General features: G+C 49.2%; 44 protein-coding genes, 1 tRNA gene, 1 rRNA gene and 3 pseudogenes. 22 read left to right on the forward strand and 27 right to left on the reverse strand.

The genetic code is table 11. The features are described from left to right. The 5 genes and pseudogenes from BM231_RS27255 to BM231_RS27565 all read right to left on the reverse strand — a co-directional run. On the reverse strand, nt 1-5,133 hold a 5,133-nt coding region (locus tag BM231_RS27255), incomplete at its 3' end, for a beta strand repeat-containing protein (protein WP_208860654.1). A gap of 411 nt (nt 5,134-5,544) precedes the next feature. Then, nucleotides 5,545-6,234 carry a Crp/Fnr family transcriptional regulator gene (locus BM231_RS25420; RefSeq protein ID WP_093524039.1) on the reverse strand — a complete coding sequence of 230 codons (690 nt, stop codon included), beginning with the start codon at nt 6,232-6,234 and terminating at the stop codon, nt 5,545-5,547. 797 nt (nt 6,235-7,031) lie between these two features. Then, nucleotides 7,032-9,740: a capsular polysaccharide export protein, LipB/KpsS family gene (locus BM231_RS25425; protein ID WP_093524041.1), complete on the reverse strand. Its 2,709-nt coding sequence runs from the start codon at nt 9,738-9,740 to the stop codon at nt 7,032-7,034. Nucleotides 9,741-9,786: 46 nt separating this feature from the next. After that, nucleotides 9,787-10,620, reverse strand: coding sequence for a hypothetical protein (locus tag BM231_RS25430; protein ID WP_093524043.1), 834 nt, complete (start codon nt 10,618-10,620; stop codon nt 9,787-9,789). After that, nucleotides 10,610-11,222, reverse strand: a pseudogene (locus BM231_RS27565) (glycosyltransferase). The gene BM231_RS25430 and the pseudogene BM231_RS27565 overlap by 11 nt, the downstream one beginning before the upstream one ends. A 305-nt stretch (nt 11,223-11,527) precedes the next feature. Here BM231_RS27565 and BM231_RS25440 point away from each other — a divergent pair. Then, nucleotides 11,528-12,427, forward strand: coding sequence for a class I SAM-dependent methyltransferase (locus BM231_RS25440; protein ID WP_093524045.1), 900 nt, complete (start codon nt 11,528-11,530; stop codon nt 12,425-12,427). Nucleotides 12,428-12,496: 69 nt separating this feature from the next. Next, the gene (locus BM231_RS25445; protein WP_093524047.1) at nt 12,497-13,633 is read left to right on the forward strand and encodes a capsular polysaccharide export protein, LipB/KpsS family; all 1,137 of its coding nucleotides are present in this window, start codon (nt 12,497-12,499) and stop codon (nt 13,631-13,633) included. A 137-nt stretch (nt 13,634-13,770) separates the two neighbouring features. Here BM231_RS25445 and BM231_RS27005 read toward each other — a convergent pair whose 3' ends face one another. Next, nucleotides 13,771-13,920: a hypothetical protein gene (locus tag BM231_RS27005; RefSeq protein ID WP_159437997.1), complete on the reverse strand. Its 150-nt coding sequence runs from the start codon at nt 13,918-13,920 to the stop codon at nt 13,771-13,773. A 382-nt stretch (nt 13,921-14,302) separates the two neighbouring features. Here BM231_RS27005 and BM231_RS27570 point away from each other — a divergent pair, with 382 nt between their 5' ends. The 3 genes from BM231_RS27570 to BM231_RS27575 all read left to right on the forward strand — a co-directional run bounded on the left by BM231_RS27570 (nt 14,303) and on the right by BM231_RS27575 (nt 15,351). Beyond that, complete coding sequence (locus BM231_RS27570) at nt 14,303-14,413, forward strand: hypothetical protein (protein ID WP_425287829.1); 111 nt, start codon at nt 14,303-14,305, stop codon at nt 14,411-14,413. 156 nt (nt 14,414-14,569) lie between these two features. Further along, nucleotides 14,570-15,160: a site-specific integrase gene (locus tag BM231_RS27260; protein ID WP_208860655.1), complete on the forward strand. Its 591-nt coding sequence runs from the start codon at nt 14,570-14,572 to the stop codon at nt 15,158-15,160. Beyond that, nucleotides 15,133-15,351 carry a tyrosine-type recombinase/integrase gene (locus BM231_RS27575; RefSeq protein ID WP_425287830.1) on the forward strand — a complete coding sequence of 73 codons (219 nt, stop codon included), beginning with the start codon at nt 15,133-15,135 and terminating at the stop codon, nt 15,349-15,351. Before BM231_RS27260 ends, BM231_RS27575 begins: the two co-directional genes overlap by 28 nt. Before the next feature lie 61 nt (nt 15,352-15,412). On the opposite strand, the gene BM231_RS26900 is transcribed toward BM231_RS27575, so the two are convergent. Together BM231_RS26900 and BM231_RS25455 are read right to left on the reverse strand one after the other, a co-directional pair. Continuing rightward, on the reverse strand, nt 15,413-15,598 hold the full coding sequence (locus tag BM231_RS26900; protein ID WP_139226405.1) for a hypothetical protein: 186 nt from the start codon (nt 15,596-15,598) through the stop codon (nt 15,413-15,415). Nucleotides 15,599-15,786: 188 nt separating this feature from the next. After that, on the reverse strand, nt 15,787-16,017 hold the full coding sequence (locus BM231_RS25455) for a hypothetical protein (RefSeq protein ID WP_093524049.1): 231 nt from the start codon (nt 16,015-16,017) through the stop codon (nt 15,787-15,789). A gap of 388 nt (nt 16,018-16,405) precedes the next feature. Here BM231_RS25455 and BM231_RS25460 point away from each other — a divergent pair, with 388 nt between their 5' ends. The 3 genes and pseudogenes from BM231_RS25460 to BM231_RS26905 form a co-directional block, all read left to right on the forward strand. Further along, the gene (locus BM231_RS25460) at nt 16,406-16,711 is read left to right on the forward strand and encodes a hypothetical protein (protein WP_139226406.1); all 306 of its coding nucleotides are present in this window, start codon (nt 16,406-16,408) and stop codon (nt 16,709-16,711) included. Between the two features lie 19 nt (nt 16,712-16,730). Continuing rightward, the gene (locus tag BM231_RS27490; protein WP_280142376.1) at nt 16,731-16,862 is read left to right on the forward strand and encodes a hypothetical protein; all 132 of its coding nucleotides are present in this window, start codon (nt 16,731-16,733) and stop codon (nt 16,860-16,862) included. 962 nt (nt 16,863-17,824) lie between these two features. Then, a pseudogene (locus BM231_RS26905) lies at nt 17,825-18,124 on the forward strand (DUF6362 family protein); the annotation flags it as partial. A 586-nt stretch (nt 18,125-18,710) separates the two neighbouring features. Here BM231_RS26905 and BM231_RS27010 read toward each other — a convergent pair. From BM231_RS27010 to iolD, 6 genes are all read right to left on the reverse strand, one after another. Beyond that, the gene (locus BM231_RS27010) at nt 18,711-18,887 is read right to left on the reverse strand and encodes a hypothetical protein (RefSeq protein ID WP_159437998.1); all 177 of its coding nucleotides are present in this window, start codon (nt 18,885-18,887) and stop codon (nt 18,711-18,713) included. Nucleotides 18,888-18,979: 92 nt separating this feature from the next. Next, on the reverse strand, nt 18,980-19,183 hold the full coding sequence (locus BM231_RS25470) for a hypothetical protein (RefSeq protein WP_093524055.1): 204 nt from the start codon (nt 19,181-19,183) through the stop codon (nt 18,980-18,982). 992 nt (nt 19,184-20,175) lie between these two features. Next, entirely contained in the window at nt 20,176-21,006 is an 831-nt protein-coding gene (locus tag BM231_RS25480; RefSeq protein WP_093524059.1) for a class II fructose-bisphosphate aldolase, read from the reverse strand. Nucleotides 21,007-21,016: 10 nt separating this feature from the next. Beyond that, entirely contained in the window at nt 21,017-21,859 is an 843-nt protein-coding gene (locus tag BM231_RS25485) for a 5-deoxy-glucuronate isomerase (RefSeq protein ID WP_093524061.1), read from the reverse strand. Between the two features lie 2 nt (nt 21,860-21,861). After that, on the reverse strand, nt 21,862-22,866 hold the full coding sequence (gene iolC, locus BM231_RS25490; RefSeq protein ID WP_093524063.1) for a 5-dehydro-2-deoxygluconokinase: 1,005 nt from the start codon (nt 22,864-22,866) through the stop codon (nt 21,862-21,864). Further along, entirely contained in the window at nt 22,866-24,749 is a 1,884-nt protein-coding gene (gene iolD / locus BM231_RS25495) for a 3D-(3,5/4)-trihydroxycyclohexane-1,2-dione acylhydrolase (decyclizing) (RefSeq protein ID WP_244527215.1), read from the reverse strand. Before iolD ends, iolC begins: the two co-directional genes overlap by 1 nt. 586 nt (nt 24,750-25,335) lie before the next feature. Here iolD and BM231_RS25500 point away from each other — a divergent pair. Both BM231_RS25500 and BM231_RS25505 read left to right on the forward strand, forming a co-directional pair. Next, nucleotides 25,336-26,229 carry a sugar phosphate isomerase/epimerase family protein gene (locus BM231_RS25500; protein WP_093524065.1) on the forward strand — a complete coding sequence of 298 codons (894 nt, stop codon included), beginning with the start codon at nt 25,336-25,338 and terminating at the stop codon, nt 26,227-26,229. Between the two features lie 9 nt (nt 26,230-26,238). Further along, the gene (locus BM231_RS25505) at nt 26,239-27,396 is read left to right on the forward strand and encodes a Gfo/Idh/MocA family protein (protein WP_093524067.1); all 1,158 of its coding nucleotides are present in this window, start codon (nt 26,239-26,241) and stop codon (nt 27,394-27,396) included. A 69-nt stretch (nt 27,397-27,465) separates the two neighbouring features. Here BM231_RS25505 and BM231_RS25510 read toward each other — a convergent pair whose 3' ends face one another. From BM231_RS25510 to BM231_RS25535, 6 genes are all read right to left on the reverse strand, one after another. Further along, nucleotides 27,466-28,467 (reverse strand): LacI family DNA-binding transcriptional regulator, encoded by a 1,002-nt coding sequence (locus BM231_RS25510; protein ID WP_093524069.1) that lies wholly within the window; start codon nt 28,465-28,467, stop codon nt 27,466-27,468. 157 nt (nt 28,468-28,624) lie between these two features. After that, entirely contained in the window at nt 28,625-29,647 is a 1,023-nt protein-coding gene (locus BM231_RS25515; RefSeq protein ID WP_425287831.1) for an ABC transporter permease, read from the reverse strand. A 13-nt stretch (nt 29,648-29,660) separates the two neighbouring features. Then, nucleotides 29,661-30,644, reverse strand: coding sequence for an ABC transporter permease (locus BM231_RS25520; protein ID WP_093524071.1), 984 nt, complete (start codon nt 30,642-30,644; stop codon nt 29,661-29,663). A gap of 14 nt (nt 30,645-30,658) precedes the next feature. Then, nucleotides 30,659-31,441: an ATP-binding cassette domain-containing protein gene (locus BM231_RS25525; protein WP_063304429.1), complete on the reverse strand. Its 783-nt coding sequence runs from the start codon at nt 31,439-31,441 to the stop codon at nt 30,659-30,661. A gap of 123 nt (nt 31,442-31,564) precedes the next feature. Further along, a complete protein-coding gene (locus tag BM231_RS25530; protein ID WP_093524073.1) occupies nt 31,565-32,494 on the reverse strand; it encodes a substrate-binding domain-containing protein in 930 nt (309 codons plus the stop codon). A 582-nt stretch (nt 32,495-33,076) separates the two neighbouring features. After that, nucleotides 33,077-34,252 carry a phytanoyl-CoA dioxygenase family protein gene (locus BM231_RS25535; RefSeq protein WP_093524075.1) on the reverse strand — a complete coding sequence of 392 codons (1,176 nt, stop codon included), beginning with the start codon at nt 34,250-34,252 and terminating at the stop codon, nt 33,077-33,079. Between the two features lie 86 nt (nt 34,253-34,338). Between BM231_RS25535 and BM231_RS25540 the strand changes: the two genes are divergently transcribed. After that, a complete protein-coding gene (locus BM231_RS25540) occupies nt 34,339-35,352 on the forward strand; it encodes a LacI family DNA-binding transcriptional regulator (RefSeq protein ID WP_159437999.1) in 1,014 nt (337 codons plus the stop codon). A gap of 89 nt (nt 35,353-35,441) precedes the next feature. On the opposite strand, the gene BM231_RS25545 is transcribed toward BM231_RS25540, so the two are convergent. Both BM231_RS25545 and BM231_RS25550 read right to left on the reverse strand, forming a co-directional pair. Next, complete coding sequence (locus BM231_RS25545) at nt 35,442-36,515, reverse strand: sugar phosphate isomerase/epimerase family protein (protein WP_093524078.1); 1,074 nt, start codon at nt 36,513-36,515, stop codon at nt 35,442-35,444. Nucleotides 36,516-36,582: 67 nt separating this feature from the next. Then, nucleotides 36,583-37,641, reverse strand: coding sequence for a LacI family DNA-binding transcriptional regulator (locus BM231_RS25550; RefSeq protein WP_093524080.1), 1,059 nt, complete (start codon nt 37,639-37,641; stop codon nt 36,583-36,585). A gap of 189 nt (nt 37,642-37,830) precedes the next feature. Between BM231_RS25550 and BM231_RS25555 the strand changes: the two genes are divergently transcribed. The 7 genes and pseudogenes from BM231_RS25555 to soxR all read left to right on the forward strand — a co-directional run. Then, nucleotides 37,831-39,072 (forward strand): ABC transporter substrate-binding protein, encoded by a 1,242-nt coding sequence (locus BM231_RS25555; protein WP_093524081.1) that lies wholly within the window; start codon nt 37,831-37,833, stop codon nt 39,070-39,072. 77 nt (nt 39,073-39,149) lie between these two features. Continuing rightward, nucleotides 39,150-40,046: a carbohydrate ABC transporter permease gene (locus BM231_RS25560; protein ID WP_063317399.1), complete on the forward strand. Its 897-nt coding sequence runs from the start codon at nt 39,150-39,152 to the stop codon at nt 40,044-40,046. A gap of 10 nt (nt 40,047-40,056) precedes the next feature. Continuing rightward, nucleotides 40,057-40,989: a carbohydrate ABC transporter permease gene (locus BM231_RS25565; protein ID WP_063309614.1), complete on the forward strand. Its 933-nt coding sequence runs from the start codon at nt 40,057-40,059 to the stop codon at nt 40,987-40,989. Between the two features lie 4 nt (nt 40,990-40,993). After that, nucleotides 40,994-42,079, forward strand: a complete 1,086-nt coding sequence (locus BM231_RS25570; RefSeq protein WP_063290911.1) for an ABC transporter ATP-binding protein — start codon at nt 40,994-40,996, stop codon at nt 42,077-42,079. 19 nt (nt 42,080-42,098) lie between these two features. Then, nucleotides 42,099-42,854: a sugar phosphate isomerase/epimerase family protein gene (locus BM231_RS25575; RefSeq protein ID WP_093524083.1), complete on the forward strand. Its 756-nt coding sequence runs from the start codon at nt 42,099-42,101 to the stop codon at nt 42,852-42,854. Next, entirely contained in the window at nt 42,854-44,017 is a 1,164-nt protein-coding gene (locus BM231_RS25580; protein ID WP_093524085.1) for a Gfo/Idh/MocA family protein, read from the forward strand. Before BM231_RS25575 ends, BM231_RS25580 begins: the two co-directional genes overlap by 1 nt. 278 nt (nt 44,018-44,295) lie before the next feature. After that, nucleotides 44,296-44,649, forward strand: a pseudogene (soxR, locus tag BM231_RS25585) (redox-sensitive transcriptional activator SoxR); the annotation flags it as partial. A 305-nt stretch (nt 44,650-44,954) separates the two neighbouring features. On the opposite strand, the gene BM231_RS25590 reads toward soxR, so the two are convergent. From BM231_RS25590 to BM231_RS25600, 3 genes are read right to left on the reverse strand one after another with little or no spacing between them, the layout of a single operon-like run. Further along, nucleotides 44,955-45,722, reverse strand: a complete 768-nt coding sequence (locus BM231_RS25590) for a creatininase family protein (RefSeq protein ID WP_093524089.1) — start codon at nt 45,720-45,722, stop codon at nt 44,955-44,957. Nucleotides 45,723-45,767: 45 nt separating this feature from the next. Next, nucleotides 45,768-46,157, reverse strand: coding sequence for a RidA family protein (locus tag BM231_RS25595; RefSeq protein WP_093524091.1), 390 nt, complete (start codon nt 46,155-46,157; stop codon nt 45,768-45,770). A 16-nt stretch (nt 46,158-46,173) separates the two neighbouring features. Further along, the gene (locus BM231_RS25600) at nt 46,174-46,854 is read right to left on the reverse strand and encodes a FadR/GntR family transcriptional regulator (protein ID WP_063304419.1); all 681 of its coding nucleotides are present in this window, start codon (nt 46,852-46,854) and stop codon (nt 46,174-46,176) included. Between the two features lie 303 nt (nt 46,855-47,157). Between BM231_RS25600 and BM231_RS25605 the strand changes: the two genes are divergently transcribed. From BM231_RS25605 to BM231_RS25620, 4 genes are all read left to right on the forward strand, one after another. Further along, entirely contained in the window at nt 47,158-47,691 is a 534-nt protein-coding gene (locus BM231_RS25605; RefSeq protein ID WP_093524093.1) for a TRAP transporter small permease, read from the forward strand. Next, the gene (locus BM231_RS25610) at nt 47,688-48,977 is read left to right on the forward strand and encodes a TRAP transporter large permease (protein ID WP_093524095.1); all 1,290 of its coding nucleotides are present in this window, start codon (nt 47,688-47,690) and stop codon (nt 48,975-48,977) included. The genes BM231_RS25605 and BM231_RS25610 overlap by 4 nt, the downstream gene beginning before the upstream one ends. A 30-nt stretch (nt 48,978-49,007) precedes the next feature. Then, the gene (locus BM231_RS25615) at nt 49,008-50,042 is read left to right on the forward strand and encodes a DctP family TRAP transporter solute-binding subunit (RefSeq protein WP_093524097.1); all 1,035 of its coding nucleotides are present in this window, start codon (nt 49,008-49,010) and stop codon (nt 50,040-50,042) included. 69 nt (nt 50,043-50,111) lie between these two features. Next, nucleotides 50,112-51,251, forward strand: coding sequence for a mandelate racemase/muconate lactonizing enzyme family protein (locus BM231_RS25620; RefSeq protein ID WP_093524099.1), 1,140 nt, complete (start codon nt 50,112-50,114; stop codon nt 51,249-51,251). Between the two features lie 428 nt (nt 51,252-51,679). On the opposite strand, the gene BM231_RS25625 is transcribed toward BM231_RS25620, so the two are convergent. Beyond that, nucleotides 51,680-51,756, reverse strand: a tRNA-Met gene (locus BM231_RS25625). 55 nt (nt 51,757-51,811) lie between these two features. Next, nucleotides 51,812-51,926, reverse strand: a 5S ribosomal RNA gene (gene rrf, locus BM231_RS25630). Between the last annotated feature and the right edge of the window lie 77 nt (nt 51,927-52,003).

Consider the following 52,003-nt stretch of genomic DNA (forward strand, 5'->3'; position numbering starts at 1 on the left):
CGTTCCGGAGACGCCCCCTACAGCGCTTAAAATCGTATAGACCGTATTGGCGGCATAGGTTGAACCATCGTCGGTTCCGTTTTCCGGCTTCACATGTACCGTACCACCATTGATCGTCACAGTGCCGCTGGCGGCCAGCAGATCGTTGTTGATGCCTGCCGCGTTGCCCCCATCGTTCAACTCAACTTCAAAGGTTGAGCCACTATTGAAAACAAGAGAAGTCGCATTCAAAGTCCCGACGGAGTTTCCAGGTGCAACCACAGCACCTGCATTAACAGCGACAGCCCCAATAGTCCCCGAACCACCAAGGCTACCGCCGTTGACTGTAACATCACCAATGGAGCCATTAACAACCAGCTCGCCACCTGTAACAGTGGTGCCGCCGGTATAGCTGTTGGTGCCGGTCAGGACGAGCTTGCCGAAGCCGTTTTTTTCCAGTGAACCCGTGCCGGTCAGGTTAGACGCAACGATTGCCGAATATCCCGCACTCGCGGTAGTTCCGTCTCCGATGCGGATCCCTGCTTCTCCTGTCAGTGAAATATCGCCACCCGAAACACTGTATCCGTCCGTTGCAAACTGCATGCCTTTGGAAACCGAGACCCCGGCGCTATCCACCGTGACTGTGCCCGGCGTTCCCTGGAAAATCAGCGTGCTGTCCGGTTGATAAGGTGCACTTGCTGAGCCCATGGCATCAGTCCAGTTGGTTCCCGCACTGCTCCAGGTGCCAGAACCACCATGAACGGTGCCATCAGCACTTGTCACCGCTCCGTTCCAAAAGCTCAGCTGGTCCGGGTTCACCAGAAGATTGACCTGTCCGGCTGTTGCAGTCTGCACGTTGTAAAGGAAGCCTGTGGGCGCGGTGCCCACCACCAGACTGTTATCGGTCAAACTGCCACCATAAGTGATCAGGTTATACACCCCGGCGTCAAAGCCCCCCGCATCGGTAACGTTGAGCGTTCCATCCAGCGTCAGATCACGGCCAACGGCGATGAGGTCGCTGTCTACGCCCGCTGTGCCGGACGGAGAGCCGAGTTCGAAGTCCAGAATGGATGCGGAAGTAAGATTGAGGTCGCTGTCGATGGTCAGTGTGCCAGGGCTATTTCCGGCAGCAATAGTTCCGCTTGTGACTGTTGCTGAACCGTTGATCGTACCCGAACCGCCAAGGGTGCCGCCATCAACCGTAACATCACCAATGGTGCCATTAACAACCAGCTCGCCACCTGAAACAGTGGTGCCGCCGGTATAGCTGTTGGTGCCGGTCAGGATGGTGGTACCGGCAAGCTGATTGACAGTACCGTCTCCCGAAATTGCAGGTGAGAAGGTGTAGTCAGTATCCGTATGGTTGAAGTTAATTACCCCGGTACCGTCACCAAATTTAACCGCTGCGGCATCTAATATCCCAGCGGCCTGCGCGGTATCGCCGGCAGCAGCACCAATATTGAGCGTGCCATGGGAACCGGTCTCCCTGCCCAGATGAACGCTGTTCTCCACATCAACCACGCCACCATCTGAGATTGTCAGGGTACCTCTTCCGAGCAATCCGATGTTCATATAGTGGCTGTTTCCCCAGAGAGACCCGTCTCCGGACACGACTACGCCTCCTGTAGAACCTGCATGAGATCCGATCACCCCTTCTCGACTGGTCACCCGACCACCTTCGGCAATGGTCAGAGTTCCGGTCCCCTGACGTCCTACGTCAAGACTGGTACCTTGTGCATCCAAACCGACATAGTTCTTCCAATGCGACCCTTCTCCAATCACCTCCGCAGCCCCGGTTGAGCCTGCAAAAGATCCGATCAGGAGATAACCGCTGGTAACTAAACCGCCCTCTAAGATACTCAGGGTTCCGTTTCCATTGTATCCAACTATAAAACCAAATCCGGCTTGAAAACGTGAGTTAGGACCTGTCACCGTCACAGCTCCAGACAAACCGGAGCCCGTAGCGACAAAGGTATAGTCTCTTGCAGAAACATCACTGCCATCAGCAATGGTCAGAGATGCTGTTGCAGGGCTACCAACGCGAAAATTTTGGCCACCACTCAAGGTCGCACCATCCCTGAACTCCAGCGCTCCTTCTGAAACAGTGGTGGTGCCGGTATAGGTGTTGGTGCCGGTCAGTACGAGAGTTCCGAGCCCAGATTTGTCTAGTGATCCAGTCCCTGTCAGGGTGGAAGCTATGGTTGAGGTGAAACCGGCACCTGAGATGGTTCCGTCCCCAACTCTGAAAGAAATGGTATCAGGAGCATTCATGGTGATATCTCCACCAGTTACGCTGTAACCATCGGCAGCAAACTGCATGCCTTTAGAAACTGAAACCCCGGCACTATCCACTGTGACTGTGCCCGGAGTTCCCTGGAAAATCAGCGTGCTGACCGGTTGATAAGGTGCGCTTGCTGAGCCCGTGGCATCGGTCCAGTTGGTCCCGGCACTGCTCCAGGTGCCAGAACCACCATGAACGGTTCCATCAGCACTTGTCACCGCTCCGTTCCAGAAGCTCAGCTGGTCGGGGTTCACCAGCAGGTTGACCTGTCCGGCTGCTGCAGTCTGTACATTGTAAAGGAAACCTGTAGGCGCGGTGCCCACCACCAGACCGTTATCGACCAAACTGCCACCATAAGTGATCAGGTTATACACCCCGGCGTCAAAGCCACCTGCATCAGTGACATTGAGCGATCCATCCAGCGTCAGATCACCGCCAACGGCGATGAGGTCACTGTCCACGCCTGCTGTGCCGGACGGAGAGCCGAGTTCGAAGTCCAGAACTGATGCGGAAGTAAGGTTGAGGTCACCGCCAATTGTCAGTGTGCCAGGGCTGTTGCCTGCAGCAATCGTTCCGCTTGTGACTGTTGCCGAACCGTTGATCGTGCCCGATCCGCCAAGGCTACCACCATTGACTGTAACATCGCCAATGGTGCCATCAACAACCAGCTTGCCTCCTGAAACGGTAGTGCCACCGGTATAGGTGTTGGTACCACTCAGGGTCGTGGTGCCCGATAGCTGGTTAACCCCGCCGACTCCTATGATTTTTGGAGCGAACACGTAAGCGGTATCCGTGTGGTTAAAGTTGATCACCCCGGTACCGTCACCAAATATCACTGCCTCTGTATCAAGGGTGCCTGCCTTCACAGCCGTCTCACCTGCCGCAGCGCCGATATTGAGTGTGCCTTGAGAAACAGCGCCGAAGGCCAGCACGACATCACCATCTACATCCACGATCGCGCCATCTGCTATCGTCAGCGTCCCAGGCGCTCTATCTCCGACTTTAATACGATCACTGCTTTCCCAAGCGGAGCCTTCGCCCGTCACTGTAACAATACCCGAACTGGTCCCACTGAAGCTGGCGCGGTTGAAGCCAATGGTGGTGCTATCAGAAGTAACCTTGCCGCCATTCTCTATTTTTAGGGAACCGGCACCATACTGGCCGACCAAAAGAGGGCCTGCCTCCCAGACGGATCCGTCATCCGTCACAGTCACGGCACCTGTGGCATCTAGTCCACCTATGATGCTGTTCAGACCATTGGTAACCTTACCGCCATCGGAAATGGTCAGCGCTCCGGTCCCATTCAAGCCAATTATTGAGATAGCAGCAACATCTAATGAAGATCCTGAACCCGTCACAGTCACGCTGCCCGCCACATGGCCAATATTCAGATATCCGCTGTTGACCTCACTGCCCTCTGAAATGGTCAATGCGCCGGTGCCGGCATAGCCGACCTTCAGCGCTACAGTATCGGTCAAAACACTCCCGCCGCGCAACTCCAGCATACCGCCAGACACTATCGTTTCGCCGGTATAGGTGTTGGTCCCGGTCAGGATGGTGGTGCCGGAAAGCTGATTGACACTGCCAGTCCCGCTGATGTCTGCGGAGAAGGTGTAGTCACTATCCGTGTGGTTGAAGTTGATAGTACCTGTTCCTGGACCAAAGATTACCTTTGCTGTGTTGAGCTCTCCCGCCCCCACCGCAGCATCCCCAGCTGCAGCACCGATGTTCAAAACGCCAGAACCTGGTGAGACAGAGCCCAGCCTTGTTACTCCGGACACACTCACCGCGCCGCCATCGGATACCGTCAAAGTGCCTTCGCCGCTGTCGCCGACAAACAGATCTTCCGAATTGTCCCAGGTTGATCCAGCGCCAGTCACCTCAACAGTGCCGGTTGATCCGCTGTTAGAGCCAATAGTGCCGGTCAAGCCACCCAGTGCCCCACTTACGGACAAAGTACCGCCGTTGACTTCTGTTGTTCCGGTGAAGCTTGCGTTATTACCGGTTAGTTCCGTCCAACCGGACTCATGCACAATCGAATGTGTTCCGGAGCCGGTGCTGGAGAGGTCAGCGTCGAACTGATAGTTTCCGGTTTCATCAGTGTGGTTGAAAACCAGCGTCGCGGAGCCGTCTCCGAGTTCAACCGTTGAGGTATCAAGCGTGCCGGCTGCAGCAGCCGTATCGCCGCTACCCGCACCGATATTCAAAACGCCAGAACCTGTTGAATTAGTGCCCAGCCGGGTTACTCCGGGCCCGTTCACTGTTGCACCTTCGGAAATCGTCAAAGTGCCACCGCCTCTTAGGCCGATAAGCAGATAGCTTGAGTTGTCCCATGTCGATCCAGTACCAGTCACCTCAGCAGTGCCGGTTGAGCCGATGTGAGAACCGAGATTGCCTATCATGGTACTCACCATAGCACCATCGGATATCGTCAGAGTACCCTCGCCACCGTTGCCGACCGATAGCAACACTGAACTGTCCCAAGTTGACGCGGTGCCTGTCACCTCAAAAGTACCGACTGAACCGCTGAAATGGCCGATATAGGTGTGCGTATTACTCATCTCGCCACCAGCGGATATCGTCAGAGAACCTTCATCACGTTCGCCGACAAATAGAAGTTTCGCTTGAGCGGTTCCGTTGGTGGTTTTATCCGTAACAGTGGCCGGATTGGGTGTCGTGGTGTTGATGAAAACATTTTGCGAGCTATTCGGGGCAGTATTACTATTCCAATTACTGCCTGTAAACCAGTCAGTCGATGTGCTCCCGTCCCATGTTTGTCCAAGCCCGGCGGTTGCTCCGGACAACACCAAAGGCCCTGAGGCAACTACCGCAGCTGCAAGATAAGGCGCTCGACTTGCTATAACACCAGCCATTTTGGTTATACGCCCACCGCGCCGCAGATGGTTCAGAAAGTGCTCAAAACATGTTCTTGTAGGGGAAGTCGTCATACGGATGTCAGAACTCTTGGTTCAAAATCTTTGATGTACCCATCTCACTTCAAAACCTGATCGTTTTGACGTGAAATGACGCGGAACTTATCGGTGACCTGCTCAGGAACGATCGTCAGTTAAACGCCCTAAGCTAAATCGCTACAGATCTTTCTTCCCAATCATTCGCCAGCCGGCACGCCGATACCGGCGGCAGCACTCAAAATGCTGACACTTGAATATCAATGGGATAAAATTACAGAGGGATTGTACGTAGTCGATCGCGCAAAGAATGCTAAGAACTTAGCAATCTGGCTATTTACTCAGATTTGTGCACACGGCATGAGCGAGCAGACCTCAGAGAGACAAATGCTCGGCTCTGGCGGCATCAATCCAGTCTGACAGGGCTTGCTCGTCCGGCACGGAAATTGCGCCATACTTCAGTACGATCAGGCCATTTTTTTCCAACTGTTTGAGCGCTTTACCCATAGAAACACGTGAGGTGCCCACAGCGATAGCCAACTCAGACTGGTTCCAGTTGAGCATCCCTGGCACTTCTGAAGCTTCGAGCATATTCTGCAAAAACACTGCTGTATAAGCAGGCAAAGGCAGCAAACGCAGATCGTCAAGCATGTTCAGCGCCACGTTCAAACGGCTCAACGTTGCTGGCAAAGCTGCGCGGGCGATTTCGGGATGGGCGTCCATTAGCGTCAGAAAGTCAGCTTTGTGAACATAGCCAATTGTCGTTTTACCAACTGCTGTAGCATTTTGCGTCCGCTTGCGGCCGGTCAGCACGCCTATGATGCCAATGAAATGGCCCTCACCAAGCACTGCAAGAATTGTTTCTCGGCCACTGGGACTGAAACGCCCCATTCTAACTGCCCCTGAACGCACAATGAGCAGGCGATCACCATCATCACCGGTCGAGAAGATCGTGCGGCCGTCCTGATAGGTGTGGCGCTGCTCGACAGCTGCAAAAGCGGCCTCGACCTTTGGGCTGAGCAGGTCAAGGAACTTGAGGCTCCCGTGATCCAGCAATCCAGTCATGGCCAAGGTTCCTTAAAAAGCGTTGAGGGCATACACTTCATCACGTATTCTGAACACCGCCCTTGTTGTCAACACACTATACTGGTGGTTGCAGAGTTTAAATTTTGGTCGCAGCGAGCGATATTCACGAATGTCTGCAATTGGTCACGAGTTCTTCTTCAAGCAAGAATAGTCCTAAGGAAAATGGGCGTCGCTGAGTAGCTTTCAGCTTGCCAACTGGCGCTTTGTAGCAGCTGAGTCACTACGCCTACCTTGGAGGCCCTCACCCACACTGACCCGCGACTGCGACTGTCATTTCCCCCCAAATCTACCGATTAAGGTGCTGGCGAACGTGTCTTTTGTTGACGTGGTGTTGACGCGAACGCAAAAAGCCCTGAACCAGAGGTTCAGGGCTTTTGTTATGCTGTTGATCTATTGATCTAATTTTGGTTGCGGGGGTAAGATTTGAACTTACGACCTTCAGGTTATGAGCCTAATTTAGAAAAGTCTGCGATAAAGTATTTATCAGCGACTTAGCCCACAAGCGCTTGATACAGTGCAGCAACTCTCACAAAAGGTAACGAAGTATACGAGATTAAACGACATCTTCTGCAGTTCAAAATGCGTATGGCGGTTGACGTAATGTTGACGCAGAATGTTCGACATTCAAGTATCTTGAAACTCCTACAAGAAATCACATTTATAAATAAACTAACTGACAAAGGAAATCGCTCTTCTATAAGGAGGCAAAGGAGCGGAAAGCTGCAATCTAGTAATAGAAATTTTGCGCTTGCGGGCAGATGTACTTCAAATACGAGTTAAGCACTTTCGATATGATAAGCCTTTAAGCCTGCTTCCCTCTTAGGAGCGAGATGTGTATTTTCATACTGAACTAATTTTATTCTTGGATCCTGTGATAAGATGGAATTGATAACATAATTTCTTTCAATCTGGGGTTTGTGTCTAGAACGGCCAGCAGCATCCATCGAACCCGGTGCCGCACGTATCGTATGCCCAGACTGAAAAAAATCAAATCCAACAAGGGATAACTCGCTAAACTGTTGTTTGCTTAGGTACTCAATCCAGATCAAGCCCGAGGTTGGCTCCGACTTTAGTCTTCGCCTCAGTTCCCCGGTAATGCTTCCCTCTAGTCGCTTGACTTCATGTCGCATGATGAATTTGTGCGAAAGAAAATGAAGGCTTGAATGACACGCAACCGGCAACGCACCAGGAAATGCATTTGCAAAAAAATGCTGACGTGACTGATCTGCTGTTGAACAAGACCATATATCAGTCTTGCTACCTGTAGCTTGAATAGCTGTGTGTTTTTCCAGAGTACTTTGGGGTGCATCGGGCGATAAAACAGTATATTTCTCTAAACCGCTTGATCGTTGATCCGTAAATTCTCCATAGACATGTTCTTTCGGAAACATTGCAGCTGTTGCATCAGAACGAACAAGATACGGGCATCCGAGGTTCATACGAATAACAATTTCATGACCATCGATGAACAAGCCAAGTTTGTGCCGAAGAAGGCTTGATGCATTCCCAACTAGGATAACACGTTTATCTAAAAAGATATTTTCATCCAAAACGGGTGAAAGCCGCTTATTTATTGCTCTAGCCACTACTTGCGCTATGTGTTTTCTAGTTACCTTCTTCACTCGATTTTGGGTAACATCATACCCCCCTGTAATCGCACCAATCACCTGTTTGATGGAACTTGCGGCTCCTTTTTTGACAACTCTAGAGCTACGTAATCCTTTCTTTCCAATCGATAACTCCTCAAGAAGAGACGACTGTACTTTGTTTTCGAGCAATCTGTCGGCAGTTGCGTGAAGACGGTCCTTTACCATAGGTTCATCGAGTTTGAGCCCGATATCATAAAGATACCAGGACAAGAACTTATCATAGCGCTTAAGATATTTATCTCGCGGCTCGCGCAGCAGTGAATCATAAGCAGTATCAATTTCCCTGTCCCCCAATACGGGTGTAACAGCTTCGTCGTATACAGCTTTTCCAAAGGACATAACTGGCTTTTCGAGTAACATTGCTTCAAAGCCAACACCGCTGTTAATCACAGCGACTACCTGTGCTCTATTAATAAGATCGTGAATGTGACCTGATCTTCGAAAATACACGTAGTCACTTGCCCACCTTTCTTTCAAAGTTGCATAGAAACTCGTTCGGTCTAATGGGTGAGGCCGAACCAAGATAGGAATTTTCCGACGCTCTGCAAACTCAGCAACTTGCGCGACAAAGTCTTCTTGTGAGCAGTTGGCGTGTAATTCCAACGCCTCATCGCCAGGCATCTGCAAAGGGACCAAGATCTCAAAACTCGGTATTCTAGCTTCAGCAATTTTTCGCTGTGGCCCTTTCGTGATTTTGGCTTTCTTAAATTGAGTTTTGAATAGTGCTAGCCTCGGGTCAACCTTCACATTGCTATAAGCTCCGGAACCATTCCACAATGCGGAAGCTCCCCATCCCTCTTTTGAAGTGGTGAAGAGTAATGGCAAAAACTCTTGCATATAGAACCACAATCTTGGATCAGAAAGTTGCATGCGCGTTTTATGCGGAACGAATATTTTCTTAGCAAATGCGAGGCGGGCAATAAGTTGATCATTGATCTCCCATAGAGATAAGGGTATCACTCTGACATTTTGATGTTCTTGACGGCTTGTATCCGCGAGTAAAGCTGTTGCATATCGCCATCCCATACGATGGAGTTTAGAAAGACGTTCTACTCTGATTTTGGAACTACTATTGGCAAACGGCGTTTTTGTCTCAATGTCCTGACGCAACATCAGAACAATCACAGATGGCTTGCGGTCTAAGTCATTAACAAGACTTAATGAGTGAGAGTTGGCAGCATGGGGAGACGAAATGTAGGGGGATACCGCATTTTCGTCCCAATATTTTCTTGGAAAGTCGACAACATTGGGGCTTGGTGCGATCAACTTGAGTTGTTTCATAAGAAAAGCACGGTGATCCTCAGAAGACCAGCTATCGCAACCATCTGGAAGCTTTGATACCAAGGCTCTGGCAAACTTGGCCCCCTTGACGCTTGCTTGGAACCACATAGGCCGAGTTGGGGAGTAAACATCTTCTAGATTTTGTATGTTGGGAAAAGAAAGGTGAGTTCTTTGAAACTCTATCGGTAAAATCGTTAAATCACGAACCACTCTACACTTCAGATCCAATAATACGACAGAAAGTAAGGTGTTTCTTAGCAACCACTCGACCCCAAGATACGCGACTACTTCTTTGGAGAGTTTGTGTTTAGACACATCCAGATCAAGCACATATAGAATTGTCGAGAGAAGATTTTCACTGAAACATTTCAAGTGTAATCGCGCTTCCTCGCTCTGATCTGTTAGCAAAAAAACAAGTCGTAATCCTGGAGAATTTGCTTCACAGAATGCGATAAACTCCTTTGCATGGTCTTTGAACTCCTGACCACTACAAACAACAAGAATTTGCCAAAAGGAGTGATCTTGATTGTCAAAGCCGTATCGACGAAGCGACATGTTTGCATACTCCCGACGTAAAGGGATCTAACTAATTCGCTAAGAGTTAGCTGGCTATTTGCCACCAAACCTCCGAACGTTTTCGATAGAGATCTGAAGATTTGCTATGCCCAACATCCTTCCGAGTACCTTTCAGATGGTCCATGTAGCGTCCGAGCTCAGAATTCACGAAGACGTGGCCTGATGCCCATCGCGATCCGAGATGCTTAAACCGTACGCGTTTTTGGCGCTCAAATTGCTTCACTAGTTCCCAAAACACGTAACTGTCGTGAGACTCCTTAAAACGCAGGAATAAACCATCTGAGTAGATTTTCTTGAAAGAGTCTGCAAAATTCTTGATTTGAGGATGACGGAGGTTGAAATCGACCCATCCGCATTCGGGGCACCCTTTCCGGTTCAGATAAGCAGCCAACTCTCTCTTTAAAGGGGATAGCTTTTCCAGAAAAGTGAGAGGAATGGCGTCATGGGTTACAATATCTGCATCTAGCCAAATCAAGTGATCATAGATGTCTATTGATCGCTCGATGGCATCATGAATTGCGAATACTTTGTTCGAAAACCTCACTGCATCCCATCTGAAACTCTTCTCCATGTCGGGCGCAACCGGATTGATGCCATTCGCAAACTTATTGCGAGAGTAGTCTTCTTTGAAAGAGACAAGATCATTGAGCACCTTACGCTGACTGAAGACAACAATATTCGGCGCATCAAATTCTACCTTGGCATCTTCAGCATACACAAATAGTTTCACCTCCTGAGGCCAGTATTTGATAAAGCTACGTAGAAAATTCTTGCCGTATTTCTCATATCCTTGTCGATTAAACGTAGTCACTGCTGCAAAACTGGCTATTCGTTTCTTCTTGATAGAACTAAGCCACATTGGCTGGCTCCTCATCAACTGCGAAAAGAATTTGCTGTTTGTATTTAAGCCAATCAGTATTCTCATATGCACCGAAATAAGGCTTGCCTATAGTGTAATGGATTAGGGCGGCATTTGGGTTCTTCTCGTAAACGCCCACCAAATGGTTCCATTCCAGAGGCCAAGCACCAATGTCATCATCACTTAATAGCCATTTGAACTGATGCGACTCTAAACCATTGCGTATGTTAACATATTCCTTAGTAAGATTCTCACATTTCGTGTCATTGAACAGCATTACACTCGACCATTTTTTCTCATATCGTGTCTGTAGGATTGCAGAAACCTTATTTTTTCTGATGGCGTATAATCATGCTTACAGAACATAACCGCATATTTATCGTCGCGTAGCCCCCATAACTCTCTAATGTCTCGTCATAGTCCATGAAAATGCTCCATCCTTCATATTGAGAGAGATAAGGACCCAAGAACCGACTGAGCGAAAACTGCGTTGACTTTAGGGGATGTACTTCCCGCCAATATCCGTCTTTCAAATGAGACAATGCAATGGGTACGATCGCGACTGGTATAGTTGAATTTTGAATTATGGTCTGGCTAAGCATATGAAAGATTATTACTTCTCGGAGATCAAATCCAACAAAGATAGGAGCAACATTCCGCTGAAATCCCACGACGAGCCCCTCGAATATAAAAAACCGTGAAACGCCTCAACTTGATTAGTTGCCGTATTGCCTATGTTCAACCCGCAAAATAAAGCTGATAGCAATAAGCCAATATAAATCGTGGTAGTTACTATGCAAATTGATCCTAATATGATAACGCCAATAAAATTACAGGATCGTATCAGCGTTTTATATCGAACTAGACTATATTTATTTGGAGTTCACTTAAAGGGCATAAGTTAGCAATGTTGACATTGAGCAAAAACTCCGAAACTTCACTGAAGGCAGCCTCAGGCGCGGATGAAACGTGGTCCGGAGAAAAGACCATTGAACGACTGAACGATTTAGAAAAACGAGTTCGTCAACTAGAGCGCAAATATAAGCAAGAATATTCGCCTGCAACAAGTTTACGTGCGCGCTCGATGGTTCAAAACTTTTGCAAACACTTAACCCCAATGGACCCCGTTGGCTTGTTTTTTGAACGGGTTGGTAGAAACCTCGACGGTGGCTATGTGATGGCAAAACACTATGCCGAATCTGGGATTGCTTATTCACTAGGTATCAAGTCAGACGTTTCCTGGGATATCGGCATGGTGGAACGCGGGTACAAAATTTTTCAGTACGATCATACGATTGATGCTTTACCTTTTGAACATCCCTACTTTAACTTCCGAAAGCAAGGTATTACCGGCGAAACATCTGCCCACGGAATGTTTTCATCTTTATCAAGACAAATACAAGAAAATGATCATTTTAATGAAACAGAAATGATTCTAAAAATGGATATAGAAGGGCATGAATGGAGCGTGTTTAACGACATTGCAGAAGACAATATTCGCTGCTTTTCCCAAATTTTAGTAGAGATCCATGGCTTAAAAGATGTAGACAAACTCGTATGGCAACGAACTCGTCTGCCTGGTTTGGAGAAACTGGCAAAGACGCATCAAGTTGTTCATGTTCATGCAAATAACAACTCTGAACTCAGAATAATTGGCGGCTACCCAATCCCCACCACAATGGAACTCACACTTCTACGGAAAGATATTTGTGACTTCAAACCGTGTAAGCGTAACTTTCCTACTGAAATAGACCAGCCTAATAACCCTAATTATGCAGAACACATTCTAGGAACCTTCCAGTTCTGACAAAAACCCCTTTAACAATACTCATACATTGAGCCACTAGATCCTCTTGCTTCTAGGAGTGACAAGATTTTGCTGTTCTCGCTGAAAGTCAGAAGAAAATGGCGGAAACGCCTGAACAACTGGTATATTTCGTATACCGATCCACAATATTTCGCGGTAAAACTGCGCCTGCTGAAGCGACGCCTTAATAAAGTAGCACCGCGCCAACATATTATCCTGACCAACGTTCTACAATGGAAACGACGTGCCATAGCCGAATACTTTCTCGATAACTTTGATCAAACTATTCATTTTGTCGAAAATAATACCTCTAAGATAGATATTGAGCGTTTTCTTCGCGACAAGACCGAGCCAATAGTCGCTGTATGGGGCTATGGTGGCAACAAGCATCTGTTGAAAGCAGCTAAGAAAAAGAAATGGGAAGTTTGGCGACTGGAAGACGGGTTTATCCGATCTGTCGGTTTGGGCGTTGAATATGCTCCTCTCGCCAGCTTTATACTGGACAAGACTGGTGGGCTTTACTTTGACCCCCGAGTGCCGTCTCAAGTGGAAAGAATTCTGAACGACACTATTTTTTCAGAAGAGCAGCGACAATTTGCTCGCAATTGTATAGCTGAAGTAACATCTAAAAACATCACCAAATACAACTTGAGTGAAAATGGTTGCAAGGACGTAAAACTACCGGACAAACCGCTAATTTTGGTGTTTGGTCAGTTTGAAGGGGACGCCTCCCTCAAATATGGAGGAGGACAGTTTAAACTGAACACCGATTTGATTGATCTGGCATTAATCGAAAATCCTGACGCTGCAATCATCTATCGTGAACACCCTGATATTACATCTGGGCTTAGACCTTCTAAATCAGATGTCACCCCATACCTTGATCGAATCCAATTGCTACCAAGCGATTACCCTGTCTGGCTTCACTTACCTAAGTTTGACAAAGTCTATGTGATCACTTCGTTGGCGGGTTTTGAAGCTGCAATCAGAGGTGCAAAAGTTCGCGTTGCAGGCTCCCCTTTCTATGCTGGATGGGGCATCACGCAAGACTTAGAGGAACATCCCCGCCGCAAGAAAGCACGCAGTGTTGAGGAAGTATTCTACGCAGCGTATCTGAAAGGAGCCATCTACCTGAATCCTGGAACGGGCAAAACAACAAACTTCGAGGACACTTTACAATATGTACAAGCAATGAAAAGACAATAGCGCGGAAGGGCGACCCTCACAATGGCATCGCTAATTGCCTTTATGTTTTGACTCATTACATTTGGAAACATCACTATAGCGTGGCAACTCTCTAAAATAGCTTTTAAGAAGCACGCACTGCTAATTTTGACATCCCATTAATTAAGCAACTGATTCTGAGAATAGATGCGCTTTTTGAAATAAACTTTGCCAAGACCGGACAGCATGGTTTCATTAACATTTTCAGGGTCATTGTCGACACATATCATCCTGATTGCATTTCCAGTGATTTTTGCTGTTTCAGGCACGCATTACCCCCCTGCTAGCAATATGATTGCACACCCTCGAGTGCTTCTCTTGCCTCGTTTCTTCGCCATCCTCCCTTCAATTATACAGCCCACTCACCTTCCAACATCTTTGACTACTTTTGAACGCTTATACGCATAAAACTCCGTACTCCACACTCTCTGAACCTGCCTACATGCAACACTAATAAATTCTAATCTTGCGCGTTCTGGCACACCTCGCATTACTGTCAGCCTTATTGGGGGGAAGAGTGTCACGCCGACATCGCCTTACAGAAAAGGTCGCCCGCAATGCCACCCGTGGAGTTCATCAGTACCAGCTGTTTGACAGCGTGGTGCCCGGCTGTGCCTGGTAATTTACAATTCCGGCACCAAGACGTTTAACGTGTCCTACCGCGTCAATGGCCGCCAGCATCGTTACACGATCGGCCAATGGCCTGCATGGAGTGTGGTTGCAACACGAGAGCGAGCCAAAAAAAATCCGCCGAGAGATTGAACTCGATTGTGACCCGCTGGGCAACCAGGAAGCAGAACGTGTTATCCAGCGTGTGAGTGATCTAATTGAGCGTTATATAGAAGGGCACCTACCCAAACTTGCCGCTCGCAATCAGACGGACCAAATTTTCATGCTGAATAAATTGGTGCTGCCACAGTGGAAGAACCTTCTGGTGCACGGGATTTTATCTGCGAACGTCAACAAGCTGCTCAGCGAAGTGGCCGCTGGGCGACATCGTCCTGCAAAAAAGCAAAACGCCGAAGCAAACCAAAATCCACACCGAGCCGCGCCAATCGTCTTGGCGAGATCCTACAAAAAATGTTTAACTTGTCGGTGCAATGGAAGATACGTATCGACAACCCTACGCAAGGGTTCCACAAGAGGACCGAGAATGCCTGCGTGCGCTTTCTATCCTTTAACGAGATCAACCGTCTGCCAAAAGCTCTTGAGAACAGCAAAGACAAACGCGGGGCTGATGTGATCCGCCTCTGCCCTCTCACAGGCTCACATCTTTGCGAAGTAAGATTTACCCATTTTGCGCAGTTCAACCTCGAACTGCTGACCTGGTTCAAACCAGCTACCTATACCAAGCAGAAGCGTAGCCACCGCCTGCCCATATCTCCTGAAGTCGCGGATTTAGTCGCCAGGCGGCATCTGTCGTACCAAAACCCTGCCCCTGGCGGTTTCCGGGAGACGTTCCAGACAAACCCGTTCATGAAATGCGACGTTATTGGCAAGGCATCTTGAAACAGGCAGAGATCTGCGATGTCCTCATTCATGATCTGCGCCATACGTTTGCGTCTCTTCTTGCGTCTGGAGGCGCTTCATTGGGGGTGATCGGTAGGCTCTTAAGCCATACTCAGATGAATACTACACAGCGTTATGCCTATCTTATGATATCTCCATTTCGTGAAAGCGTCAATGCAGTTGCAGGTTAGAAGACCGCCAAGTCGCGCCGACACACTCAGCAAGCTGTCTTTTTTGCACCAACCTTGACTGCTAGTTCTCCCGAGCCGTTTTCAGTGTATGCCAAAGAGGCTGAATACGGCGACGGATAGTACTCATATCAGGCACCTCTCCGGCTGGAGAGACCCCAATAAGCCAGTCCAGCATCGCGCTGGCGAGCTCATTCAGGGTATTTGGGAGGCCTTGCGCAAACATATGGACATAAAGCTGTACCCGCATCCCTTCCCGGTCATACTTCAGTTCACGTCCACCCCGATTGCCATACCTGCCATCACGCTGACCAAGAACAAGCTTTTCTTCAAAACGATAAAGATCAGTCGCTGAAATCCAAAGCTCATCGGCTGTACCGCTAGGCTACCTTGGGCACGTAACATAAAGCTGTTCGGCACCTTTCTTGCGCAAAGGGATCATGCAGTGCACAAAGCAGGCACCCCCGCGGTTCCCAGTATTTTGAACAAATCCGATCCGCACAACTCCACCCTTCCACACACTTTTTGTGCCCCGCACACAACCATTGGCGCGCTGGTGACGAGACGAAATCGCCCCACGTCCGCCCAGCCTGCAATGGTGGCAACAGGAACGCCCCAACGCGCCTCAGCTTCAAAAACTGTGAAATACTCCTTTGATGGCAGAATCATTGGTTTCCCTCCTGTGGCATCCAGCTTCTATTGGGCCCCATCAAAGAACACATCACCGCATATAGTTCGCATTCAGCCTGCCGTATAGGTCAGGCTATTTCCAGAAAAACTTAAGACCTTTACCGACTAACAACAGGCCAACTTCTCTAATTAGTAAATCCAGCAGAGTTGATTTGACCAGGGCATCGATATTTTGAAACACTGAAAGTTTTTGCTGTAACTCGATCTCCAAAACTGGCCATTGATACCTATGAGATATTTCAGACTCTCAAGTACTTGCAGGAGCAGCTGCATCCCTTGGTTTGAGGCCACCGATACATCAGGGAGGGTGCCGGGGAGCACCTTCAGGAAGCGGTTCGATTGTCCTCAATAGGCGTTGCCTTAATGTTTGAGCACCTATGAACGCCCATACGCCCATTTGCCCTCCATGCTGAGCTTCTCCGCAAACTGTTTGAGCCCGAGCGGTTCTGCTTTGGAGGAGCACATGGAAGACAACATCCCTACCCCGGAACTCGAACCTCAACAGACACGACTCAGGGCCATCTTCGATGGTTGGATGACACGGGCTGAGCTTGCCAAGGAACTCGACGTTTGTGTCAACACGCTGAGCCGCAGGCAGACCATGCGTATTAGTCTACCATGTGCGCGCACTCGACGGCGGATGTTTTATCGCTGGGAAGCTGTATTCGACTAGCTCAAGCAAAAGGAAATCCGTGAGAACAGGATTACCCATAAGCGTGCAAGCCATCACCTGGGCCTACGGGCGGGGTGACATCACCGATCCAATCGAGAAGTTTGTGCTCATCACCACCGCCAACTTTGCAGATGAGTATGGCCTGTGCTAGCCCTTGCAAGCCAATCTGCCGGAGGCCTGCTCCTGCTCGGAGCGCAAGTTGCGTAATTGCCTAACTCATCTGGAAGCGCTGGGTCTCATCACCTGCGATCAGAGACGGCGTGCCAATGACTCTCGCAGGTCCTATGTTTTCGTCTTTACTGGTTTTGCCAGACACAAGGCCATCTCCGATCAAAATGACCGTCCCGCCCTAGAAAACTTACCAGCGATCAAACCAAGAACAATCAACCGGCACATGGTTCCCCCTTGAGCCGTCATTTAGAACCATCAAAAGAACTTTTCCCTTCCCCCCAAAACACGGCCTGTAAGCAACGTCAGGCAAAAGCCTCAAGCGCAGGCGATCCTTCAATCCAACGAGAAATCCCATGAGCAATCTGTTCGATCCTATGAACTCTCAAAACGCAAAAATTCCATTTCCCGTGTTTGGCAGCAAGCCTGGGATGAGACTCTTGCAGCAACTGATGGCATCTCGGCCAGAGCGATGGCAAGCGCAGCGGGCAGCTCAGGAGATTGAGGAACTAGAGCAGCTCCTGAGCACACTCACGCGGGCCAGTACACCTGAAGAATCAAAACCCGTGAGCATAGCTGTTGGTCAACTTCTCAACACCACCTGCAAAAGCGGCTTTCACTAGAGGCCATCACACAACTGATTGAGGATTAGATTCAGGATCTGGGCGGCTATCCACCTGTGTGATCTTTGCGGTCTGCCAAAGATGGCGGCGCAGCAGCAAGACTATCGCACGCGCCTGGCCAACTAATCACTCTGGCTGAACCCATCATGGCAACCTGCAGCTTCCATACCCGCGTGCTGAACAGCGTTTTGGAACCACAAGTGATGCCTCAGTCCAATAGCTAGGAGATACTTGTTTGACCCTGAACACCACTTAGATAGTCAATCGATTGGAACTTGCCGCCAGCACCTAGCGGCGACTTCTCAACCCACCAAGATCAACACCACGACGGGACTGCAACACCTGGCCGCAGGTTATCCATGACATTCATAAAGCCTTCGGCTACAGCAAAACCCCAATCCGGGCAGTGCCCAGCCCCAAAGACAATCAGTTCATGGAAGAAGCCATTGATTGGCTACGATACGTCCCCACGCCTAATGACCGGAAAATCCTTTGGATGCAGGCAGAAGGCTTCCGCTGGCGCCCTATCTGCATTCAGGTCGGGCTCACCCGTTCTACCGCCCATTACCGAGCTGTGGCGGCTGATTTGACCATCCAGCGCGCTATAAACGGGCGTATTTAAGGCGACATGCACCCCTACCCTCAACATTCATGACCGGCTAATGCCATGGGTTTGTGGAGGAGTTCAGTATCCTCGCAATGACACCTTGCGCCATTCATCGCATGCTCCTCTTGAGGCATCACAACCTCTTTCAAGTAGCGGTAATCATAACCGTTAATCCGCGGTCAATTTGTGTCTAGAGTTAACTCCCTTGACGCAAACTCTCGCTTATGGGCGGGAGGGCGGTGAATACAAGACCCTCTTGCAGAGGGAATAAACCCGCCTAGCTCTGCCAGATTGTGAACCTCCTGCCCACTAGTGGGTGGTCACAAGCCTACTGCTGAGGAGCTCATTTAACACCCAGTAGAGAGGACTTTACGATGACTGAAACTGGTATGGCTCTCGGGCCTTTTTGCATTCAATGAAGTACTTTTGCCTCACTCATAGACCGGGAGGGGTTTGGCCTCCTTTGCCTCAGATGAGGTTTCTGGGGCACCACCCTGCCAAAAGACATACCCCGCACGAGGCGAGGTTATAATCCATGCACTGACACCCAGCTGACTAAAACCAGACCATGCTCCTGCAGCGTTGTTACTGCATTGAGGAGCTAGTTGGTGATCATTTCCACCATCAGTGTCATGCTACCTGCGTTGACCCGTGCCTTGTCCACGACTTTGTCATCAAGTGCATAGGCAGTCGGCTCACAGGCTTCAGAGGGCTTGTGTTGGCTAAATCCTGCTTTAGATAGGTCGTGCGCTGCAATCTTGATTGTGCTGGTTCTCATAGAATTTCCTCCATTCAGCGAGCAACCTGCGCACCTTTACGACCGCAACCCGGCACCACTGGCGGTGTCAGGCTTCTTGCGGGCTGTAGGGCTTAGCTTTCCAATTCAGCTGCCAGCTTGTCTCTGGCAGGGCTCAGCATGTCTAGATAGGCACCGCCGCGGTGTAAGATGATCTTGCCAGCCCACAGCTCCTTCGCGTTCTTGTCGCCGAAGACCTCGAGCATATCCTCGTTGGTGTAGCGCAGAATTTCCGCCCTCCATTGGAGGTGTTCTATGTAGATGTAACTCACGTGCATGGTACTTGCCCGTCTTGATGCTTGTGCCTCTTACACATGGCTTACCCACGCCTGTCCGGGTGCTACACAATGCCATACCCGCCCGCACAATCGAGGGCTTACAAATGTCAATTCGTTGGTTTAGTGGGTGTGTCGGCGCCTGCGAAGTGTGGCTAGCGCGTACTTTAAAACAAGCGGTGCTTACGTACTCATGTCGTCTTTTTCTGGCTAGAGTCATCTCACATCCGCGTTGGGCTTGGTTCAACTGCGTTGTACAGCACTCCTCAACAAATGGCCCGTACTTCTGGCGCGATAGAATCGGGCCCTCTCAGGCAGTTTATCACTTTGCTCGGCGGTGCCATGGTCTCCTCCTCCAGTCGCAGTCAAGCAGCGCGATATCCTCCTCATAATCCCATACCATGCATCCGTAACCCCGACTTTTGGGTCCCTCCGGGCCGCAATCATATGTGGTGGGGCCTTGCGCACCAAATCGCTAGTTACCGAGGAAAATTTGGAATTTGCAATTCGCAATTCTGATCTATGGGAGCGCACCTCGTAAATCCAATCTCTTGTTATTGCTTCACTACCATGGTGCGAGTGCCCTTCGCCAGCAGACCACCAAACACGCAACTTGCAAAATGGCAACACAGTTGTGGGGTCTTGTTAACCAACCATCCGGAAGCCTGGCCTGAATCATTCTTATGATCTACATCGCATAATTGGCACATGCTTTCACGTAGAACGAAAGTGGCATCTGCGGCATCTTCAAGGAGAGCATCTCGCACTTTAAAATCACTATATTCCATATTTGAAGCTCACAACATTGGAGTGGATTGCTAAGAATATATGACGTACGCAAACCTCAAAATGAGATGCTGCTTGTCGCTCCCCCAGTGGAGAGGTGCAGATCTCTATACTACCGCAGCTGTTCATGCGCTACTTTGCTTGTCATGTCCTCTAAATGTGCAGGCTTATCACCCTTGGAGAGCCTATCGGATCAAGACTGTGACAAGCTATGTCAGACTTAGATCTTTCATGACTTTTTTAGCTGCTTGTTTGACGCTGTCTTCTGCTTGTTTGAGGAGTTGTATACGGTCAAAGATCTGTGCGTCCTCATTCAGAGCTTTCCGAAGCGATTGCCCAAAGGCCATGCGAACTTCGGTACCAATATTGAACTTGCAGATCTTTGTTTCTTTTGCCAGTTTCTGCCTGACTTTTGCAGGAATTCCAGAGCCTCCGTGTAGCACGAGCGGAATGTTGGTGACGTTTTCGATGGCGCGGACCAGCTCAAAATCTATCACAGCAGCTTTTTCTTGTTGCAGGTGCACATTACCGACAGAGATTGCGAGCGCGTCGGCATTACTTTCCTTCGCAAACTGCGCGGCTTCTTCTGGTTTCGTACCTGAGGACACAGCACCCTCAGCGTAGCCAACAAAGCCGACTTCTCCTTCCAGAGAGACACCATGTGGCCTAGCGTTTGCAGCAATGGACTGCATCAGGCGGATGTTTTCCTCAAGAGGAAGCTTGGAGCCATCAAACATAACGGAAGTAAAGCCAAGGTCTATTGCTTTCAAGCAATCCTCTACTTCATACCCGTGGTCAAGGTGAGCAACCACTGGAACAGAGGCTGTCTCAGCTAGAACTCTAAACATTGGCGCCAGCACTTCCAATGGAGTGTGGGCGCGACATCCAGGACCTGCCTGCAGAATGACCGGGCGGCCGATCTCTTCGGCAGCCTCCACAAATGCACGTGCATCTTCCCAACCTAAGACAACAAAGCCAGCAACTGCTGTCTCATTGTTCATGGCTGGCACTAATACGTCTTTTAGGTTTGCAATAGGCATTACGGTATCACTACTTAAACTTGGCGATCATATCTTTGATGCCTGGGATCGTTTCGACCTGATATGCGTGTGTTGGCTGAAAATGCTGCACCAGTGAGCGTTGGCTAAGGCCACCGAGAATTGTGAAGTAATACATTTCATAGCCCGGTGCAGCGACACAGGGGTGGTAGCCCCTGTCAATAACGAGAGTTGATCCATCTACGATATGATAGGCTTCTCCGACTTTCCCATCTTCTTTCTGAAGCAACTGCATTCCAAACCCATGTCCGGGCCGGAAGCGGAAGTTGTAGGTTTCGTCATGCCGTGTTTCATGGGGTAAATTGTCAGTGTCATGCTTGTGAGAAGGAAAACCTGACCACCCTCCCTGCCCCACAGTAAACAACTCGGAGACCAAGAGACGGCCAACCTTGTCGTGATATTTAGTTCCAAGTATATGTTTGATTTTGCGATGTGTTTTCGTGTCATCTGAGCCGTACTGAACAACATCCAGTTCGGATGATCTTACAGCAAATGGCATCAGAACACCGTCATACCGCGCTCCGGCGATGAACACTTCGGCCGCATCACTCACACAAGTCATTGTTGTTTTTGCTCCGGTCGGGATATAGGCCCCTTCAGGCTCGCCATTCCAGACATCTGCCCCGCGACCACCTATGCCGTCCCAGCTCAGCCCTTCGCATTCAACGTTTACCGAGCCGGTTGCAGGTACGATGCAGGTTTCATAACCGGGGACCTGATAGTGGAACGCTTCCCCTTTTTTCAGTTTTACGATGTTGAAGTAGTTCAACGGGACGCGGGCATCATTAACGTCTACGATGGGTTTATTCTGATTATTATATGGAGGGATATGCATGCTTAGTCCTTCGTCGAACTCAATGTTTCTTCCATGGAAATGCTGTGTTGCTTCAAAAACCTGACCAGTTCTTTTTCATCGGGCATTGCTGTTGCACAGCCAACCTTAGACACCACAATTGCTGCACAGGCAGACCCACGAACAACGCTTTGCTGCAAAGTTTTCCCATTTGAAAGTGAGGATAGGAAGCCACCTAGAAATGCATCTCCAGCACCGGTCGGCTTCATTGCAGAAACAGTGAATATGCCGGTCTGAAATGATTCATTTGCAGTGTAAGTGGTCGAGCCTTTTGAGCCCATTTTGTAAATACAGATACAGTCAGATCTGTTTGCAAGTTCGTGGGCAAACATTGGGCCATTAGCCATGTTCCCAGCCATAAAGCCGAACTCCTCATCATTACCTACGATGACATCACAGAGTGAGCTCATGCGTTTATATGTATCTGTCGCTTCCTGTGCAGATGCCCAACTGTAGGGGCGGTAATCAATATCAAAAATCGAAACCAGCCCCTCAGTTTTTGCTTTCTCCAAGGCGTAGAAAGTCGCTGTGCGAGATGGCTCGGAGGCCAGCAAAGTTCCCGTGGTGACAACTGCATCAAACTGAGAGAAATCAACAGCGTCGACATTGGCTTCACTCATCATAAAATCAGCAGCACCATTTCGGTAAATGGTCGTCTGATGGTCGAGTAAACGTGCTTCCGAGAGTGCAAGGCTGTTTCTGTACTCTCCGCCAATTGGGGTGACGTATTTGTGGCCTATTCCATACCGCTCCAATTGATTGACGCAGTAACGTCCGATTGCATCGTCAGAGACCCTCGTTAACAACGAGACGTGGCACGCTTGCTGGCGCAGAGCGACAGCAATATTGGCGGCTGATCCCCCCAGATGCACTGACATGGTTTGTGCATCTTCAATTGATGTACCAGCAGGTTCCGGCGTGAGGTCCATGCCTGCACGCCCAACAACCAGATACCTTTTTCCCTGCAGTTTTTCCAAAAGCCTGCTCATTACACCCCCACACGTTGGTACACACGACCAGCTTCCCATTCTTCACGTGCGGTGCGTACATTCTGACTGTTAGAAACCTCGGGCAATCCAACTTCCCACCATGCATGACCTTCCTGCGTCCATCCTTCATAAGGATCCACCTGAATAGAAATGATCGTGGTTCGGTCTGCTGCCTTTGCACGTTTGAACGCTTCACGCAGCTCTGCAATCGTCTCTACGGCTTCGGCCAGTGCACCCTGAGCTTTTGCGTGCGCAGCAAAATCCACGGCAACAGGGTTTGTAATTGTTGGTGAATCTTTGATCAGGTTGTTGAAAGACGTGTTGCCGGTGTTGTTCTGCAGTTTGTTGATCACGGCGAAGCCACCATTGTCACAAACCATGACAATGAGCTTCTTTTCGGTCAGGACAGAGGAATAAATATCTGAGTTCATGAGAAGGTAGGAGCCGTCACCAGCAAACACGATGGTATCCTGATCAGGCTCTTTCTCGGCTTGAGCGATACGCGCGCCCCAGCCGCCAGCAATCTCGTAGCCCATGCATGAGAAGCCGAATTCGACATCAACCGAGCCGATGGCTTTGGTTTGCCAGTTGGCGGTGACTTCGGCAGGTAGGCCACCTGCAGCTGCAACAACCCTGTCATTGGTGTCGCACAGATCGTTTACGGCACCGATAACCTGCGCATAGCTGTTGGGTCCATTTGCGGGGTCAACATTGTGCTTCACATAGGAGCGCCACTCTGCTTTCTCCTGTTGCGCAAATGCAGTCCATGTCTTTGGGGCCTTGTACTGCTTTAAGGATGCAATAAACGCAGACAAACCTAATTTTGCATCACCCACGACAGGGAGCGAACGGTGTTTGCTTGCATCATGACGAGCAGCATTAAGGGAAATAAACCGAGCATCTTTCCTGAAAGCGGTCCATGACCCGGTGGTAAAGTCCTGCAAACGTGTTCCAACAGCGATAACCACGTCAGCATCAGCAGCAATTGCATTTGCTGAGTTTGAGCCTGTTACGCCGATTGGTCCGCAATTCAGCTCGTGATCTGACAGCAGGTTTGCACGGCCTGCTATTGTTTCTGTAACCGGAATTTGTGCCTGCTCAGCAAACGCAAGCAACTCCTGCGCTGCGTCAGAATATTGCACGCCGCCTCCCGCTATGATCACAGGCTTTTCGGCCGATTTAATTAATGCAATCGCGTCATCAAGCTCGCTCGTATCAGGTGCTTGGCGGCGGATGCGGTGAACTTTTTTCTCAAAGAAAGCAACAGGGTAGTCATAGGCCCAACCTTGCACATCCTGCGGCAGGCCCAAGAACGCTGGACCGCAATCTGCCGGGTCAAGCATGGTCGCTATCGCAGCTGGCAACGACTGAATGATCTGCGCTGGATGTGTAATACGGTCCCAGTAACGTGAGACTGCGCGGAAGGCATCATTCACTGATGCAGTCGGATTACCATAATGCTCAACCTGTTGCAGCACCGGGTCCGGCAATCTTGAGATAAACGCATCGCCACATAACAGTAGCATTGGAAGCCTGTTTGTGTGTGCTAACGCAGCTGATGTGACAAGGTTCGTTGTGCCTGGTCCAGCTGAAGCCGTGCAGAACATGAATCTCTTACGTAAATGATATTTGGCATAGGCTGCAGCAGCAAAGCCCATGCCCTGTTCATTCTGACCTCGATAAAGCGGAAGTGTATCGCGATGCTCATATAGTGCCTCGCCCAAGCATGACACATTGCCGTGACCAAAAATTCCGAACCCACCTCCGCAGAGCAGCACTTCGTCACCGTCAATACTTATGTACTGGTTTGCAAGATACCGGATGATCGCCTGCGCCATAGTCAAACGGATTGTGCCAGTGGTGATTTCACTTTTTGTGGTCATGGTGTCCCTATTTCCTTCCGCCTGCAATTGTCGCCTTGTTCCGCCACAATTCGCGGTCCCATCAACTCGTCTATTGACGCCGTGGTATTTTTGAAGGATACCTATTTTGCAACCGGTTGCAACAAATCTTTTCTGGTAGATGTATTTTGACCCAACTGGAACTGCGCTGATGAGAGGTAACTACAAGTGAGAGATCTATGAGATTGCGCTGAACTATCCGCATTTTTCTCGCGATCAGATCTTAGGATTGCTCGGAGGGGTTACACCTACCTGTCCGCAGTAAGAGGGGCAAAAATAGCGTTTATATTGAGTGTAGAATGATTTTTTGGCCGTTCATATGTGAACACGTCGTTTGCGTGACTTCATGTTCTCCAGAGGTTCGGGCTTGAAGAAAGGCTGCAGGTTTTCAGATGAGAGGGCCTTACGTTCGATATAGTTTCAGTCTGGTCAATGATGTAGCAAATCACATTGAAACCGCTTTCAATTTTCCACACCCCTCCTCCGGCTTGAACATAAGTCCGCCACAGCAGCACGATGACACCAGTAGATTAGCAACATCGCTCTAAGCACAACAAAGGGATGAAACGTGGGAATTAGAATTGGTAATGCGCCCTGCTCATGGGGGGTAGAGTTCGCAGATGATGCACGTAATCCGAGCTGGGAAAACGTTCTCGATCAATGTGCCGCCGCGGGCTACAAGGGCATCGAACTAGGGCCGATTGGTTATATGCCAGAGGACCCGGCAGTGCTGAAGGATGCGCTTGTGAAGCGGGATCTGGAACTGGTTGGGGGTGTCGTTTTCCGGCCATTTCACGATCCGAAAGCATGGGAGGATGTCTGGGATGGCGCGAAGCGGACCTGCGAAGCCCTGAAGGCTCATGGTGCCGAGCATCTTGTGTTGATTGACTCGATTTCCCCACGGAGGGCGCCAACTGCCGGACGTGCGAGTGAAGCCGAGCAAATGGATCTGCAGGAGTGGACTGCATTCAAAGAGCGTATCATGACAGTTGCGCGTATGGGGGCCGAAGAATACGGCCTTACAGTCGGCATCCACGCGCATGCCGCAGGCTTTATGGACTTCGAGAGTGAGTTAGAGCGCCTCCTGGCTGAAACCGATCCCGAGTTACTAAAAATCTGTTTAGATACTGGCCACTCTACATATGCTGGCTTTGATCCGGTTGCATTCATGGACCGCCATATGGACCGCATTTCTTACATGCACTTCAAAGATACATCGGCATCAGTAAAGGCAGAGGTTATAACCAACAGGATTGGTTTTTACGACGCATGCGCTCAAGGGATTTTCTGTAACCTTGGTGAGGGCGAAGTGAATTTCCCAGCAGTGCTTGAAAAACTGCGTCAGGCAGGCTTTGAAGGTTGGTGTACGGTTGAGCAAGACTGCGACCCACAAGGTGACACATCTCCGATTGATGATGCTAAACACAATCGTAACTACCTGGAATCCATTGGCTTTCACTGAGGAAACATCATGACTAAATTAAACTGGGGTCTGATTGGAGGCGGCGAAGGAAGCCAGATTGGTCCTGCGCACCGTCTAGGTGCATCCGTTGACGGATTGTTTCAGCTGGCTGCAGGCGCTCTGGATGCAGATGCCGAAAAAGGGCGTGTATACGCACGGTCACTGGGTATCGCAGAAGACCGGGCTTACGGTGATTGGCAGGAAATGTTAGCTGCTGAGAAAACGCGCAGTGACAAAGTTGATCTTGTGACCATTGCAACACCAAACGCAACGCACTTTGAGATCACCAAGTCCTTCCTCGAGGGTGGCTTTCATGTGCTGTGCGAAAAGCCCATGACCATGACTATCGAAGAAGGCGAAGAGATCGTAAAGATCAGTCGCCGGACTGGCAAAAAGTGTGCAGTAAACTTTGGCTATTCAGGATTTTCTTTGGTTCGCCAGATGAGAGAAATGATTGCCGCAGGTGAACTGGGTGAAGTCCGCCTTGTAAAAGCAGAGTTCGCGCATGGTTTCCACGCCGACGCAGCTGATGCCGATAATCCACGCGTTCGCTGGCGCTACGACCCTGCTGCTGCTGGCGTTTCTGCTGTACTAGCTGATGCTGGCATCCATGCACTACATATGGCCTGCTTTGTCACCGGACAGGAAGTATCGACTGTCTCAGCTGACTTTGCATCGACCATTGCTAGCCGTGACTTGGAAGATGATGCAATGATCAACTTCCGAATGGATGGCGGTGCAGTTGGGCGTCTCTGGACATCAGCAGTTGCCGTTGGACGTATGCATGGCTTGAGCCTGCAGGTGTTTGGTGAAAAAGGTGGATTGTCCTGGCAACAGGAACATCCGAACCAATTGCATTACACGCCACTAAATGGGCGCACCCAGATCATCGAGCGCGGCGCTGCTGACCTATACAATGCAGCCCAAAAAGCATCACGCGTCACGATTGGCCACTCAGAAGGCATGCCCCTGGCCTTTGCTAACATCTATTGCGACCTTGCAGAGATGATCCATGCGGACAAAGCTGCTGGATCTTCTGACGGAGCAGCATTCCTATTCCCAAGTTCTGAAGATGGCTTGCGGTCTATGGCAAGTGTTTATGCGGCAGTAAAATCAGCGCACGCATCTGGTGCATGGCAAGACGCTGTCCCTGCTCTACTGAAGTAACACTTTAAAAAAGGGGCCGTATAACTTACTGGCCCCTTTTTTGTAGGGGCCCCTGGTATTTGCCAGCAACTAAGTGACCTTTTGTAAAAGAGTTCCGCGCTCAACCACACGGCATGGAAACATCCGTGTTTCAGGGATCCGGTCTGGATCATCCAGACAGTCAACAAGCAACTCAACAGAGGATGAGATGATTTCCTGAACGGGCTGATGAATGGTTGTCAGGTTGATATTTGCCCAACCTGCCATTTCCATGTTGTTGAAGCCAATAAAGCCTATTTCCTCAGGCACTTTGAGACCAGCGGTCTGCGCAGCACTCAAAGCCCCAATAGTAAGCACGTCATCGCCGCAGAAATATGCCTCGGCGTGATCTTGTATCAGGATGCTCTGCATCGCCTTTCTGCCAGCGCCATAAGAGTAATCCTCCGCGAAATTGACGGAAAATTTTATATTTGGATACTCAGAGAGAACCCGCTTAAAGCCAATGAGGCGATCCTGGGTAGATGTCGCATTTTCAGGCCCACCCAGAAACCCAATATGCTTAAAGCCTTTAGATACCAAGAGCTGTGCAGCCAGCTCGCCCGCATAACGGTTATCAATACCTACGGTGTGTACAGTAGGTGTCGCGCTGCATCGCCCAAAGGAATGCACAACCGGAATTTTGGCATGCCGGAATGATTCAGCAAAATCAGGGGGTAGAGTGGAAGAAGCTACAATCACCCCATCAACGCTATATTGCAGAAGCATATCGAGTGACTTGGCCGGATCGACTTCACCTGAAAGGTTCACGAGAAGAGGTCGGAGCCCTTTTTCCTGCAAAGATTGAGTAAACAGATCAAAGACCTGCAGAAAAACCGGGTTATGGAAATTGTTGGAGACCAGGCCAATCAGCTTTGTCCGCCGCGTTGTTAAGCTGGAGGCTAGGACATTAGGCCGGTAGCCCAATTCGTGCGCTGCTTTTTCGACTTTTCGGCGAGTTTTTGCGGAAACACTTGCACCTTCCGTAAAGGAGCGTGACACAGCGGAAGCAGAGACTCCTGCACGCAATGCAACATCTTTTAGCGTAACAGCCATCCTCTGCCTTTTCGTTTTTGCGCATCTAGAACTTATAAATCAACCCGCCCATCAATGATGGCCCAAGTAAAAAAACACAATTAAATTCTGGTGTTATTACTTGGTTATCCCTTCGAAACTGGGAGCAGACCTCCCAGCCTCAAAGTTTTACATATCATCAGGCCGCAACTCGCTTTTGCCGATAAGTATCTGCGACTACGGCGGCAACAATCAAAACACCCTTGACGATATTGATGTAATAAACATCGATACCCAAGAAGGTGAAACCTGAAGTCAGCGTACCCAGAATGAGCACACCAATGATGGTGCCCATAATGCGGCCCCGACCGCCGAAGAGAGAAGTCCCACCAATCACAACTGCCGAGATTGCATCCAGTTCCAACATCAGGCCAGTGCCCGATTGAGCCGTCATTGCGCGCGAGGTCTGAACGATCGAGGCGATGCCATAGAGTGCGCCAGCCATGGTGTACACTAGGATTTTGTGCCTTTTGACGGCAATGCCTGCAACACGGGCTGCATCTTCATTTGAGCCGATTGCATAGGTACGGCGCCCATAAACCGTATATTTCAAAAGCACATGGAAGACGCCAGCCACAATCAAGAATGTTACAACGGGCCAGGCTCCGGAACCAAAGATGGCAAAATCCTCAGTCAGGAAGCTCACCTGCTTGCCACTTGTATACCAACGCGCCAAGCCACGCGCTGCGACAAGCATCCCAAGGGTCGCGATAAACGGCGGAATTGCGGTTAGAGCAATTACGCTCCCATTGACAAAACCAAGCAGCGCTCCCACAGCAATGCCTGCGAGTACCGGAAAGATGATCGGCAGATCTGTAAGCGCTGGATAGACAGCCCGGGCATACTCTGAACTTTGCGCCAGAGAGGCAGCTACGATACCGGCGAAACCAAGAATGGAGCCACCGGAAAGATCTATGCCTGCCATGATGATAATCTGACCAACGCCAATCGCAAGAATGCCAATGATTGCCATCTGCAGGATCATGATGAACAGACGTTGACCGTTGAAGATGAAAGTCTGCTCAACGACAAACCAGCCCAAAACTTCAAAAATTGCGGCGATTCCGACGAGGACCAGAAGAATACCCGTGTCCTTTGGAAGTCGCTGAAGGAGGGACTTTTGCGTTTCGGCTGAGCCTAATGTTGATGATGAATTAATCAAGATGGCCTCCGAACTATGCCTTACGAGCCTGCCGACGCTGGTCAGCGATAACGGCAGCAACGATGATCATGCCCTTGGCGATTTCCTGATAATAAAAATCGATCCGCAGGAAGGTGAAACCTGATGTGATAACGCCGAGAATGAAGACGCCGATAACGGTCCCCGAAATCTTCCCTTTGCCGCCGAACAATGACGTTCCGCCAATGACAGCTGCGGAGATTGCATCCAACTCGTACATGAAGCCCATGCCAGGCTGGCCCATTGTCGCTCGCGCGCTCATGACGATGCCAGCAAGACCAGCAAGACCACCCGCAATCGCATACACAAGAACCTTATGGCGGTTCACTTTGATGCCGACTATTCGGGCCGCCTCTTCGTTGGAGCCGATCGCATAAGTCCGGCGTCCATAAACCGTGTGCTTCAAAAGAACGTGGAAGAGCAGAGCAACTCCGAGAAAGATCAGAACTGGATTAATGCCTTGACCAATCGCCGTATATTGCTCGGTCAGACCAAAGATTGGCTGACCTTCTGCATACAGCACGGCAAGCCCGCGAGCTGCAACAAGCATTCCCAATGTAGGAATGAACGGGGGAACTCCGGTATAGGCGGTAATGGCTCCGTTGATACTTCCTGCCAGCAACCCAACCCCGATACCAACCAACAGAGGAACAATAACGGGTAGGTCTACAATGCCGGGATAGAAGATGGAAAAACCGCCCGACGCTTGCGCGAAGCTCGCTGCCACCATGGCAGAGAGCGCCGCCACAGACCCGCCCGACAAGTCGATGCCAGAGGTAATGATGACCTGCGTTACACCAACAGCAATGATGCCGATGATAGATACCTGAAGAACAATGATAACGAGACGCTTGGAGTTGGCCAGAAAGCTTTGCCCAATGAAAATCCAGCCCAGGATCTCAAAAAGCGCAGCAATTCCAACCAAGACCATCAGAATGCTCGCCTCCTGAGGAAGCTTTCGGATTGCAGTAGTGTTCATCTACGTGCTCCCAATTAAATGTAGCTGGCGTTTTCATGCACGCCAGTTTTCACACCTGTAATGAGGGAGACAATTTCGTTGCCATCCGTTTTGTCTGCGTCTACGACACCAACAATTTCACCGCGCCGGAACACGAAAATTCGGTCTACAAGGTTAAACACCTGACGTAGGTTATGGCTGATCAGGATCAGCGGAATGCCTTGCTTCTTTAAGCGACGAATGATGTTCTCCACCTGCGTGGTTTCCTGAACCCCAAGCGCTGCGGTTGGCTCATCCATGATGATGAGTTTGGAGGCAAAGGCTGCAGAGCGTGAGATAGCAACGCACTGGCGCTGACCGCCGGACATGTTACCGATTGCATTGCGCAAATTAGGGATTTTTACAGCAGTCTTCTCAAGCCCCTCTTTGGCTTTCGCCAGCATTTTCTTTTCATTCAGAAAACTGAAAGGCCCGAGATTGAAATAGACTTCTTCACGTCCAAGGAAGATGTTGGCTGGAACATCCAGATCATTGGCGAGTGCCAGATTCTGAAATACAGCCTCAATACCTGCTTCCCGAGCATCGAGAGGACTTTTGAAGCTGACCTCTTTTCCGTCGAAGAACATCTGACCAGAAGAGGGTTGCTCGACGCCAGTGATCTGGCGAACAAAGGTGGACTTCCCTGCCCCGTTATCACCAACGATTGCGATGTGTTCGCCTTCACGGAGCTCAAAGTCTGCACCTTTCAGAGCTTGCACTCCACCATAGTTTTTGCAAAGACCTTGCGTTCGCAGGACGATCTTTCTCGCATCATTCATTGTTCTTTTCCTCATCAGGGCTGAGATAAAATCGGCCAAACCGACATCACGGCCAATAGAATATGAGTTGCAAAGCGAGCAGCGCTCCGCGCAGATACACGGAGCGCCCTTACTGAAAGCCTGTTATTGGCTCATGTAGGATTTGAGATTGTCCTGAGTGACCAGCTCGAACGGAATATTGATCCAGTTTGGCAGAGCTTCGCCGTTCATGGCTTTCACAGCAGCATCAACAGAGCCAGTTGCCTGCCCCTTCGCATTCTGGAAAACGGTGACATCCAGCTCGTTCTTGCCCAAAGAAGCAAGAGCGTCATCTGTTGCATCAACACCAGCAACCAGCACATCATCCATACTCACGCCAGCAGCTTTGAGAGCCTGCACCGCGCCAAGAGCCATCTCGTCGTTGTTGGCAAATACGATATCGAATTCGAGACCAGAGCTGAGCCAGTTCGAAACAACATTGTTTGCTTCTGTGCGCTGCCATTTGGCTTCCTGTTCCGCAACAAGCTCGATGCCGTTACACATGGAAAGCTTCAGGACTTCGCGTACGTCTTCAGAGCGGGTAACGGCAGCTTCGTTTGAAAGAATCCCCATCAACATGACCGCCTTACCAGTGCCAGCTGCCTGCTTACACACTTCAAAAGCTTCCAACGTGCCGGACCAGGTTTCATCAGACCCCACAAAGGCAGCCTTTTCACCCAGCGCATCCAGATCTGCAGGGCGACGATTCACGTAGATCAACGGAATGTCCGCTGCTTCTGCCATTTTGGTGATTTGAGGGGTCGCTGCCGCACTTACCGGCGCTACGATGATTGCAGCAACGTCAGAGGCAATAAAGTTCTGAATTTGGCTCAACTGCATGCCTACATCTTCTCGGGCATCTTCGATCTGAATTGAATGCCCGAGTTCTTCCGCACGACTTTTGGCAGCTTCTCGAAGAGCTGTCTGGAAATTATCATCAAAATTTGGACTTGAAAAACCGATAGTGTCAGCGTTTACGGCTGTTGCCATCATCGTGAACGCAGCGACTGCTGCCAGTAAACCAGTTTGTTTCATAGTTTCCTCCCATTTGTGTTAGCAACCGATTGCAAGATTTAATGAAGCGAATTTGGGAGCTATTTCAACACCAAAACCCAAACAAACACTAATATCATTAAATCTTTTCTGTCGATCACTACGGGATTAAACTAACCCAACAATTACCAATATTGCAACCGCTTGCATTAAATTTACTGTTTTGATGATATGAGGTAGCCGTTCGCGGCCTCAAACAAAGAGATCAACATCAGCTCGGAAGACAGCAAAACAGCCACGATGCGTACATCAAGCAGGCAACACCGTAATTGAATGGCAAGAAAGGACGCTCACACCGATTGGTTGAACGTGCACGTACGAGAAGACGGCCTGTTTGTTTTTGACCGCTCCAGTTACACTGCATTTGAACCCTCACCATGACATAAGTTCGTAGTGAGGGGTGTTCTGATGATCGCAATCTCAAAGGGTGCCTTGTCGCCACCCAGTTAATCATTGAACAGCCAGATGGGGAGCGAGGCAGTCGTCAATGCGACTAAAACCATCATTCGCCCCCCTAAAAAACTGCCGATCCTTAGATAGCGCTGACTATTATGAAATTGACCTTTAAGGCAGACGGCGGGCACTTTGCTTTTGCAGTTCCTTCGTGAAAACGTCCGCGGCCATCCCTTCATTCAACGCGCGTTTCAATAGCATTTGTTGAGTTTCAGGAGCTAACCCGCCGACTGGTGGGTCCAAATCCAGATTGGTTGGGAACGAGTACCCTTCTCCGCAGGATGCTATTGCTGCGTCAAGATGTTTGCCTGATAGCACCCCTTGCTCAGTCAGATGCTTCAGGGCCGGAAAAACCTTAGAACACATAGCACTACGATCAACACTTTCCATTGCGCGGCCAAACGCAGATGAGACCTGAAGCAAGTTCACCATACGGTGAATATCTGTCGTCGTGTTTGCACCAGCTGCATGGAACAATGCAGGATTGAAGAAAACCGCATCTCCCTTTTCGAGTGGAAGCTGCACATAGTTAGCCTCGAAATACTCCCGGAAATCGTCTCGCCTCCACGCCACATAACCTGGCAGGTATTTTTGTGAAAACGGCAGCAACTTTGTAGGTCCGCTTTCAAGGGGCATATCGCAGTGAGCAATCGCGCCCTGCAAGGTCATGTAGGGGGACAGATGATGGACATGAGCCGGATAATCCTCGCAGACCTCGGCAGTCTGAAAGCCCAGATGATAATCTCTGTGTGCTTGCTGTGCTGCCCCTCCCGGATGGACCAGATTGACCTGTGTCGTCATCTGATAGTTCGGCCCCAGCCAGCTCTCACAGACCGCGTCAATAAGCGGATTGGCAAAGTAACGAGCAAATACAGATGGATCTGCCAAGCATAGCTTCTGCAGGCTGTTCCAGATACGATCGTTCGCACCAGCAGCTGCAAAATGATCACCGCCATTGCCGGAAGACCTCTCAGCAGAAATAATGCTCTCAAATATCTGCGTAGCTTCGTCTATCGCTGCGATATTTTCTGCCGCTCCCTTAATCACCAGAACACCAGCTGTATTTTGCAAAACACTAGCCCACTCTGACAACGAGCTTCTGCGCTTGGATGTGTCTTCAAGCATATTTCGCAGGCTCGCTGCGCTGTAAATAGGGATATTGCTTTGCACATGGGTGGCGTTGGGAACTGTCTCAGCGGACAGCTCCTGCTCCACGAGTGCCTTGAACTCGTTTAAGTCACAGGCCGATTGCCTGTAAAATCCATCAATTTGTTTGCTACTGACCATCTTAGTCCCTCTCCTTGATGTATCAGGCCTTAAATAAGCAAAATGTTGAATTGCCAGCCATATGCATTTCCATCAAGAATCCATCAATGACGCATCGTTTCCCTGTTAAAGAAATCGCTCTTCAAGCTGGATTAAGTACAGCAACGGTTGACCGCGTACTTCACAGCCGCACAAACGTAAGTCTGCAGTCTGTCCGCAGAGTACAAAACGCGATTGCAGATTTGCACTTGCAGGAAAAGCAGCTGTCTGCACGCGGCAAGAAGCTCTTTATCGACTTTGTTGTCGAAGCTCCGGACCGCTTCTCCTCTGAGATACGGCGCGCTGTTGAAAGTGAAATTGGCAGATCAAACCCTGTCGTCATCCGGCCGCGTTTCATAATGCAAGAGCATATGCAAGAGGCTGAGGCCGTGAGTTACCTCAAACGCATTATGACTCACGGTAGTAATGGGGTTTGCCTGAAGCTGCGTGACACGCCAAAGCTCAGAGACATGATCAAAGCGCTCTCAGAAAGGAATATTCCTGTCCTCACGATGTTCACCGATATTCCGATTTCAGAACGACTGACATACGTTGGGATTGACAATGCAAAGGCGGGAAAGACTGCAGCTTACCTGATCTCAAAGACGCTGCATTCTGCTGGCGGAACTATATTGATGAGCCGCAGTCACGAGCATTTTAAAGGTGAAGAAACACGCGCACTCAGTTTTCGATCATGGCTCACACGTAATCGTCCAGACCTGAAATTTGTTGAAACCACAGGAGGTTCTGGAGTTGATCATAAAATTGAAAAAGACCTGGCCTCTATTCTTGAGAAAGAGCCGAACATATGTGCTGTGTACTCCATGGGCGGAGGAAACAGGGCAATTATTCAAATGCTTGAGCAGTATAAGATGTATCCAGACAGCTACATTGCACATGACCTTAATCAGGAAAACAAAGCATTGCTCAACGCGGGCAGAATTTCATTTGTACTCCATGACGAGATCACTCAGGATATCTCGGCTTCCTTTTTTCACATCAGTCGTGCAAACAACATAGCCTTGACGGAACCTTCAACTCCCAATGGCTCCGAAGTTCATATAATCGCACCTGAACTTTAAACGAGCTAAGCCCCGCTCACCCACGCAATGTGCCTTTCCGGGCATGCAGCCTGATTTTGCGTGTCCCAGCAGCCTATTTGGTTGTCAGCTTATTGGACGCTTTTTAGTTCTGAAATGCCAAGAATGCGGCGGTTAGCTGCTTCATCTGTTCTTGCATCCGCAAAGTCATCAAAGGCGCGCTCAGTGACGCGGATAATGTGGTCTTTTATGAACTGTGCCCCTTCTCTCGCCCCGTCCTCAGGATGCTTGAGGGCACATTCCCATTCCAGCACGGCCCATCCGTCAAAGTTGAGAGCGGCAAGCTTGGAGAAAATTGATTTGAAGTCCACCTGACCATCACCCAGAGAGCGAAAACGGCCTGCGCGATTCTCCCAACTCTGATAGCCGGAGTAAACGCCTTGCCTGGGCGATGCATTAAACTCGGCATCCTTAACGTGGAACATTCTTATGCGGTCAGCATAGACGTCAATGAAGCCGAGATAGTCCAGTTGCTGCAGCACAAAGTGGCTTGGGTCATACAAAATATTCGCGCGGGTGTGGCCTTTCACTTCAGCGAGGAACATCTCAAAGGTGACGCCGTCATGCAGATCCTCTCCCGGATGTATCTCATAGCACACGTCTACATTTGCTTTGTCAAAGGCATTGAGGATCGGCATCCAACGCTTACCGAGTTCTTCGAATGCAGTCTCAATGAGACCAACCGGGCGTTGTGGCCACGGGTAGACGTAAGGCCATGCTAACGCCCCCGAAAACGTGGCGTGAGACGTGAGCCCTAAATTTTGCGAGGCTTTAGCCGCCAGAAGCAATTGTGAGACTGCCCATTGCTGCCGCGCCTTAGGGTTGCCATGCACCTGAGGCGGCGCGAACCCGTCAAACATCACATCATAGGCGGGGTGAACTGCGATCAACTGGCCTTGCAGGTGGGTCGAAAGTTCGGTGATTACAACACCATGATCAGCTAGTGTCCCCTTCAACTCATCGCAGTAGGTTTTGCTTGTGGCCGCCTTTTCAAGGTCAATCAAACGCTCATCCCAACTGGGAATCTGCAGGCCTTTGTATCCCAGATCAGCAGCCCATTTGGCTATTGACCCAAGCGTGTTAAATGGGGCTGCATCTCCGACAAACTGCGCTAGAAAAAGCGCGGGACCTTTGAGCGTTTTCATCACATAATCTCCCAATATTCCAATGGCTTGTATGGATTAAATATGAGTGTCTTGTGGCGTTTGGCTGTTACAAGGCGCGCTGTTTTTCGCTAACAGGCGCTGTGCTTCGCCTTTCAATCAACTCCACTGGCAGAACTGTTCGGCGTGCAGCATCTTCGCTCTCGGCACGGTTTTCGACTTCTCCGGCAATGCGGCGTAGCAGTTTACCGGCGGCTTCCTGCCCAATGCGGAATCTGGGCTGGCGGATCGTTGTCAAAGACGGGATGAAACGTTCGGCAATTGCGATATCGTCAAAGCCTATGACGGAGACATCTGTGGGGACGGAAAACCCAAGCCGGTCAAGCTCTGATATGAACCCAAAAGCGATCTCGTCACTCATGCAGAACATAGCAGTTGGGCGCTCGTCCAGTGCGCACCATCTGTGTGCGGCCTGTACGCCTGCATCTAGCGAAAAGTCACCGTCAATCAGCCACTCTTCACGAAGTGGCAGAGCATATTCTGAAATAGCAGATTCAAACCCTTCCTGACGGGCGGCTGTAAGCCTGTTTTCTGCAGGGCCTCGCACCAAACCGATGGCTTCGTGGCCGAGTGTGTATAAATGGCTCACGGCCAACTGAGAGCCTTGGTGGTTGTCAACCCGCACCGATCCGAAGCGTGGGTCTGTGCCCCACTCACAGCAGTACACGACAGGTGGCAATTCTGAGGATACGGAACCGTCATTTAGGTTCGTGAGATCCAATGTGCCATCAAGCACCAGCAAACCATCCGCCTGATTCATCGAGAGGTAGTCATAGGCCTGTTCACGCCTAAAACTGGTTTGAAGTATGTCCACGACCAGCAAGCTTAAACCCTCTTTGGCGAGCACACTTTCAATGCCGGAAAGTATTGAAGAAAAAAACGGATTTCCCAGATTAGGAACAAGAGCAACGACCGCTCCTGCCTCCTTTTTCCTCAAATTTCGAGCAGTTTGATTGATACGATAACCGGTGACACGAACAGCAGCCATCACCTTTTCTCGAGTTGCTGTATTCACCTTCTCAGGCTTGCTAAGAGCTCTACTTACCGTAGCTGTAGAAACACCTGCAACAATGGCAACATCCTGCACTGTAACAACTTTTGAAGTCATACGTTGACCGATACTATTTATGGACAGTTACTGGCCAATAATTACTGTTGACTCAGCGCATTTTCACTGACTACGATATATATGTAATCGATTGCAGTCAAAATAAAACTATCATAAAGCTACTGTGATTGACGTCATGATCGGGTTGGGAGGCCTGATCATCATTCGAATTATTGGGAGGGTAATTCAATGCTTAAGGTCAAAGGATTTTTAACCGCGGCAACTATGCTCGCCGGTGCTTCTTCTGCTTATGCTGCTGATTTAGAAGTGACACATTGGTGGACTTCTGGTGGGGAAGCCGCTGCTGTGAAAGTGTTTGCTGATGCAGTCACAGGTGCCGGGCATAATTGGGTAGACAGCGCGATTGCAGGGGGCAGCAATGCTCGTCCGATCATCATAAGCCGTATTTCTGGTGGTGATCCAATGGGGGCGACCCAGCTTAACACAGGGCGTGATGCTGAAGACCTGATCAAAGCAGGCCTGATGACAGATCTTACTGAGATTGCCGAGAAAGAAGGTTGGGCTGATTTCATTCGCCCAGCAAAACTGCTTGAGAGCTGTACTTACGAAGGTCGCGTCTACTGCGTGCCGGTCAACATTCATTCATTCCAGTGGATGTGGTTGAACCGTGGCGTTTATGAAAACAATAATTTAGCTGTTCCGGCAAATTGGGAAGAGTTTATTGAGACTGCACCCAAACTGAAAGAAGCAGGGATTACGCCTCTGGCCGTTGGTGGTGAGGCCTGGCAGCTCACCGGCATGGCGAATGTCTTTCAGGTTGCACTAGGTAGCGTTGACCTTTACCGGCAAATTAAAGAGCAAAAGAGCGCTGAGGCGGCGGGCAGCCCTGAAATGCGAAAGGTCTTTGAAGCTGTTGCTGCCGCACGTGGATTAGTGGACAGTGGTTATGTTGGCCGCGCATGGAACGATGCAACAAACATGGTCATCACTGGTAAAGCTGGCGCGCAAATCATGGGTGACTGGGCTCAAGGGGAGTTTTCTTTGGCCGGGCAAACAGCTGGCAATGAGTATGATTGTCTGCCGGGTCTGGGCGCTAATCCTGTTCTTGATACCGGTGGGGACTCATTCTTCTTCCCGAAACCGAACGGAGACCAGCCTGAGATCGTTGCAGCTCAGTTGGAAATGGCTTCCTTGCTGGTTTCCAAGCAGGTCCAGGTCGATTTCAACCTTCGAAAAGGTTCTCTTCCAATCCGTGGCGACATCAATCTTGATGATGCAAATGCTTGCATGAAGAAGGGTATCTCCATTCTGGCAAATCCGGAAAATATTTTGCCCGGATCTGAGCAGGCTTTTTCTTCTGACACACAAGGTCAAATTGAAGATTTGTGGGTGGAGTTCTTCAGCTCGCCGGAAATGAGTGTCGATGAAGCGCAAACTCGCTTTGTCGAAATCATTGAGTATGCCGATTAATGGCACCTCTCCTTTAAAAACAGTTGGAGGGTCGGTCTTCAGGATCGGCCCACCTGACTTGCGTCGGAGATGTGTGAATGTCCATCGCCAAACGGCCAAACCCTTTATTTAGAAACCTTAATGCCAAGATTGCTGCATTGCCGATGATTGCCACGACACTTGTGGTTTTCCTTGGCTGCTCAATCTGGACAGTCATCTATTCCTTTTCCAAGTCCCGTGCCCTGCCAGTCAACGAGTTTGTCGGATTTGCACAATATGAGCGATTGTTCCGTACCTCTCGCTGGTTGATCTCGCTGGAAAACATCGTGATTTACGGAGTTCTTTCGCTCCTGATCTCATTTGTCATCGGGTTTATTCTCGCTGCTCTGATCGACCAGAAAATACGTTTTGAAGATACATTTCGGACGATCTACCTCTATCCCTTTGCTCTCTCATTCATTGTTACCGGCATTGTCTGGCAGTGGATTTTGAACCCCAGTCTGGGCATTCAGGAGACTGTACGATCATGGGGTTTTGAAAACTTCACCTTTGACCTGATCGCCAACCGGGGCACGGTGCTTTATGCCTTGCTGATTGCTGGCATCTGGCAAGGAACTGGGTTCGTCATGGTGTTGATGTTGGCTGGTATTCGCGGCGTTGACCGGGAGATCTGGAACGCTGCAAGAATTGATGGAATCCCGGTTTGGAAGACATACCTGTTTGTGATCGTTCCCATGATGCGCGGTGTTATGGTCACCACTCTTGTAATTGTCGCAGCTGGCATCGTTAAGCTTTACGATCTCGTCGTTGCGATGACACAGGGTGGTCCAGGCATCGCATCAGAGGTGCCCGCCAAATACGTTTATGATTTCATGTTCGCCAGAGCCAATGTTGGGCAAGCACTCGCCGCCTCTACAGTCATGCTCACAACTGTCCTCATCATCTTGATTCCGTGGGTTTATCTCGAATACGGCAAGAAGAAAGCACAGAGGTAGAGGGGCTGATATGACTGTTGAATCCTACGAAATTACTCGAGCAAAGCCCAGTAAGAGCTCCGCAAAGGAACCATCCGGCGCAAAACCACTTCGCCGCATCAACCCAACACGAATAATGCTCTACTCGGTTCTGTTGGTAGCCGCTGTATATTACTTGCTACCACTCTATGTGATGATGATGACAAGCCTTAAAGGTCTTCCAGAAATACGTCTTGGCAACATCTTTGCTCCGCCAATGGAAGTTACATTTGCTCCCTGGGCTAAGGCTTGGGATACCGCCTGCACGGGTCTATATTGTGAAGGGCTGAAAGTTGGATTCTGGAATTCCGTAAGGATCACCATCCCAAGCGTTATTATGTCCATCACCATTGCCTCTGTGAATGGTTACGCCCTTTCCAATTGGAAATTTAAGGGCTCTGAAGTGTTCTTTACCATTCTCATCTTCGGTAGTTTTATTCCTTACCAAGTGATGCTTTATCCGCTTGTGATTGTTACCCGAGAGCTGGGCATATTCGGGTCTCTTCAAGGCGTGATCTTCATTCACACCATCTTTGGAATGCCAATTCTGACACTCTTGTTCCGCAACTACTTCGCAGCTTTACCTGAGGAGTTGTTTAAAGCTGCTCGTGTGGATGGCGCTGGGTTCTGGGGCATCTTCCTGAAGGTGCTGGTGCCAATGTCTGCTCCGATCTTTGTCGTTGCGGTGATTTTGCAAGTCACTGGAATCTGGAATGATTTCCTATTTGGCGTCATCTTTGCGGGGGTCAAAAACTTCCCCATGACTGTTCAGCTCAACAACATCGTCAACACCACACAAGGTGTGAAGGAATACAACGTCAACATGGCTGCAACCTTGCTGACAGGCGCAGTACCATTGGCTGTTTATTTCTTCTCTGGGCGCTTTTTTGTGCGCGGCGTCGCGGCCGGTGCTGTGAAAGGATAATACAGTGAACTCAATCAGCATTCGCGATCTGTCGCTAAAATTTGGTGAAGCTACCGTTCTCGACCAACTCAACTTGGATGTCGCTGAAGGAGAGTTCCTTGTTCTGCTGGGGGCATCAGGATGCGGGAAATCTACCCTGCTGAATTGCATTGCAGGATTGCTGGATCTCTCCGAAGGCCAAATCATCATAAACGGCACAAACGTTACATGGGCTGAGCCGAAAGACAGAGGCATCGGCATGGTGTTTCAATCCTATGCGCTCTACCCGCAAATGACGGTGCGTGGAAACCTGACGTTTGGCTTAAAGAATGCCAAGGTGCCTCGTGAGGATATCGAGCACCGGGTAAACCGCGCAGCCCAAATGCTCCAGATCGAGCCCTTGCTAAACCGCAAGCCGGGGCAACTTTCCGGCGGTCAACGCCAACGTGTTGCCATTGGGCGCGCTCTTGTTCGTGATGTGGATGTCTTTTTGTTTGACGAGCCTCTTTCCAATCTGGACGCGAAGCTGCGTGCGGAGTTGCGTGTGGAGCTGAAGCGTTTGCATCAAAAACTACGCAACACCATGATTTATGTAACGCATGATCAGGTGGAAGCGATGACACTAGCAGACCGCATTGCGATTATGCGCGACGGCGTCATTCAACAGCTCGCAGACCCGTTTACCATCTACAATCAACCGGTAAACAAGTACGTGGCGAGCTTTATCGGCTCCCCGGCCATGAACTTCCTTGATGGTGCATATGGCATTGATGAACAGCCTAGTTTCACATCAAATAACCTGGATATTGCGCTAGGCCGCTACAACTTCAAAACCAGAGCAGAAGACAACAGACCAATTTATCTTGGCATCCGTCCAGAGCATGTTCACGTGGGGAATGCAGCTCAGGAGCAACCATTTAACTCCGACATATCAGTCGAAGTTGTGGAGCCAATGGGATCAGATACGCTGGTGTGGACCTCGCTGGACAATCAACCCTTCCATTTCCGTATGGACGGACAAGCCACTGTCAATGTGGGTGACCGCCTGCCTATCGGTTTTGACCCGGTTAAAGCCTCTTTGTTTGACAAGACATCTGAATTACGTCTCTAAACGCAGGAAATTGATCACAATGGATTTTTCCCTTCAGCTTTATAGTGCACGCAATGCTCAGCCATTGACTGAGGTTTTGAGCGGTCTGGCCAAGATGGGCTACACCCAAGTAGAAGGCTTTGGCGGGGTCTATGAAGATCCCAATGCTTTGCGACAGATGCTGGATGCCAATGGCCTTTCCATGCCCTCCGGCCATTTTGGAATTGATGAACTAGAAGCAGATACAGCACGCTATATTGAACTGGCAAAATATCTTGGAATAACGCACATTTTCGCGCCTTTCCTCGCCCCATCAGAGCGCCCTCAAACTGAAGCTGACTGGATCTCATTTGCTCACCGCCTCGCGCAGGTCGGCACAAAAGTGCAGGCTGCAGGCCTAAGCTTTGGGTGGCACAATCATGATTTTGAATTCCAATGTGAGTACAACGGGCGTACACCTATGGAAATCATCCTCACTGAAGCGCCAGAGATCGATTGGGAAGCCGACATTGCGTGGATCATCCGAGGTGGTCACGATCCAATTTCATGGATTGAGCGCTATGGCAGCCGCATTACAGCTGTTCATGTCAAAGACATTGCTGCCACTGGCGAATGTGCCGATGAAGATGGCTGGGCAGACGTTGGTTTCGGCATTGTACAGTGGGGCCAAATCCTCTCAGACTTACAAGAGAAAAGCCGTGCTTGTGTTTATGTCATGGAACACGACAACCCGAGTGACTTTGCCCGCTTTGCGCAACGCTCTTTGAACTCACTCAAAATGCTGGAAGGTGTTTGATGTTAGAAAAGCTTGGTATTGGCATTATTGGGTGCGGCAATATATCGGAAACCTACCTTACACTTGGCCCGCTGTTTCGTGGATTGGACCTAAAGGCAGTTGCAGACATCAATATGGATGCCGCACATGCTAGAGCGGCGGAATTCGGAGTGTTGGCCTATACCGTTGAGGAGCTATTGGCTGCCGACGATATCGATATAGTCGTCAATCTTACTATTCCAGCAGCGCATTACGACATAAGTCGCCGCATCCTCGAAGCTGGCAAGCACGTTTACTCAGAAAAACCGTTTGTTCTTTCTTTGAAAGAGGGGCAAGCCCTGCTTGAACTTGCTGAGCAAAAAGGGCTTCGTATTGGCTCTGCGCCAGATACATTTCTTGGCGGATCTCATCAGCAATGCCGTAGCCTTATCGATAGTGGAGCGATTGGTAAAGTTGGGAGCGGAACATGTCATGTCATGAGCCGTGGTATGGAGCATTGGCACCCAAATCCTGCATTCTTCTTCAAAGATGGTGGCGGGCCAATTCTTGATCTCGGTCCGTATTACCTCACGAACCTTGTACAGTTGCTTGGGCCAATAAAAACCGTTTCAGCTTTAACGTCTATTCCGTCTCCCAAGCGAACAATCACTTCTGAACAGCGTTACGGAGAGACGATTTCCGTTGAAACAGAGACCACTGTTCATGCTCTGCTCGAGTTCCATAGTGGTGCTGTGATTACTTTTGGAGCTAGTTGGGATGTGAAGGATCATAACCATAACCACATGGAGCTATACGGCGAAACTGGCACACTGTATGGGCCTGATCCAAACTTCTTTGGTGGAGCGGTACGCATTGCAGATGAAAATGGGGTACCGGTAGATCTACCAGCTTGGCAGCATCCGTTTGGAGAACCTAATCAGCAACACGATAGTATGGGCGCCTTGGCAAATTACCGAGCTGCTGGCCTCTCCGATATGGCAATGGGTATATTGGAAGGCCGCGCACATCGCTGCAACCACGCCCTTGCACTCCATGTTGCAGACGTCATGTTCTCCATTCTAACCTCTGGCCGCGAGCGAAGGTTCGTGGAATTAGAAACCACCTGCACCCGTCCCGATGCGTTTTTGAAAGAACATGCGGCGCAGATGTTGCTGAGCTCATCACAAGACTTGGTTGCTGATTGAGTTTTGTGCTTGCCGCCCTCAAACCACTTATCCCCCATACGGATTGCGGAGGGAAACAGCAGTCAAATCTGAGGTGGGGGATAGATTATTTCTATCCCCTTTCGCGGCTTGAGCGCTGAGCTGGATATTTGCCCGAGTTATCCTGCAGAACACGGTCTATCGTTGCTGTGTTGGTAGAGTTACTTTCGCGAGCCATATAGACATAGCAACGCAAGCTCAGCGCTGGTAACGCAAACGAACGCACGTAGGAACGTAATGCCGCCGCTGCCAGTCGCAACTCAGGTGGTCAGCGCCGTTTTATGCGAGCCGGCATCCGTCGTTTATCCTTTGCATTGGTCGCGCAGGAGTTTGGCTTCACCATCAAGGAAATTTCAGTTCAGCTTGGCACGCTTCCACCGGGCCGTGCTCCAAACAAAGCCGACTGGCAACGCCTAAGCCAACAGTTCAAAGTGCATCTGAATGAGCGTATCGCCCGCATGGAGCGATTGAGATCGCAGCTGGAAGGCTGTATGGGATGCGGCTGCCTGTCTCTTGACAAATGCGAGCTCTACAACGCCGGCGACGCCGCCTCCAGCTACGGCCGCGGCCCCCGCTTCGTCTATGGCGACAAGTCATTCAGAAAGGGCGGCTAGGCTGCACTTATCCGTGTTGTGATGATTTCAAAATCTGGGCAACAAAAAACCCGCCATCTCATTGAGATAGCGGGTTTAATATTTGGTTGCGGGGGTAAGATTTGAACTTACGACCTTCAGGTTATGAGTCTCTAATGTAGCAAAATATACAATAATAATTTTCGATAACTTAGTCTTCAGGTCAATAAATATCTATGCAACACACACTAATTGCAGAGACACAACACAATACCAAACGATTTACAGTGAAAGTAAATAATAATACAGATATTGACGTATTGTTGACGCCTATCATCGCACGCAATTCACAGTAAATTGTTCATATCTTTCACAATTTCTGAAAGGTTTGCTATGACAACATCAGTGATTAACTGTCCTTTTTCTACACTAGCTGTTGTTGGATTTCCCACAATACCACTCCCACCTGAGATCCGTTTCATCGACCGAATATAGTCGACCGAGTTTCCACCGACCAAGCCTGCGTCATAACGCTCTCCAACCTCAACAAACTGTAATCCATGCGGCATGCGGTCCAGTTTCACTTTTTGTGGCTGCGCCAGAAGCATTACAGAGGTTTCGAATTCGCATGCATGCCCAGTTCCAAGCTTCCCGGAGTCTGAGATTGCAGCCAACTGTTCGGAGGCAGCGCGCCACCAAGCTGTAAACATAATACGGGCATTGTTCCCGTATCGTGCTCCCAATTTTTCTGCAATTACTTTCCCAATTGCATTATTACCGCCGTGTGAATTGAGAATAAGGATATTTTTGAAGCCGTGATGAAGAACCGATTCAAGAATACCGAGTACATAATTCATGAAAGTTTCATGAGTAACAGTAAGGGATCCAGGAAAGTCCATATGATGCTCGGAACAGCCAACTTTAACAGACGGTAGAGTTAATACTGCTTCGCCTAGACATTTATTAAGTTCACCTAAAAAGAATTCGCCAATATCTGCATCTACGGATAGCGGCAAATGAGGACCATGTTGTTCAATTGCTGCAACATTCAAAACAACCGGCGTTTCACGGTCAATCTTGCCCAGATCTTCAGTGGTCAGATCTTCCCAAATCACGGCATTCTCCCAAATAAATCAATTCAGCATACAAACCACAAAGGTCTAGTTATGCACCGCCCACATCTCAATTTCGACTTTGAATGTAGAGAGTAATCCTGCTTGAACTGCCGTCCTCACAGGTCGTGGCTCTGGCATATAATCTTGGTAAACGACGTTAAATCGCTCCCACTCTTCCAAGTCAGTCAAGAATACATTGACTTTGAAGACATCGCCTAGATCACAGTCGACTGTTTGAAGTTGCTTCAGGCAGTTGTCGAGTGTGACGCGTGTTTGTTCTTCAATCGTTTCACCGATCACGTTGCCTTCATCATCAAGAGGCGCCTGACCTGAAATCAGAGCAATTTTGTCTGCTTTGACGATTAAGACCGGTGAGTATGGGCCAGCTGTCACATGTTGGCTTGCCTCTGAGGGAAGATGTTTTCCGATTTCCATGTGAATTTACCTCCACTTATGTGTTTACGCTCAGTATCATTTTGTCGAGAAATTCCCGGCTTGCAGCCTCAGCTTTCTCAGGGTTATTTTGTTCTACGGGCTCAGCAATGGTCTCTAAAGAGCGAACCATGTTGTTTCTGATGACTAAACTTACGCGTGTTTTGGGCCGTTCACCGCCAAAGCGGACGTCCTCACGTGCCTTAATGATTAAATCGAAGATATGTAGGAGGAAGCCATTTTCGGTGATCTCGTAAAGAAGACGAAAGAATTGATAAACGCTCTCTTTGTAGTCGAGCCAATCTTCAGGATTAGAAACACGTTCTAACCGTTTACGCAGCTCCTGCTTATGATCTGAAGTGGCATATCGGGCAGCAGTGGCAATAACCCAGGGTTCAAATGCCGCTCTGGCTTCGACGTGTTCTGCCAAGTTACCCTTAGTAATATCTACTCCGTGATCAAACGTTTCGACAGCACTATCTAGGTGATCGGAAACGAAGGTTCCGCTTCCAATCTTTCGAAAGATCAGACCTTTCTCTTCAAGGTTCTGCAGGACACGTTGTACCGCACCTCGACTGACACCAAACTGATCAGCAAATGCACGCTCTGTTGGCAGGCGTTGCCCTGGATTAAGATCGCCGTTTCTCAACGCACTCAGCAAGTGAGTATGGAGATCTGTTGAGTGTGCGTCCTGTTTCATAACTCTCGTATTTCCCCAAATAAGCAAAACTTTATGAGGCCCTAATATACCCGACTCTCTTTAGGCGCACCATTTTGATAGCAATAGATCGAACAATCAACCAAAATAGCACCAATTCAATCCAATTTTCGATATATCACCACAATTTTGCTGAGTACAGACGCTGTAATACGTAATTCATTTTCGTTGACTTATAGATATTTCAGTCCAATATAGATCCAATAAGATCCAATTATGATGCGAATCTAGCTCGTGATTGGTCCAACATAGACGTTATGCGCGTTTCATTGGTGGGAGATTTATATGCGCAGCTTTTGTGGGCAAGCCTCTCGGATTATCGACACTGTACTGAACAAGATTATAATTGCGATGTTCGCCGTTTTACTCTTCGACGTATGGTTCGCAGTCCTGGATCGTTACATCTTCAAGTGGCAAGTCATCTGGGTGGAAGAAGCAGCACGCTACCTAATGGTGTGGACCATGCTATTAGCGATTGCGACGGCTATGTACCGGAGACAACACGTCTTCATCTCGTTTATCTACGAAAAAGCACCAGAAAGGCAGCGCCTGCTGCTTGCAGCATTCATTGATCTTGTGAGCATCACCGTCTTTTTTAGTATTGCTCTTCTGTCTATCAGTTTCGCTTTTAAGGCTCTCGGTACACGTACCTCAATTTTTGGAATGCCTCTGACTGTTCCTCATGCTGCGGTCGGTGTGTCCTTCTTCCTCACCGCAGTTCAGCTTTCTCTCGTGTTTATCCGTGATTTCGGCAAACTTCCCGTTCAAATATTGGAAGTGGATGTTTCCAACAGAGCAAATCAGGAGGCAGACCAGTGATCGTTGCACTATTATTTGTTGTTAGCTTGCTGATTGGCTTGCCAATTGGGGTCGCAATTGGGGTTGCTACTTTTGCCGGTTACATCGCTCTTGGTGGTGGGATCGTTGATAATAACTTCCTCGTCATGATCCCAAGCAAAATTTTCTCGGCCTTAAACAGTTTTGCTTTTTTGGCCATGCCGTTCTTCATTTTGGCCGGCGAAATCATGAACAAAACTGGGATTACAGACCGAATTCTTCTGTTTGCTAAGGCGCTTGTCGGGCACTGGCGTGGAGGTTTGGCACATACAAATATGCTCGCCTCATTGTTGTTTGCCGGTGTCTCGGGTTCCGCTACAGCAGACGCGGCTGCATTTGGCAGAACTCTTGTTCCTGCTATGGTACGCAACGGTTATATTCGGTCCTATGCCTGTGCAATTACAGCAGCTGGCTCTATCGTAGGGCCAACTGTCCCACCCTCCAGTTTAATGGTGCTTTACGGTTCCATTATGGGGGTTTCTATTGCGGGCTTGTTTGCCTCAGGGATCCTTCCTGGTGTTGTTATTACACTGCTGTGCATGGCAATGATAACTCTCACAGCCAGAGCCAAAAATCTTCCTCGCGAAGATGTCCTCCTTAGTCGGCGCATTGTTTGGGCTGCTTTCAAAAAAGCGTTTCTGGCTCTTCTGATGCCCGGTATCATTCTTGGCGGCATTTTGGGCGGTATTGTTACGCCCACAGAAGCCGCCGCTATCGCTGTTGGCTATGCTCTTTTCATCGGCATGTTCGTTTACAAAAATCTAAAGCTTTCAGACCTACCCGAGATTTTGGCTAGAACTGCTCGCATCAACGGCGTTGTATTTCTTATCGTAGCGATTGCATCAGCACTTGGCTGGTGGCTTGGGTTTGAGCGCATTCCACAGAATCTCTCCAAAGGTTTGCTTGCCCTCAGCGACAACAAAGACCTCATTTTGTTGATGTTGATTGGAATCCTGCTTGCCTTCGGCATGGTCATGGATATTGCCGCCGTGCTTATCATCATGGGTCCTGTCCTTTTGCCAATAATGGCTCAAATTGGTCTAGATCCCATTCATGCAGGTATTATCGTCGTCCTTGCTCTGAATATTTCTCTTATGACCCCACCAATTGGCGCATGCCTCTTCGTACTTTCGTCTGTAACCGGCGAGAGGATTGGTGGGATCATGAAAGATCTCTGGCCCTTCCTTTTGCTGGAAGTAGCCATACTACTGGGTTTTGCATTCTTGCCGGATGTAGCCCTCTTCATTCCGAGACTGCTCGGCTTCTAAAATCTCTGGACATAATTGGGAGTTAATACCATGAGATCTTTAAAAACGTTGCTTGCTACCGTTTGCATGACCGCTCTTTTGGGAGGAGCTGCGCACGCTGAACTGATGCGTATTGGCCATGATGCACCTCCGGAAGCAAAAGGAAATGTGACACACGCCTATTCCGCTGTATTAGGTGCATCTGTTGAAGCTGCCACCAATGGTGATATTGATGTAGAAATTTATCCAAACAACCAATTAGGCAGCAGTGAAGAGCGACTACAACAGGTTCGAGATGGAATCATTCAGGGCACGATCGCATCTCTTGGTTCATTGACACCTGTGTACCCTGACCTAGATATTTTGAACTTACCGTTCGCTTTCGACAATATGGCTTCCGTCTACAAAGTATATGGAGGTGAGTTTGGCACAAAGCTGGCCAAAGCTATAGAGGCAAAGCTTGGAGATGTTGTGGTTTTGGGCATTGCCGATCCAGGCGGCTTCTTTGCACTAACCAATTCAAAGAAGCCAGTTAAAACGCTAGAAGACTTCAAAGGCATGCGCATTCGGACGATGACTGTGCCGGCACATCAGCGTCTTATTCAAGCTTTGGGTGCAGAAGCCTATCCGCTGGCTTGGAGCGAAGTTTATACTGGTCTTCAGACAGGTGTTATTGATGGACAAATGAATCCAGTCCCGACCGTATACCGGACAAAGCTCTACGAAGTGCAGACAGCAACAAGCCTGATCAAGCACCTCTATAACCCATTGTTCTTCCTTGTGAATAAACAGTTCTTTGAAGGTTTATCACCAGAACAACAGGACATCCTACGTGCTTCTAGCATGGAAGCTGTTGTTGCAACGCGCGGATTGGGTCGTATTTCTGAAGCCGAAGATACCATTGATCTCAAGGAAAAAATGGTCGTAAACACCCCATCCAAAGATGAGCTTGCCAGAATGCGCGAAGTTGCAGTGAGCGAGATGGACAAGTATTTTAATGAAACTCTGACAGACAGCGGAAAAACTCTGCTGACAGAGTTTAAAGCTGCAATCAATAAGGCAAACGCCTCTGTTTATCTGAAGTAGACATCAAAAAGATTTCATGGTCGGAGGTTTAACTCCGGCCATTTTCTCCTGTCACTATCGGTAGCTCCAATGACAAAGCATACAATCAAGAAATTCGAATTCACAGAAGTCATCGTTCGTGCAAATCCAGGCGTTATCAACTCTGCTACGCTGAACAAACCATTGCATATGCTTCCCGTGGGAGCAAAAGGAACATGGTCAACTCAGTTTGATGAATTACCAAAGCTCATTGTGCGCATGACACTATCTGACGGTACAGTTGGCTATGGCGAATTTATGAGAGATCATAATACCAAGCTAGTAAAGGATATCGCAGATAGCCTATTAGGCGTTGCCATCGAAGACCTTAGTCTCCAGCAACTACCTATATTGCTCTCACGAGAATATGACGGCTTTGAATGCGCGATTTGGGATGCTGCAGCCAAGCTACAAGGCCTCCCCCTCCACAAACTGCTTGGAGGAGCGCTTCAAGAAAAGGTCAAAGTTACTGCTTGGTCCAGCCACAGAACTTTGGATGAAGTTGGCCCATGGGTAAGGCAATATCAGGACCTAGGATTTGAAACGATCAAGTTCAAAGCAGACCTCGAAGATGATGTCGTTGGCATGTGTGAAAAAATTGCGGCACATGCTCCCAAGATGAAGGTGATTTTTGATCCTAATCAACGATTTGAAAACCTGGGAGAAACAAAGAAAATAGTGCGGGGCCTTGAGAAAATTGGAAACGTTATGATTCTAGAAGATCCAATGCCGATTTGGATGCTTCAGGACTACAAAGCCCTTCGCGAGTTTACAGACATCCGCATCATCCGACATATCTCATTGCCTTACATCTGGCAGGGTCAACGTCAGCACGACATTATTAATGCCTTGGCACATCAAGCAGTTGATGGATTTAACTTTAATGGTGGTCTCTCAGCCTTCCATCGACTAGCACAGGTTGCTCATTGCGCAAACTTCTACTTCTGGCACGGCTCTGAAGTGGATTTGGGAATTCTAGAAGCCATGTATGTGCATCAGGCCGCAGCTACTCAAAACTGCATTTGGCCAAGTGACATATTCGGACGCCACATACGCTCTCACGATCTCCTCAAAACGCCATTGAAATTTGAACCTCCTTTTGTTCAAATTCCTCAAGGACCTGGATTAGGAATTGAGCTAGATGAAGACGCCATCAGCCAGTTCAAGACAACTGAGTTTGTCGTAGGCTAGTTCATCCGTAAAACAGCAACGCCGTCAGATTTTGTATCGGCGTTGCATTCATCAAAACCATTGCTCTTTTCATACAAAGATCTCAGGTCCATCAGAAGCCGCAAGGATAGAGCCTTTCAATAAGCGATTTAAGTACAGATGCTGTTCGTTAAATAACGATTGCTTTTAGCCCGCATACCCTTCCGATGTATTTTACCTTATATGATAAACTTCACGTAGATAAATCGAACTTCACCATCGTTTGTCGTTTCGGCTAAGGAACATGAGTTACCTGCCGATGACCAGCCTAGATTTCTCACAGTCAAGCATCCTATCGATTGTTAACTCATGCCTGCATCAAATGTTGACGTTGTGTTGACACGAACGCAAAAAGCCCTGAGCGGTTGGCTCAGGGCTTTTGTTATATGTTTGATCTATTGATCGAATTTTGGTTGCGGGGGTAAGATTTGAACTTACGACCTTCAGGTTATGAGCCTGACGAGCTACCGGGCTGCTCCACCCCGCGGTAATCTGTTATGTTCATGTTTTATTTTGAAGATTTGTCGGTGTGGATTATTCATGCCCGGCGGCGCCCTACTCTCCCGCGTCTTAAGACGAAGTACCATTGGCGCAGGGGCGTTTCACTTCCGAGTTCGGGATGGGATCGGGTGGGGGCGCCCCGCCATAGCCACCGGGCAGGAATAAGTCACACTGACTTTTGAACTGGTCTGAGATGGCACTTTTTTGAAGTGCCAATGTTGTTTCCAAGTTAT

Source organism: Pseudovibrio ascidiaceicola (assembly GCF_900114245.1).
GTDB classification, from domain to species: Bacteria; Pseudomonadota; Alphaproteobacteria; order Rhizobiales; family Stappiaceae; genus Pseudovibrio; species Pseudovibrio ascidiaceicola.

What these genes read in the sequence shown, in the direction of transcription:
- BM231_RS25520 (WP_093524071.1), bottom strand. Translation starts at nt 30,644, where the DNA reads ATGAACACTACTGCAATCCGAAAGCTTCCTCAGGAGGCGAGCATTCTG.
- BM231_RS25470 (WP_093524055.1), bottom strand. Translation starts at nt 19,183, where the DNA reads ATGCACGTGAGTTACATCTACATAGAACACCTCCAATGGAGGGCGGAA.
- BM231_RS25540 (WP_159437999.1), top strand. Translation starts at nt 34,339, where the DNA reads ATGACGCATCGTTTCCCTGTTAAAGAAATCGCTCTTCAAGCTGGATTA.
- iolC (WP_093524063.1), bottom strand. Translation starts at nt 22,866, where the DNA reads ATGAGCAGGCTTTTGGAAAAACTGCAGGGAAAAAGGTATCTGGTTGTT.
- BM231_RS27575 (WP_425287830.1), top strand. Translation starts at nt 15,133, where the DNA reads ATGCGACGTTATTGGCAAGGCATCTTGAAACAGGCAGAGATCTGCGAT.
- BM231_RS25620 (WP_093524099.1), top strand. Translation starts at nt 50,112, where the DNA reads ATGACAAAGCATACAATCAAGAAATTCGAATTCACAGAAGTCATCGTT.
- BM231_RS25455 (WP_093524049.1), bottom strand. Translation starts at nt 16,017, where the DNA reads ATGATTCTGCCATCAAAGGAGTATTTCACAGTTTTTGAAGCTGAGGCG.
- BM231_RS25550 (WP_093524080.1), bottom strand. Translation starts at nt 37,641, where the DNA reads ATGACTTCAAAAGTTGTTACAGTGCAGGATGTTGCCATTGTTGCAGGT.
- BM231_RS25560 (WP_063317399.1), top strand. Translation starts at nt 39,150, where the DNA reads ATGTCCATCGCCAAACGGCCAAACCCTTTATTTAGAAACCTTAATGCC.
- BM231_RS25420 (WP_093524039.1), bottom strand. Translation starts at nt 6,234, where the DNA reads ATGACTGGATTGCTGGATCACGGGAGCCTCAAGTTCCTTGACCTGCTC.
- BM231_RS25535 (WP_093524075.1), bottom strand. Translation starts at nt 34,252, where the DNA reads ATGGTCAGTAGCAAACAAATTGATGGATTTTACAGGCAATCGGCCTGT.
- iolD (WP_244527215.1), bottom strand. Translation starts at nt 24,749, where the DNA reads ATGACCACAAAAAGTGAAATCACCACTGGCACAATCCGTTTGACTATG.
- BM231_RS25440 (WP_093524045.1), top strand. Translation starts at nt 11,528, where the DNA reads ATGTTGACATTGAGCAAAAACTCCGAAACTTCACTGAAGGCAGCCTCA.
- BM231_RS25530 (WP_093524073.1), bottom strand. Translation starts at nt 32,494, where the DNA reads ATGAAACAAACTGGTTTACTGGCAGCAGTCGCTGCGTTCACGATGATG.
- BM231_RS25525 (WP_063304429.1), bottom strand. Translation starts at nt 31,441, where the DNA reads ATGAATGATGCGAGAAAGATCGTCCTGCGAACGCAAGGTCTTTGCAAA.
- BM231_RS25555 (WP_093524081.1), top strand. Translation starts at nt 37,831, where the DNA reads ATGCTTAAGGTCAAAGGATTTTTAACCGCGGCAACTATGCTCGCCGGT.
- BM231_RS27010 (WP_159437998.1), bottom strand. Translation starts at nt 18,887, where the DNA reads ATGAGAACCAGCACAATCAAGATTGCAGCGCACGACCTATCTAAAGCA.
- BM231_RS25595 (WP_093524091.1), bottom strand. Translation starts at nt 46,157, where the DNA reads ATGGAAATCGGAAAACATCTTCCCTCAGAGGCAAGCCAACATGTGACA.
- BM231_RS25605 (WP_093524093.1), top strand. Translation starts at nt 47,158, where the DNA reads ATGCGCAGCTTTTGTGGGCAAGCCTCTCGGATTATCGACACTGTACTG.
- BM231_RS25565 (WP_063309614.1), top strand. Translation starts at nt 40,057, where the DNA reads ATGACTGTTGAATCCTACGAAATTACTCGAGCAAAGCCCAGTAAGAGC.
- BM231_RS25600 (WP_063304419.1), bottom strand. Translation starts at nt 46,854, where the DNA reads ATGAAACAGGACGCACACTCAACAGATCTCCATACTCACTTGCTGAGT.
- BM231_RS25505 (WP_093524067.1), top strand. Translation starts at nt 26,239, where the DNA reads ATGACTAAATTAAACTGGGGTCTGATTGGAGGCGGCGAAGGAAGCCAG.
- BM231_RS26900 (WP_139226405.1), bottom strand. Translation starts at nt 15,598, where the DNA reads ATGCGGGTACAGCTTTATGTCCATATGTTTGCGCAAGGCCTCCCAAAT.
- BM231_RS25580 (WP_093524085.1), top strand. Translation starts at nt 42,854, where the DNA reads ATGTTAGAAAAGCTTGGTATTGGCATTATTGGGTGCGGCAATATATCG.
- BM231_RS25480 (WP_093524059.1), bottom strand. Translation starts at nt 21,006, where the DNA reads ATGCCTATTGCAAACCTAAAAGACGTATTAGTGCCAGCCATGAACAAT.
- BM231_RS25425 (WP_093524041.1), bottom strand. Translation starts at nt 9,740, where the DNA reads ATGTCGCTTCGTCGATACGGCTTTGACAATCAAGATCACTCCTTTTGG.
- BM231_RS25545 (WP_093524078.1), bottom strand. Translation starts at nt 36,515, where the DNA reads ATGAAAACGCTCAAAGGTCCCGCGCTTTTTCTAGCGCAGTTTGTCGGA.
- BM231_RS25615 (WP_093524097.1), top strand. Translation starts at nt 49,008, where the DNA reads ATGAGATCTTTAAAAACGTTGCTTGCTACCGTTTGCATGACCGCTCTT.
- BM231_RS25575 (WP_093524083.1), top strand. Translation starts at nt 42,099, where the DNA reads ATGGATTTTTCCCTTCAGCTTTATAGTGCACGCAATGCTCAGCCATTG.
- BM231_RS25485 (WP_093524061.1), bottom strand. Translation starts at nt 21,859, where the DNA reads ATGCATATCCCTCCATATAATAATCAGAATAAACCCATCGTAGACGTT.
- BM231_RS25510 (WP_093524069.1), bottom strand. Translation starts at nt 28,467, where the DNA reads ATGGCTGTTACGCTAAAAGATGTTGCATTGCGTGCAGGAGTCTCTGCT.
- BM231_RS25430 (WP_093524043.1), bottom strand. Translation starts at nt 10,620, where the DNA reads ATGTGGCTTAGTTCTATCAAGAAGAAACGAATAGCCAGTTTTGCAGCA.